Here is a 55,940-nt window from a genome sequence, read left to right as displayed (position 1 = left end):
TTTCCCGCGGGTGGGTGCGCTGGCCGGTGCTGCGCGCCGCAAGCGCGGCGACCGGGCCGGCGCTGGTCGGTGCCTGGCGGCCTTGCATCGTGGTGCCTGCCGATTTCGAGGTCCGCTACACGGACGGCGAGCAGGCGCTGATCCTCGCCCATGAAGTCATGCACGCGCGGCGCCGGGACGGCTGGTGGAGCCTGTTGGCGCAGCTGTTCGCCTCGCTGCTGTGGTTCCACCCGTTGGCGTGGTGGGCGCTCGCGGCACTGCGCCACGACCAGGAGCTGGCCTGCGACGCGGCGGTGCTGCGTGAGCACAGCGGCTGCCGCCGCAGCTACGCCCAGGCCATGTTGAAAACCCCGATCGCCGGGCAGCTGCTGCCGGTCGGTTGCAGTTGGTCGTCCCGCCATCCACTCACGGAGCGTATCGCCATGCTGAAGTTGCCCTCGCACAGTTCCGCCGGCCGCCGTCTCGGTGGCCTCGCCAGCCTGGCCGTCGCCGGTGCCCTTGCCGGCACGGTCTACGCGGCCAGCGCACCCATGGCGTCACAGACGCAACAGCCAAGTGCCGCTGCCGGGCAGTACCAGCTCGATATCAAGCTCGCCTTGACCGGTGACGACGCCCAGGCGAGTCACGCACGACGGCTCAAGGTCGCGCTGTGCATGGCGCCGGGCGAGGCAGCCTCGCTCGCGACCCATGGGATCGCGCTGGAGGCCACCACGCGTCCGGTGACTGGCCAGCGCGTGAGCATCGACCTGGCGGTGCGCCAGAAGGCGGGCGTCGCACCGGTGCATGACCGCTTGGTAGGAGCACTCAGGCAGCCGTTGCATGCGTCGGGCAAGGTGCCTGGGGGGAGCGAGCAATACACCTTGGAAATCACTCCGCAGTTTGGCTGTCCGGCAGGTGCCGCGGCTGCAGCGAAAGGCGCGGAGGCGCCGATCACCATGAAGGTCCGGGGCACCGCCGCACGCGACGTGGTCGGCTGGATAGCGACGACCGCGGGTTTCGTCCTGGTCAATCCTGAGGCGGTCGACCAGCGCCAAGTGACGCTCGACTTCCAGCAGGTGCCGGCGGCGTCGGCCATGCAGATGGTGGCCGATGCGGATGGCGTGCGCGCGATCTTCGACGGCCAGCACGTGCGGTTCGAACCAAAGTCGTAAGCGTTCCTTCGGCAGCGGTCGCGCCTGCTGGAACGCAGGCGTGGCTGGCTATACTCCGGAGCGGTTGCCGGAGAGCCAAAGTGAAGCCGCTACGCGCGTTCGCCGCCCTGACCGTCCTGGGCGTCCTGGAGATGGGGACCGCCACCATGAGCCATGCCGCCACCACGCCCGTACTGGCCATCCACGGCGGTTCGGGTGTCATCCGGCGGGACATGGACCCGGCGAAGGAAAAGCAGGTCCGCGCCGCGCTGGCCCGCGCGCTGCAGGCGGGCTACGCCGAGCTCAAGGCCGGCAAGCCGGCGCTCGATGGCGTCTGCGCGGCGCTGACCGTGCTGGAGGACGCCCCCAACTTCAACGCCGGCAAGGGCGCCGTGTTCACCCATGACGGACGCAACGAGCTGGACGCGGCGATCATGGACGGAAACACCCTGCGCGCCGGTGCGGTGGCTGGCGTGCACCGGGTGAAGAACCCGATTCTGCTGGCGCGCGCGGTACTGGAAAAATCGCAGCACGTGATGCTCGTCGGCGAGGGCGCGGAGGCGTTCGCCCGCGAGGCAGGCGTCGCGTTGGTCGACCCTTCGTACTTTCGCACCGAACAGCGCTGGCAGCAGCTGCAGAAGGCCTTGAAGGAAGACCGCGAGGGCAAGCCGCACTCGGATGTCGAAACGGCCAAGCATTTCGGTACCGTCGGCGCGGTGGCGCTGGACGCACAGGGCCACCTGGCCGCCGGCACTTCCACCGGCGGCATGACCGACAAGCGCTGGGGCAGGGTGGGCGACTCGCCGATCATCGGCGCGGGCACCTATGCCAATGCCGATTGCGCCGTGTCCGGCACCGGCTGGGGCGAGTTCTACATCCGCGCGGTGGCGGCGCACGCGATTTGCATGCGCGTGTCGCTGATGCACGTGCCGCTGGAGCGTGCCGCGGCCGAGGTGATCAACCAGGAGATTCCCTCAATGGGCGGCAACGGCGGCGCCATCGCGCTGGACGCCAAGGGCAACATCGCGATGCCGTTCAATACCGACGGCATGTATCGCGGCTGGATCGGCGGCGACGGCGTACCGCACGTGGCGATCTACGACGAGCCTGACGCGGCTACCGAAGCGGACGAAGCCACCTCCTCGCCTTGAGCGGACGAGCGGAAGCGGCTCGATGCGCTCCCCGGAGGGGCAGGCGATGGCGGCTCCATCGCGAAATCCTGCGCGGGCTGTCCAGTCCCGGTAGCCCAGGCGTTCGCCATGCAACCCCGGGCGCACATGCAGGCACCACCGGACAAACACGAGCGCTCTCACCCGAGCGCTTTGACCCGTCCTCCGCGGCTCCCCGAGTGGCTACAATGGCCATGAGCATGGCCGGCGACCCCAGCGGCCGCATATGCCGGTAGGACCATCCAACCGCCCTGGAGCCCCGATGTCCATTTCGTTGATCGCCGCACTGGATGAAAACTTCGCCATCGGCCGCAAGGGGCAACTGCCCTGGCACCTGCCCGACGACCTGCGCTGGTTCAAGCAGCTGACGCTCGGCAAGTACGTGCTGATGGGCTACAACACCGCGGTGGCGATCGGGCGGGCGTTGCCGGACCGGCACAACCTGGTGCTCTCGCGGCGCCACGAGGCGCCTTTCCCCGGGCAGGTGGCCGTGCGTTCGCTGGAGGAAGCGCAGGCGCGCGCGGGCGGCACCGGCCTGATGGTGATCGGCGGCGGCCAGGTATATGCCGCGGCGTTGCCGTTCGCCCGCCGCATGTACCTGACCTGGGTCAGCGCCGCCGTCGAGGGTGCCGACACCTTCTTCCCGGGCATCCACCTGCGCGACTGGACCGAAGTTGCGCGCACCCACCACAAGGCCGATGCCGAGCACGCATACAGCTTCGACATGGTCGAGTACGTCCGCGAAGCCTGATCCCTTGGCAGGCGCCCTGCACGTGGTGGCCGGCGTGCTGCTCGATCCGGCCGGCCGCGTGCTGCTCGCGCAGCGGCCGCCCGGCAAGCACCTGGCCGGCATGTGGGAGTTTCCCGGCGGCAAGCTGGATCCTGGCGAGACTCCCGTCGCCGGGCTGGTCCGCGAACTGCACGAAGAGCTGGACATAAGGGTCGAAGCGGCCCGCGCCACGCCCCTGGTCGAAGTGCCCTGGAACTACGGCGAGCGCGCCCTGCTGCTGGATGCATGGCGTGTCGGCCGCTGGCAGGGAACGCCCCGATCCATGGAAGGGCAGGCGTTGCAGTGGTTGCGGCCACGGGAGGTGGCCGAAGGGCTGCTGGCGCCGGCGGATCGGGAAATCCTGCGCGCCCTTCTCACGGCCTTGGCCGAACCGGCGGCGTAGCGGCGCAGGCTGCAATTACCGGCCCACAGCCGATGGCAGCGTGCGGGCGACGCTGAGGTCTACCGTTCCGACGCCAGCGCCAGATAGCGCCGGTGCAGCGCCTGCACGTGCGCGTCCAGCGCGGCTTCGCTGCTGCTGTTGTCGATCACGTCGTCGGCCAGCGCCAGCCGCTCGGCGCGACTGGCCTGCTGCGCCAGCATGCGCTCGGCCAGCGTGCGGTCGATGCCGTCGCGGGCGATCAGGCGCTCCATCTGCACGGCCTCGGGCACGTCGACGAGCAGGATGCGATCCAGCCAGCGGTAGTGGGCGATGTTCTCGACCAGCAGGGGAATGGCCAGCAGGCAGTAGGGCGCCGTCTCGGCCAGCGCGTGCTGATGAAGCCACTCGCGCACGCGCGGATGGATGATTGCCTCCAGTCGGCGCTTGGCCAGCGCATCGGCGAACACGCGCTGGCGCATGGCCGCGCGGTCCAGCCGGCCGCGCGCATCGAGCACGTCCGGTCCGAACGTGCTGACGATCGCTGCCAGGCCCTCGCTGCCCGGTTCCACCACCACCCGCGCCGCAACGTCCGCGTCGTGCACCGGCGCGCCGAGCGCCTGGAAGCGGCTGGCGACGGCCGTCTTGCCGGCGGCGATGCCGCCGGTCAGGCCGATCACGTAAGCCTGGCGCATGTTCATCGCAACCCCGTCAGCTGCAGGTAGCCCTGCAGCAGCGGCTCACCGGCGATGAACCAGATCCAGCCGGCCATGGCGATGAACGGGCCGAAGGGCATCGGCACCTCGCGGCCGTGCCGGCTCAGCGCGATCAGCAGTCCGCCGATGATCGCCCCGACCAGCGACGACAGCAGCACCACCGGCAGCAGCGCGCCCGGTCCCATCCACGCGCCCAGTGCGGCGAGCAGCTTGAAGTCGCCGTAGCCCATGCCTTCCTTGCCGGTGAGCAGCTTGAACAGCCAGTACACGCTCCACAGGCTGAGGTAACCCAGCGCGGCGCCAAGGATCGCCGGCCCCGGCAGCACGAACATCGGCAGCAGCGACAACAGCAGGCCCAGCCAAAGCAAGGGGAAGGTGAGCTGATCGGGCAGCAGCTGGGTGCGGAAATCGATGCCGGCGAGCGCGACCAGCATCCAGGTGAACACCAGTCCCGCCAATGCCTCCCAGCCGGGCCCGAACTTCCACACCACCGCCACGCTCAGCATTCCGGAGAGCAGCTCGACCAGCGGGTACTGGATCGAGATCGGCGCGCGGCAATAGCGGCAGCGTCCGCGCAGCAGCAGCCAGCCGAACAGCGGGATGTTGTCCGCCGCCGACAGCGGGTGCTTGCAGTGCGGACAATGCGAGGATTCGCGCACGATGCCCGGCGGCAGCGGTTCATCCGCGGCTTCCAGCGCCAGTTCCTGCTGCGCCTCGCGCCGCCACTGCGCTTCCAGCCGCGCGGGCAGGCGCAGGATCACCACGTTGAGGAAGCTTCCCACCAGCAGGCCGAGCACGCCGGCGCAGACAAGCCAGAGCCAAAGCGGAAGGTCGAGCATGCGGTCCCCTGTTCCAATGCGTGAAACGTTTACGCGCAGCGAACACCTGGCCGCGCGGCGAAAGCAAATGCCGCCGCGCGCCGGAGGAGCGCCTGTGGGCGCGACCGCCATCTTCCGGCGGATTGCGTGACGCCCAAGGGCGCTCCTGCAAGGCGTGGCTCAATAAAAAAGGCCCCCCTCCCGGGCGGGAGAGGGGCCTGGATGCTCTCAGGTTACACCGTGCCGGCCAGCTTGAAGATCGGCAGGTACAGCGAGACCACCATGCCGCCCACCAGCACGCCGAGGATCACCATGATCAGTGGCTCCAGCAGGGTCGAAAGGGTGTCGACCGCGTTGTTGACCTCTTCCTCGTAGAACTCGGCGACCTTGAACAGCATGTTGTCCAGCGCGCCCGATTCCTCGCCGATGGCGGTCATCTGCACCACCATGTTCGGGAACAGGCCGGTCTGGCGCATCGCCAACTGCAACTGGTGGCCGACCGCGATGTCGTCGCGCATGTGCTTGACCGCTTCGCTGTAGACCACGCTGCCGGTGGCGCCGGCCACCGCGTCCAGCGCCTCCACCAGCGGCACGCCGGCGCGGAAGGTCACGCCCAGCGTACGCGCGAAGCGGGCGATCGCCGACTGGCGCAGGATGTTGCCGATGACCGGCAGCTTCAGCATCAGGCGGTCCAGGAAATGGGCGAACTTCACCGAGCGGCGCTTGGCCATGACCAGCGCGACGACGCCGCCGATGATGCCGCCGATCACCACCCACCAGTAGGCTTTCATGAACTCGGAGGCGCCGATGACGATCTGGGTCGGCGCAGGCAGTTCGGCGCCCGCATCCTTGAAGGTCTGCGCGAACACCGGCACCACGAACAGCAGCATGATCATGCTGACCAGCAGCGCCACCGCCAGCACCATCACCGGATAGAACAGGGCCTTCTTGATCTTGCTCTTGATGCCCTCCATCCGCTCCTTGTAGGTGGCCACGGTGTCCAGCACCGTGTCCAGCACGCCCGCCGATTCGCCGGCGCGCACCAGGTTGCGGTAGAGCTCGTCGAACTGCACCGGGTACTTGCCCAGCGCCTCGTGCAGCGAGGCGCCGCCCTCGATGCCCTGCTTGACGTCCGTGATCATGTTCTTGAAGCGGACGTTCTTCTGGCCGTCGGCGATGATCTCGAAGGACTGCACCATCGGCACGCCCGAGGCCATCATGGTGGCGATCTGGCGGCTGAAGATGGCGACGTCGCGCGGCTTGACGGTGCTGCCGGTGGCGCCGAACAGCGGCTTGGACTTCTCGCGCACCGTCTGCGGGTTCATCCCCTGGCGGCGCAGCTCGGCCTTGACCAGCGAGGCGTTCTTCGCCGGCATTTCGCCCTTCATGCGCTTGCCGCGCTTGTCCAGCGCGACCCAGTCGTACATGGTCATCCTGTTGACCTCGGCGCGCTGGGCGCCCAGGTCACGCGCGTTCTTGGCGATTGCGTTAGCCGTAGCCATGCCCGATTCCCCCGGTGGTTCGATCCGCGACCGCCGCTCGCGCGGCCGGTCGTCGGTGCAGCTTATGCCAGATATGGCGGGTTATTTCGTGGTGCTCCGCGCAACTTGGTGCTTTGCCCGCGGTCGCGGCGGAACCGCCGCCATTTCAGTCCTTGGTGACGCGATCGATCTCGGCCAGGCTGGTGACTCCCGCCTTGACCTTCAGCAGCGCCGAGGCGCGCAGGTCGTTGACGCCGATCTTGCGCGCGACCTCCCCGATCTGCAGCGCGTTGCCCCCCTGCAGCACGATCTGCTGGATTTCCTCGGTCATCGGCATGACCTGGTAGATGCCTACGCGGCCCTTGTAGCCCTCGTTGCAATGCTCGCAGCCGACCGCCTCGTAAAGGGTCAGCCCGGCATCGATGTCTTCCTGGCTGAAGCCGGCGGCGAGCAGCACGTGCGGCGGCAGGGTCTGCGGCTTCTTGCAGTCGTGCAGGCGGCGGGCCAGGCGCTGGGCGATCACCAGGGTCACCGACGAGGTGATGGAGTAGGGCGGAATGCCCATGTTCATCAGGCGCGCGATGGTTTGCGGCGCGTCGTTGGTATGCAGGGTGGAGAGCACCATGTGACCGGTCTGCGCGGCCTTGATGCCGATCTCGGCCGTCTCCAGGTCGCGGATCTCGCCGACCATGATCACGTCCGGGTCCTGGCGCAGGAACGAGCGCAGGGCGGCGGCAAAGGTCATGCCGCGCTTGACGTTCTGCTGGACCTGGTTGATACCCTCGACGCGGATTTCGACCGGGTCTTCCACGGTCGAGATGTTGCGCTCGGGGGTGTTGAGGATATTGAGCGCGGTGTACAGCGACACGGTCTTGCCCGAGCCGGTCGGGCCGGTCACCAGCACCATGCCGTAGGGCTTGTGGATGGCGTCCAGATAGAGCTTCTTCTGGTCCTCCTCGTAGCCCAGCTTGTCGATGCCCAGCTTGGCCGAGGAACTGTCCAGGATACGCAGCACGATCTTCTCGCCGAACAGCGTGGGCAGCGTGCTCACGCGGAAGTCCATCGAGCGGCTCTTGGAGAGGTTCAGCTTGATGCGGCCGTCCTGCGGTACGCGGCGCTCGGCGATGTCCAGGCCGGCCATCACCTTCAGGCGCGAGGAGATGCGGCTGGCCATCTTCATCGGCGGATTGGCCACCGGGCGCAGCATGCCGTCCATGCGCAGGCGCACGCGGAAGTTGGTCTCGAAGGGTTCGAAATGGATGTCCGAGGCGCCACGGCGGATCGCGTCGACCAGGATCTTGTTGACGAACTTGACCACCGGCGCGTCGTCGCCGCCGGTGGCATCGATGCCGGTGCTGTCGGCAGTCTCCTCGTCGGCGGCTTCCAGCGAGAGGTCATCGAACTCGTCGCCGCCCATGTCGGGCATCCGCGCGTTCGCGGTGGCCAATGCGTTGTCTATCGCGCGCGCAAGCTGGCCGCGCTCGACCAGGATCGGCTCCACCATGCAGTTGGAGTGGAACTTGATCTCGTCCAGCGCGTGCGACTGCATCGGGTCGGCGATGCCCACGAACAGGCGCTTGCCGCGCTTGAACAGCGGCAGCGCCTGGTGCTTGGTCATCAGCGCTTCGCTGATCAGGTTCACCGGCATCGACGCGGGCGCCAGGACGCTGACGTCCATCATCGGCATGCCGAATTCGGCCGAGGCGATCTGGGTGAGCTTGGGGCTCTCCACTAGGCTGTGGTCGAGCAGCCAGGCGGCCAGCGAGACTTTCTGTGCGGTTGAATCGGCGACCGCCTTGCGGACGTCGGCCTCTGGCAGCACGCCCTCGGACACCAGGCGACGCGCCATGCCGGTGAGACCCGCCAGGGACGGTTGCAATTGGGATGACATGATAGATACCGGCCTTAAGCCCCCTTATTGACAGGGAATTTACCCCAGAAAGGCGGCGCGGTCATCTGCCGGGCGCGGTGTCAGCCGCGTCGACCCGGAAGTCGCGAAAACCGTCACGGAAGTGCCGCCCCGCCCCTCGTGCACCGGCGGTGGGAGGTATCCCGCGCCAGCTCCCAGCATCCCTGTCTTTCCAAGTGGGAGCGTCGGCGGATCGGTTCTTCGCGAGCCCAGTCAGGCCTGTCCACACGCGGTCCCGCCATTGAAAGTGATGGGGTGCGGCCTCCGGCTTCACCGCCGCCCTCGCCGGAACGGCCCCGCGTTATGATCGCCCGATATCCCGGGGGAACCTCCTTGACACGCCTGAGCATCATCCTGCCCGCGAAAAACGAAGCGGCGGCGCTGGCCGACCTGCTGCCCGCACTTCGCGCCGCCCAGCCGGACGCCGAGATCATCGTGGTCGACGACGGCTCGACCGACGACACCCGCGCGATCTGCGCGGCCAACGCGGTCGACTGCCTGTCCTCACCCTATTCGATGGGCAACGGCGCGGCGATCAAGCGCGGCGCGCGTGCGGCGAGGGGCGAATGGCTGGTGTTCATGGATGGCGATGGCCAGCACGCCCCTGCCGACGTCGATCGCCTGCTTGCCCGGCTGCAGGAGGGTTACGACATGGCCATCGGCGCGCGCGACTGGGGCAGCCAGGCGGGTGTCGGCCGCGGCCTGGCCAACACCCTGTACAACTGGCTCGCCACGCGCATGACCGGTCACCCGGTGCTCGACCTCACCTCCGGATTCCGCGCCGTGCGCGCCGAAAAGTTCCGCGAGTTCCTGTACCTGCTGCCGAACGGATTCTCCTACCCCACCACCAGCACCATGGCGTTCTTCCGCAGCGCCTATCCGGTGGCTTACGTGCCGATCAAGGCGGGCCAGCGCGTGGGCAAGAGCCATATCCGCCCGCTGCGGGACGGCCTTCGTTTCCTGCTGATCATCTTCAAGATCGCCACGCTGTATTCCCCGCTGAAACTGTTTGCACCGGCCAGTGTGGTGTTCTTTTTGCTGGGGTGCCTCAACTATCTCTGGACCTTTCTTCATTCGGGCCGCCTGACCAACGGCAGCACGATGCTGTGGAGCGCCGCCGTGGTCGTATTCCTGATTGGCCTGGTTTCCGAGCAGATTACGGCGCTTACCTATCGCAAGGCAGACTGACGCATGCGGCTCCATCGCGTGCTGGCCGAACGGAGAGAGCCGTGGTCGCTGACGCCGTAGGGGCACCGCCTTCGCCGCCGGATCGCCCGTGCCTGTTGGTACTGGCATCGACTTATCCGCGCTGGGCGAACGACCCAGAGCCCGGCTTCGTACACCAGTTGTGTCGGCGGCTGGCGCAGCGCTTCACGGTGGTTGCGGTCGTTCCCGATGCGCCGGGCGCGGATTCCAGCGGATTGTTTGAAGGCGTGCAAGTGATCCGCTACCGCTATGCCCCGCGGCGGCTGCAGACGCTGGTGAACAACGGTGGCATCACCGCGAACCTGAAGTTGCACCGCTGGAAATGGCTGCTGTTGCCAGGCTTCGTGCTGGGGCAATGGATCGCTGCCAGGCGAATAGTCCGGCACCAGCGCGTAGACGTGATACACGCCCACTGGCTGGTTCCCCAGGGGCTGGTGGCGCGATGGCTGCACCGACCTTACTTGGTCACTTCGCACGGTGGCGACCTGTTCGGCCTGCGCGGTGCACTGCTGGCGGCTTTGAAGCGGTATGTCGCCCGTTACGCGGCCGCCATGACTGTGGTCAGTCACGCGATGCAGGACGAAGCAAGGCGCCTGCGCATTCAGGCGCCGGCCCTGTCGGTGGTGCCGATGGGCGTAGACCTGAAGGGGCACTTCACACCGGCAACGCTTCCGCGTTCGACCGATGAGTTGCTGTTCGTGGGACGGCTGGTGGCCAAGAAGGGCCTGCGCTTCCTGCTGCAGGCGATGCCCCTGATCGTCGCCCAACGGCCATCAGTGCGATTGACGATCGTCGGCTTCGGTCCCGAGGAACCGGCGCTGCGCCGACAGGCAGATGCGTTGGGACTCGCCCGCGAAGTCCGGTTCGAAGGGGCCGTCCCGCAGGATCGCCTGCCTGGGCTGTACCGTCGCGCGGCTCTCTTCGTCGCGCCGTTCGTCAGCGACAGTTCGGGCGACCAGGAAGGCCTTCCGGTGGCGCTCATGGAAGCTATCGGTTGCGGTTGCCCGGTGGTCGTGGGCAAGGTCCAGGGCCTGGTCGATTTGCTAGGCGAAGGGGCCGACGCGATATGCGTCGATCCCACGGACGCTTCGGCACTGGCCAACGCGGTGCTGGACAGCCTGGCAGATCCCGGCCAGGCCCAAATCCGGGTGGCGGCGATACGCACCAACGCGGTGGAGTGGGTGGACTGGGAGACCGTGGCCAAGCGTTATGGCGATCTGCTGATGCGCTGCTTGACCGCGCCAACGGAGGACAAGTGATGTCGCGCATTCTGGTTTGCGGCGGTGCCGGCTACATCGGCTCGCACATGGTTCAGCTGTTGCTGAAGCGGGGCTTCGAAGTCACTGTTTTCGACAATCTCTCGACCGGCCATCGTGTCGCCGTAGGTGAGGCAGAACTGGTGACGGGCGACATCCGTGATCGTTCCGCGCTCGCTTCCCTTTTCGCAACGCGACCGTTCGATGCAGTCATGCACTTCTGTGCCTCCTCGATAGTCGCCGACTCGGTCAAAGATCCATACGTCTACTACGACAACAATGTGGTCGGCACCCTGAGCCTGCTGGACGTTGTGCGGCAGGCCGATATCGGGCGCTTCGTCTTTTCGTCGAGCGCGGCGGTCTATGGCATGCCCGAACGGGAACTGATCGACGAAGACCATCCCACGCGTCCGATCAACCCCTACGGAGCCACCAAGCTGATGGTGGAGCGGATACTCAAGGACGCGGCGGACGCCTATGGCTTGCGTTCGGTCGCCTTGCGCTACTTCAACGCAGCCGGTGCCGATCCCGGCGGAGCCTTGGGCGAAGTGCATCGACCAGAAACCCATCTGATCCCCAATATCCTGCGCAGCGCGTTGGATGGGAGCGCCGAATTGCAGGTGTTCGGGACCGACTACGACACCGTCGATGGAAGCTGCGTGCGCGACTACATCCACGTCTGCGACCTCGCCCTGGCGCACCTGAAGGCGATGGAGTACCTCGACAGCCATGCCGGTGCGCATCGCTTCAATCTGGGCAGCGGCAACGGCTACAGCGTGTTGCAGGTGATCGAGGCGGCGCGGCAGGTGACCGGGTGCCCGCTCCCGGCACGAGTGTTGCCGCGAAGGCCGGGTGATCCACCCGTGCTGGTCGCCAGCAGCCAGCGGGCGCAGGCGGAGCTGGGTTGGCAGCCACGCCATTCCGATCTAGACGAGATCATCGGAAGTGCGTGGCGCTGGCATTGCCGTCCCCGCTTTTGACCCGCGTCCCAGATCCTTGCGCAGGTCATCGTCAACGCACAGAATTTCCGGGCCTCGCGACCCAACGGATCTGTTCGCGAATCTTATGGATTTCCGCTTTTCGTGGGCGTGACGAGCAAAGCGGCGACTATCGTGGTTTCCTTCGCGGCATGCGGGTTTACAAGGCCCACCAGTGGCCATTCACGGAAAGGGGATCCCGCGATGGGACGCAAGCAGCCCAAACTCGTACTGCGTGAAAGCTGCGTAGATGACGTCAGCCGGCACTGGCCGCCGGGCACGTTCCTGGAAATGGGGGCGGGCACGGGACACATGACGCGGATCTTTCTCGAGCGGAGCTTCACCGGTGCCGCCTACGACTTGGGCGAGGACAGCCGGCAATACATGCGCGCCAACCTGGCCCCGTACGGCGACCGCATCCGGGTGGTCGAGGACACCGGGGAACTTGGTACCGAATCGTTCGATTACCTGTTCGCGTTCGAGGTGCTGGAACACATCGAGCAGGATGCCGTGGCGCTGGCCGAGTGGGCCCGTTTCCTTCGCGCCGGTGGCCGGGTATTGATTTCCGTTCCGGCCCATACCCGCAAATACGGCCGGTCCGACGAACTGGTCGGTCACGTGCGCCGCTACGAAAAGGAAGCACTGCGGCGGTTGCTGGAGCAGGCTGGTTTCGAGCAGATCCGCATCGTCAACTACGGGTTTCCGGTTACCGAATTGACGCGTTTGGTTTCGAACTGGCTGGTGCGGGGCGATCGCAGCTACGACGACATGTCCCCGACTGAGCGCAGCATCCGCAGCGCGCAGGCCAAGCCGCGCGTGATCAACCGACTGTTGTCCGTTTTCAGCGGATCACTGGTGCGACCGTTCTGCACCATGCAGCGATGGTTCTACCGGTTGGACTGGGGCGACGGCTACGTGGCAACTGCGGTCAAGCGCGCCGCCTGAGGCGCGGCAGCCATTAGAGCGTTAGGCTGCCGCACCGGCGCCGACCAGGGCCTTCAGTTCCGGCTCGAGCCTGGCGATCAGCGTTTGCCAGTCGTCGATGGGAACGGCCGGCAAGGTCGGCGATTCCAGTTGCGCGCGCAGTCTGCGGGCCAGGTCCGCGGCATCGCCGACCCGGTACAGGCACGCAGGCGTGGCTGCCAGCAATGCGCCCATCGCGCCCACGTCTGCGGCGACCACCGGAAGTCGGCACGCAAGCATTTCGTAGGCCTTCTGCGGGAAACAGTACCTACCGAAGGGCGTATCCAGGATGCACATGACGCCAACGTCCAGCGCACAGAACAGGTCGGCTACGCGATCGTGCGCGATTGCGCCGAGATAGTGCACGCGATCTCCCTGTGGCGGCGGCAGTGAGGCCTCGTGGGGGCCGGCGAGCACCAGGTGCGCATGCGGGCAATCCCGTTGCAGGTGCTTCCATGCGTCGTAAAGGGCGGCAATGCCCTTGTCGCGGTAAAGCCCACCCGCGGTGCCGATCAACGGCGCGTCCAGCGGCAGGCCCAGTGCCTTGCGGCTGTCGATCCGATCGCTCGGCCGGAATACCTGCTTGTCCACCGAACTCGGCATCGCCACGACCATACCCTGGAGCCCGTAGGTCTCCTGGACGTAGCGGCGCAATGGCTCGCTGGTCGTGGTCACCAGCGACGCCTGGCGGACTGCACGGCGGAGCAGAGGCACCATGCCCGGAATCCGCGCCTGACCGAAGCCCTCGAAGTTGTCGTACAGATCGGCAACGAACGGCACGCGCAGACGCCTGGCCAACCACGCGCCCAGCGCCACTTGCGGAATGTCCGATGCACCGACGACCAGGTCCGGTGCAAAGTCGCGCAGTCGCGCGAGCATCCGCCACGGATAGCTGACCATGCCAAACCCGAAGCGACCGGGCGCATGGGCTTCCCAATGCAACGTTCCCGGGGCGGCCTGGTGTTCCCAGCGTCCCGGCTCGGTACCGGTGCGGTAGTCCAGGCAGATGCTTTCCACCGTGTGGCCCAGCCGGGCCAGCTGGCGAGGTATCTCGTACAGGCGCGCATAGCGGTCAAGGATGACGTCCTTGCCCATGTAGCGTCGCTTGCACACGAAAGCGATGCGCATGGTCAGTCCAGCAGGCGCTTGGCTGCGGCGAGCGCCGCGCCGACCACCTGGTCCATGTTGTAGTAGCGGTATTGCGCGAGTCGGCCGACGAACGTGACGTCGCGCTCGGCCTTGGCCAGTCCCTCGTAGCGCTTGAACAGCGCTTCGTTCTCCTCGCGCGGCACCGGGTAATACGGCTCGCCCTCGGCCTGCGGATACTCGCGCACGATCGACGTGCCCGAGTGCACCTGCCCGGTCAAGTGCTTGAACTCGGTGATGCGCGTGTAGGCGTGGTCGTTGGGATAGTTCACCGTACCCGTTTCCTGGAAGCGCTCGACGCCGGGCAGGTGTTCGTGTTCGAAGCTAAGCGAGCGATAGGGCAGGCGGCCGAAGCAGTAGCCAAAATAGGCATCGATCGGCCCGGTATAGACGGTGTGGTCGCGCTCAATGCGGTCACGCACGTCATTGAAGTCCACTCCAAGCTCCACCGTGATCCGTGGGTGGTCAAGGATGGCCTCGAACATGCGTGTGTAGCCATGTAGAGGCATGGCCTGGAACGTATCGGTGAAGTAACGGTCGTCGGTGTTGGTGCGCACGGGAATGCGCGCGGCAACGCCCGCCTTGAGCTGCGATGGCTCGAGGCCCCATTGTTTGCGCGTGTAGTTCAGAAAAAACTTTTCGTACAGATCGCGGCCCACGCTGTTCAGCACCACATCCTCGCTGCTATGCACTGGATCGCGTGGTTCGCGCGCTCGTTCGAAGAATGCCGCAGCGGCGGGTTCGTCGAGATTCAGGCCATAGAGCTGGTTCAATGTGTCGCGATTGATCGGAAAAGGAAGGGCTCGGCCACCGACGATGCTTCTCACGCGATGTTCATAGGGGCGCCATTCGGTGAAACGCGACAAGTACGCGAAAATCCGAACTCCGTTCGTGTGAAAAATGTGCGGACCATAACTGTGCACCAATACACCGTGCGCATCGTGCTTGTCGTAGGCGTTACCGGCGATGTGCGGGCGCTTGTCGATGACTAGCACGCTATGGCCAGCATCCGCCAGTTCGCGTGCTATCACGCTGCCTGCAAAGCCAGCGCCGACTATCAGAAATTCACGGAACATATTCTTCTGGCTTCTCCGGACGGAAGTTTCGATGGGGAGTGCCGGTTACGCGCTGAGCCCCCATCGTCTAAGGAACGCGAAAGGCGAGGAGCGATAATCCAGCCGGCTCAAGGCGAGGATGGCGAGATCCAGCCGGGCTGGACCGCGAATGCATGTGGCAAATGGTGATGAGTTGAAGGCTCGCCACATGGCGCCTCCCAAGGGAGCTGCACGGATGCAGGCGCGCAACCACTGCGACCCAATGACGGCGCGTGCGTCGGGATGTGCGTAATGCGTCGTGAGCTTCTGCAGCCACGCGTCAATCCCGCGAAGATCGTCCAGACTCTGGATCGAGTTCGGAGACCTGATGAGGTTGTGCAGGCGCGCTTCTTCGTTGCTTGCGATGATGCCTTCGGAAGCGAGCACCTCGATCCGTACGCGTCTTGTGACGGCCTCCATCCGGTCGAGCTTCACCTGTGTGCTTTGCATCCGATGCCTTCGGTAGCGGAGCAATGACACCGGCACGTTGGCGATGCGATATTCCCGCATGGCACGGCCGAAGAGGTCATAGTCTTCGACCAGTTGGTATTCCTGCCGATAACGATAACGATCGAAAACCTCCCGCTTCGCTAGAACCGAGGGATGCAGCAGACTGTTCTGGAACAACATCGCTGCCCGCAGTGCCGGTTCCGTGTGAGGCCAGCGAACTGAGCGGGAAATTCCCTGGCCGAATTCGACAAACCAACTGCCGCAGATGTCGCAACCGGCGCTTTCCAGAAACGCGATCTGGGTCCGAAAACGGTTCGCTAAGCAGATATCGTCAGCGTCCATTCGCGCGATAAATCTCCCGCTCGCGGCATCCAGCCCACGGTTGAGCGCGTTCACGATGCCAAGGTTCGATGGGTTGCGGAGAATGCGTACCACAATGCCGTTCGTGCGGGAGGCTACTGATTCCGCTACGTCGATAGAGCCGTCGGTGGAACCGTCATCAACCACTATCAGTTCTGCGGCGAAGCCGGAGGCGGCGGCGATCGTGCTCCGTAGCGCAGCGTCGAGCCACCGCTCGCCGTTGTGAACCGGAATAACGATACTGAGAAGCGCAGCCATGTCGCTTACCTATGCGTCCAGCCGCCATCTCGGGTGGCGCTTCCCCTTCATGCCACGCAGGCCGTCGATCACGCCGGCGAGGTAGGCCTTGGTCTGCTGCAACCGCTGCGGCTCGTGGAGCAGTGTGGCCAGGAGGCGCAACATGGTAGCGGGGAGCGTTTTCAGAACCATCGGACCAAGACCTTCTCCGGCCGACGTCAACAACCGGTTCCTCACGTCGTAATAGCGCTTCCACGGCGGCATACGAAAGCACACGGGGGCGAATCGGCCGACACCGAAGCGGTAGTAGTGGGAGGTTGGATGGCGCAGGACGCTACCCCCGACGGCCATTACGGGGATGCCGCAGCCGCGTGCCCTGAAGCAGTACTCGGTATCGTCACCAGCGAGGAAGTAGTCCGCATTGGGGTAGCCGATTGTTTCGATCACCCGCCGAGATACAAGAATTCCCAGGAACGGGAGCGCGACGACGCTCGTGACACGAGATGTATCCCTGACGCCTGCTACCTCTTCGCCATCTGTGCCGAACAAGGGCCAGCACAGCTCGATTCCATTGTGGGTGGCAATGGAACCATAGATGGCTTCGTCAGTGACGACTGCATCCAGCAGTATGGATAGTGCTTTGGTCTCGGGTTCCGCGTCGTCGTCCATCATCCAGATCCAATCAGCACCTCCCGCCACGGCTGCTTTCATGCCTGCTGCAAATCCTCCGGCGCCACCCGAATTAACTTCGAGCGCGAGGACTTCCCCTTCGGGCAAATGGTGGGGCAGCCACGATTGGAGCCAGTCGCGCGTTTCGTCGGTGGATGCGTTGTCGACGATCAGGACCCTATCGGGCTTGCGCGTCTGATTGGCAAGCGCCAAAAGGCAGAGCTCGAGGAGGGGCCTCCGGTTGAAGGTGACCACGACAGCGGTCAGATTGCATTGCACGTTCATGCGGGGTCCGAACCAAGTGGGCATATGCCGAGGTGCTTGAAGAACGCTCGCCATTCGGTCGTCGCGGAATCTGTCCTGTCCGGCTCGTAATAGAAGCACTCCACGCCCTGGTGCAGTGCCTTCGTGACATGCAGTGCCGACGTCCGCACCCCGGTGATGAGCTGCGCCTGGGGTTCGGCGTACAGGACCAGCTCGACCGGGTATTCCTGCGATATGAAACGGGAGCCTGGGTAGGCATTGATGAGGAGCTCCCGTGTTATGACGTCCCTTGGGTGAACTTTGAAAACCGGTTCAACACCCCGGCTCACGCAGCGAGAGCTGCTCAGCTCCACGAACCTATGCAGGTCAAGCCGGCTGATACCAGTTTCGGGATGTGGGAGCACGATGATGCCAAACGGTTCGTCATACCGTGGGTTGCCGTAGAGCGCACGAAAGCGCTCCTGGAAGCGGTCGCCAAGCACATGCGGCAACTGCTGATACGGTTTTGAGCGAAGGTCGCTCCGGAGCATGTCCGGATAAAGGCAACAAAACTCATCGATGGCGGGATGTCGACCGATGAACCTGGATTCCTTCCATTTCATACCGAACCGAACTTTATTCCTCCATCTTCGCGTAAGGCTCCTGGAAAAAGGTCTTGCCACCTTGTAGAGCAGCAGGCCGTCTTCGACACACGATACAAAGGTACTTGGCTTGAGTGCATAGTTGAGCAACGCCTGCGCCTCCGCCCTCAGGTCATAGAAGACAGCCGCGGCGGTCAAAGGAAGCCCCGATATGGAACGTCGCACGGTCGAGGCATTGGCTTTCTGCAACTTCAGTGCTTCCCGGGGCGACCTGGTCGAGGCAGTTCCTGGCAGCATCAGGAATTCGCCGCCGACGGGTTGGAGGAACTCGCGGGCGATATGGTGCAAGCCGGGCGTGTCCTCGACGACCGCAAAGAGCGAGTTCTCCCTGTCTTCGCCAGGCTTGCTGAGCGCAGAAAGGAGAACGTGCAGTGGCGTGTGGCAAAGATAGATTTTCAAGGATGGCCCGGATGCCTCGAAACAGGTCCCCGTAAGATTCTTCGGAGAACACCGAATACTTGCCGCCTGAGCGCCCGCACGCGAGAGGTCCTCATCCTGTGAATCCGCAGCCGCTCGCTTTCGCTGACCTGCACGAGTCTTTCATCAAGCGAAAGGGCGCCTGCCGCCGTTGCAGTCTGTTTAGTGATGAACCAGGACGGGAACATGGAATATTTGTCGCCCCCCGCAATTTCAGTAACCGTTAGGGCAGCGCCGAGTTGTGACACGAAGTGGTTGACGGCCCACATCACCAGCGGCCAGTTCTCGTGATAGTCGTCGCCGGCCATTATTCCTCCGACCTTGAGCTTCGGATACCAGTCGACGAGGGTCCGTCCGCCTTCCTCGCCCGTGTGGGCGAATCCATCGATATAGATGAAGTCGAAATAGTCGTCGGGAAAGAGCTCGAGTGCGTCCTCGAACGTCAGACGAAGCAATTTGTATGGTCGTCCAATTCCGATATTCAGGATTGCGTTCTTGTATTCCGCTGTATCGTGGATATCCCCATACACATCCGCGCCAAAAAGCTGGCCGAACTTGCCTGAGCGAACCAAGCTGGATGAGAAAGAACCCTCTGCTACACCCAACTCGATGCCAACATTGTTGTTGCCCGGCAGGAGCTTGACGATATCGTGCCGGGTAAGGCCTTCGGCGAACTCGACAGCTACCTTGGGCAGCCGTTCCAGAGCTTCCTTTTTGACTGACGCCTTGTTCATCGAGAGTCCCTAAAGCCGCGAATCGCCATTGACGAGGACCGGAACCCCCGAGGCTACATCGGCCCGCAAGCCAAGGTATCGTCTAACGAGCGTCCAGCGTAAAGCACCGCAGAATACGGTACTCAAGGCCGTGGCGACGGCTGCACCGGCCATACCAAAAGCTGGAATCAGCGCAAGGTTGAGCAATATGTTCAGCGCCGCGCTAAGGCCGAAGGCCATGGCGGACTGCTTGGCATGGGCTGTCATGTTCAGCAGGATTCCCACTGGCCCGAACAGCACGGTGACGAGATGGGCGACGATCAGGATCCGCAGGGGCAAGACGCTTTCCGCGTACGCCACGCCATATAGAGCGGACACCAGCACGCCCGCCAATAAAAACAGCGTGGCACCGCCGGCAGTGGTTACGATGAAAATGCGCCTGGCGGCCGAGCTAGTGATCTGTTGCAACAGACGCGAGTTGCGCGAGCCGTAGAGTTCCGAAATTTTCGGTCCCAGGGATGTGTTTGCGACGGTCAGAAAAAAAGGAATAAGTTCCGCCGCCCGGGCTGAGATCGCATAAACGCCGGCTTCATGCGCGCCGCGGAGTACTCCGATAGCGATCAGATCCACCCTGCTGTTTACGAGACTCAGGGCCCCCAACCACATGAAGGGAAGTGCAGCTCGAACGCTTGGGGGCTGACCGGGCTCTTGCCCAGTGGCAAAATCCACAGCTGACAATTGAATCCGGTTGACGAGAAAAGGAATCGGAGCGACTGCCAGGGTGATCCCCATCAGGATGATGGGTGTCAGGGGGCCGATACACGCCAAGTACAGACACACCGACGCAAGCAAAATGGCTGGGGAGAGGGCAAGCTGGGGCCACTGGCTCTCCGCGATTTTCCCTCGCGCCTGCAGTAGGGATTGACGCACTGATGCTGCGTTTGCAAGCAAGGGAAGTGGGATGGCCAATGCGAAGAGCTGGCCCAACGTATGGCCTGAAGCCAACGAGGCGATCCCTAGCAATGCTGCAGCTACGAATCCCGACAGGACAACGGTTCGATTGGACCATTTGAACAGCGTCCAAGCGTTTCGCGGTCTGCGGGCCGCTTCCCGGATGAGATAGCTGGGGATGCCAAGACCACAAGGGAGGGCGATGATGGCCACCCAAGCCATGACGAAAGCGTACTCGCCGTACGACTGCGGCCCCAGCGATCGCGCGCATGCAATGCTGATGAGCAGCGCGAACAGTATGGATGCGAGCTTGAACAGTGCCGTACCTGCGGCTGCACGCCCGATGCGCCCACGCTCTGTACTTTTGTCGAAGTCGTCGCGGATTAGCTTGTAAAGCGTTGTGAGGCTCATCACGCTAGCACGCGGCCCTATGACTCGTCGGGAGGCGGAATCACGCCCGGAAGGATGGCGAGGCTGACTCTGGGGGGAGGGCTCATTTTGGTCGAACGTGGAGGCTGCGCAGGGATTCGAGATCTCGGTCCAGGCGGCCGCCGATGTTCAGGCGCTGGAGCAGTTGATAGGAACTCTGTGCGGCCTGGATCCGCCCCATCGCGACAAGCATACGCGTTTCGCTAATCAGATAGGCGGGCTCGTCGGGAGCCGCACGGGCGGCTGCCTGTATCATGCCGAGCCCTAGTTCATGGTCGCCCAGCACGTTCCAGGCATAGTCGCCATACGCTGCGAGCAGTCTCGCGCTTGGCGGTGTGTGGGACAGGGCCGCTTCAAAGGCGTCGATCATTCGGTTCGCTGGGAGCTGGCACAAGTTTTCGCGGGAGCATTGGGTAAGAGCCCCAAGTGAACTTTCGTCCTGGACGCCTGGTTTGTGGGCCTTCAGTTTTGAAACCATGCTGTCCCACCAGGCATCCTTGATTGGCAAACTCATGCGCGCATTCATGAAGATCAGAGCCTGCTCCGGGAGGATCGAGGAGTCGGGAAGCTTCATCGCTCGTTCCAGCGGCGCATATGCCATTTGCGTGAATGGTGAGCTGGGATCGTAGTGCGAGTAGATGATGTACGTGCGACCGAGCTCGTATTGGGCACGCGGTGATGCAGGCGCGCGATCGGCCAGTTCGGCGGACAGGCGCAATGGGTCGCCCCATGCATAGGCGGTAAGAGTAGTTTGCGTAATCCAGAGCAACATGAGCCCTGCAAGAGCTACATAGCGGGACAAGGCCATCGGCAATGCCTTCGAAACCTCGGGCATCGGGGTGACAGACAGTGGATCACCAGCTGGTCGTTGCGGCGCTGTGAGCAGCGGAACGATGGTCAGCATCAGGCCGAAACTGGCGAAGTAGTTGCGGTGCTCGTAGATCAACTCAAGCGGGAGGATCGTGCCGGTCAGAAGGTGGCAGCCCATGAACAGCAGGATGCCGAGTGCAGCAAGCGGTCGCCTGCGCCGCAGCCACAGCGCTCCCACGAGCAGCAGTGCCAGTGCCATGGCACCGGCCAGCGTTGTCCATGGGTGCAGCCATCCAGACGAGGGCACGAAGTCGTCGTGATAAAACGACAGCGCCGTCGGCGTAGGCAGGACGGTCCAGCCGAGGTAGTCGGTGACGATCCGTGCCTCGCTCAGGAGGCGCGTGGTCAGCCTGAAGTCGCGTGTCGCCCAGTAGGACGGGTTGAGCACGTCCGGAAGTAGCCACGCAAGACCAACGATAAGCGGCACGACGAGCACGGCAAGAAACAGGGCGGCTATGCGCCAGTCAAATCGGCTTCTCCTGTCGCGAAAGCGAAAAACGATCCATTCCGTCGAAACCGCATAAAGCGGCAACATGATGGCGGTTTCCTTCGCCAGCAGTCCGAGCCCGGTGGCGAGGACCAGACTTGCGGCGCAGAGGATGTAATGCCGCCATCCTCGGCCATCGTCCGGTTCTGCCTCCTGCAGGCTGCTGCGTGCATGGACGTAACCGAGCAGGCCGACGAGCACAAACAGATTGGCCATGCTTTCCATGCGCTGCACGACATAGAGCACGCCGGTGAGATTGATCGGCAGCAGCAGCCACGCGCCAGCGGTCAGTGCGGCGAGCCATCCCGCCGCGGACTCCTTTCGGAACCGCCGTAACAGCAAGCGTGCTAGGAAAAACGATGCCGTGCCGTTGAGAAGATGAATCACCAGATTGGTGAACTTCATCCAGTACGGATCGAGTCCTGCGGCGAGGTAGTTGGCTGCGAAACTGAGCGACGCCAACGGTCGCTTGAATTCGCTCGAGGGCGAAGAAAGTGCGGCGCGTACCAGCGAACCCAGGCTGGCATCGTGCGGTTGGACGCCGGGGTTGTCCACGATGTTCGGGTAGTCGTCGAACAGCCATCCGCCCGTGAGTCCCGGCGCGTACGCGGCGACCGTCAGCGCCATAGCGATCAGCAGCAACCACCACGGGCGATCGGCCAGGCGCGCCAGCGCCGGCTTGGGAGAGGTGACGGGCGTCATCTATGGGTGTTCCTGGCAAATGCTGCGAACGGTTCCCAGTCTAGTGCGCGACCGCTTGCTCCTGTGGTTTCCCGGTCTTTCGCCCGTTCAGCGCGGAAGCCTGCTTCTCCCGGATCGTCGTGGCCATCTCGCGGTTGATGGCGCGATCGTCCACCAGTAGTCGCCGTAGCAGCGGCAGGCGTCGGTAATCGGTTTGTTCGAGCTTGTCGATCGCCTGGTCGTACAGACCGGCGCTGGCCAGGTACTTGGCTTGGAGCCTTGGGATGTTCGCGTCCGGGTCCTTGGCGTATGCAAGGTCGAGTTGCCGCACGGCAAGGTCAAGGTTGCCCTCGTGCACGGCGAGCTGGCTGATCTGGTAATGGATGAACCCCGCCGCTATTCCCCATTGGTAGGCCCGGTTGGCGAGGAGGGCATCGGCGAGGCTGCTCCACTGTTCGGTAGTCAGCGGAGGACAACGATGCATCTGAGCCTGTAATCGTATGGTTTCCAGGTTCTGGAAGCCGTTGCGGTTCCAGCGTGCAGTACGGAGCGTTTCACGAAGTTGGTCGAGATCTGCGGCGGTGAGTGAACCTTCCACGCAGCGCAGCAGCACCTTGTTTTCGGCAAGGCCTGCGTCACCGGGATGCTTCTCCATGACCCGATCAATGATGCGCGCCGCCGCCGCAAGCCGTCCGTGCTTGTATAGCTGGCCGGCAAGCATGGTCTGCGACCGCACCGAGTCAGGATGGGTGTTGCCCCAGTTGAAGGCGAGTCCTTGTTCGCTCGACCAGACGCGTGCGCTCAGCGAGGTAGCGATCACGCTTGCGCCAAACCATACGGTCACAATCGCGTACACCAACCTCCGCGTGTTGCTGGGACTAAGGGTTGCTATCCAGATGGCAAGCGCGATGAAGGGGCCAATGATCGGAAGGTAATTGCGATGCTCGAAGTAGAGCTCGAGCATGACCACACTGCTTTCAAGGATCTGGCCACCGAAATACCAGAATACGGCAAATGCCAGTAGCGGGCGACGTTGGCGCCAACGGAACGCGAGGCCGAGGACGAGCAGCAGGGCCGCAAGGAAGAATGGCGTGGCAAGGGGGTGGAATATCCCGGACGAAAGTGGGAAATCGTCGTTGTAAAGTCCGTAGACCCCGAAGCGGGGCAGAAAGATCTTGGCAAGATAGTCGGCGAGGATGCGTGGTTCGGTCAGCAGGCGTTGGTAAAGTGTGAAGTCCCGAAACGATTCCGCCCGCGCAAAGTCGGGGATCTCGATCAGCAGATATCCGAACACGAACAGCACCATCGGATACACCAGCAAGCGCCGCAGCCACGCGAGCACGGGAGGTAGCTGCTGCACTCGCGTGCGAAGCAGGGTGGTGTCGAGTGCGAGTGCGTAGAGCGGCAACAGAATGCCATTTTCCTTGGTGAGGAAAGCCAGCGTCGTGCCGACCCCCAGACCGGTCACCATGAGCGCCCCACGGCGTCGGATGCTGGCGCGTTCATTCTTCAGCGCGCTGGTGTAAGCGATCAGGCCGAGCAGCACGAACAGCGCCATGAGCAGGGTCATGCGTTGCACGACCAGCAAGATCGCCGACAGGTTGATTGGACAGACGAGCCATGCGGCGGTGACCAGCAGCGGCGGCCAGGGAGAGAGGCGCTTCAGCGGCGCGGTACCGTCGGCGAGGACAATGGCCGACAGTTGCTTGGTAAGGACATACACCAGTACGCCATTGGCCAGGTGCAGACCAAGGTTCACCAGCTTGAAAGCGAAAGGGTCATCCGGCCAACTCGACTTCTGCAGAAGAAAGCTGAGCATGGCGAGTGGACGTCCCGGGAACGTGCGGGCCTCGGACAGGAACAGTCCCAAATCCCGCCAGTTGGCGACCCGGTCAATGCTGTCCAGTGCTGCAAGGTTGGGGAAATCGTCGAAGAGAAAAGGGCCGTGCAGGCCGGCCCAGTAGACCGCAGTACATCCTGCAAGGATGACTATCAGCAGAAGCGCTGCTCTTGTCGATGGCTGCATGGTGTCCCGAGTATTGGGGTGGCGATCCAGGCGAAGAGCGTATCCCAGCGTCGCTGGCAAAAAAAAAGCCCCTCTTTGCGAGGGGCTTTCGTTGTTCCCGGGATAAAGCTTACGGGGTCTGGCAGGCCTGCGGGAGGTACTTCTGGTCCGCATCGCTGGTGCAAGCCCAGGCGAAGTTGCCGCCATTCTCGGAACCCTTGAACAGGGCCTTCTTACCCTGGAGACCCTTCGAAACGGAAGTGGTCTTGAACGTCACTTCGATATCGCAGGTCGGATCCTTGGCAGCCGTACCGGTCGCAATGTCAGCCGAGGCGACATACTTGCCAGCGTAGCTTGCAGCGGCCGACGGGAAGCTCTTGTCGGTGCCGAGTTCGGGGCACTTCCCATTCTGGGTCCAGAACTCCGCCACGGCCGTCTTGATGCCGTCAGCCACGGTCTGCGACTCCGAGAACTGCGACTTGGCGACGTAGTTCTGGTAGGCCGGGATGGCGATGGCAGCCAGGATCGCGATGATCGCGACCACGATCATCAGTTCGATCAGGGTGAAGCCCTTCTGCAGATTCTTCTTCATGGTGGTTCCTCTCTAGTGCTGGTTAGCTAACCGTTTGATGCCCCCTGAGCCCCGGTCCCGGATCCCCCTAGGCGGAATCGGACCCCACATGCTGCGGTCAGGAACGACCAGGAAGCTCGCGGTGAACGAAGCAGTTTGCGTGCCACGCACACTGCCCCTGTATTGCCGCATAGCTGTAGGCCAGTCGATTGTGCACGTGGTCACGAATGTCTACAACCTGTGAGGTGGCTGTCGCGCCCGCTTGCAGAAGCGTGACGCGTGCAACACCGCAAGGCGGTGTCTAAAAAGGGCAGGTACTGCCCAAGTTTGTCAGTGGCGCCCCTTGAAGCGTCCGTCCGGGGCACGGCGGTCACAGGCATGCGTCGCCTGGCGGGCAAGCGAAATCTCCGATTGGACGGCCAAATGCCGCTGCACCGCACGCGGCCGTATGGTGCCCTTGGCCGTGAAAGTGCGCTTTCCTTGCTTCCCTGCACGCCTGCCCGTACCGTGATTCGCTGACCACCAAAGGGGACCGCATCATGAAGCCGCTGTTCGCCGCGCTTGCACTCGGCCTGCTGGCCACACCGGCGCTGGCCGTCGACCTGGAAACCCACGTCCCGCACCCATTCAACGTGCGCGACCTGGTGATGATGGACCGCGTCAGCGATCCGCAGCTCTCGCCCGACGGCCGCTACGCCGCGTTCGGCGTGCGCAGCACGGACTACGCCGCGAACAAGGGCGTCAACGCGATCTACGTGCTTGATCTCAAGAAAGGCGGCGAGCCGGTCAAGGTCGCGGACAAGGGCAGCTCGGCGCGCTGGGCATCCGATGGGCACGGTCTTTACTACGTGGCCGCGGCCGATGGCGTCGCGCAACTGTGGCGGCTGGATCTGGGCGCGGGCGGCAGCCTGGACCTGGCCGGGCACAAGGCCGCGGTGCAGGTGAGCCACGGTTCGCTCGACCTGGGTGGCTACAAGCTCTCCCCTGACGGCAAGAGCGTGCTGCTCTCCTATGAGGTCTACACCGACTGCGCGGACCTGGCCTGCACCAAGGAGCGCATCGACGGCCGCGAGAAGAACAAAGCCACTGGCACCGTCTACAACAAGCTGTTCGTGCGCCACTGGGACACCTGGTCCGAGGGCAGGCGCAACCAGCTTTTCATCGCCCATTTCGATGGCACCGGCATGCTTCCAGCCGAGCCGACGCTGCTCAGCCGCGGCATCGACGGCGACATCCCCAGCAAGCCCTTTGGCGACGAGAGCGAGTTCGCCTTTTCGCCGGACGGCCGCACGGTGTACTTCGACGTGCGCATCGCCGGCACCAGCGAACCGTGGTCGACCAATTTCGATCTCTACCGTGTGCCGGCCGACGGTTCGACTGCACCGCAGAACCTCACCGCGGCGAACAAGGCCTGGGACGCCTATCCAGTGCCTTCGCCCGATGGCCGCACGCTGTACTACCTGGCGATGAAGGAGCCCGGCTTCGAAGCCGACCGCTTCGCCATCATGGCGATGGACCTGCAAAGCGGCGCCATCCGCGAAGTGGATCCGCAGTGGGACCGCTCGGCCGGTGCGCTGACGATCGCACCCGACGGCAAGACGCTGTACGCCACGGCCGACGACGAGGGCCAGCATCCGCTGTTCGCCATTGACGCAGCCAGCGGCAAGGTCAGCAAGCTGGTGGGCGACGGTTCGGTGGGCGGCTATTCGCTCCAGAACGGCAAGCTGCTGCTGGCGCGTGACGACCTCAAGCGTCCGGTCGACCTGTACCTGACCGACGCCCGCGGCCGAGGCCTCAAGCAGGTCACGCACTTCAACGCCGAGCGGCTGAAGAACGCGAAGGTGGGCGACTTCGAGTTCTTCACCTTCAAGGGCTGGAACAACGAACCGGTGCAGGGCTACGTGGTCAAGCCGGTGGGCTACAAGCGCGGGCAGAAATATCCGGTCGCCTTCATCATCCACGGCGGCCCGCAGGGTGCGATGACCAACGACTGGAGCTACCGCTGGAACCCGCAGACGTATGCCGGGCAGGGCTTCGCGGTGGTCACCATCAACTTCCACGGTTCCACCGGCTACGGCCAGGCGTTCACCGATTCGATTTCCGGTGACTGGGGCGGCAAGCCGCTGGAAGACCTCAAGGCCGGCTGGGCGGCTGCGCTGGACAAGTACAGCTTCCTCGACGCGGACAACGCCTGCGCGCTGGGCGCCAGCTACGGTGGCTACATGGTCTACTGGATCGCCGGCGTGTGGAACCAGCCGTGGAAGTGCCTGATCGACCATGACGGCGTGTTCGATGCGCGCATGATGTATTACGCGACCGAAGAGCTGTGGTTCGAGGAGAAGGAGAACGGCGGCACGCAGTTCGAGCATCCGGAGAACTACGAGCGCTTCAACCCGATCAACCACGTCAAGGACTGGCGCGTGCCGATGCTGGTGGTGCACAGCGGCCACGACTTCCGCATCCCGATCACCCAGGGCCTGGGCGCGTTCACTGCGCTGCAGCGCCGCGGCATCCCCAGCGAGTTCCTCACCTTCCCGGATGAGAACCACTGGGTGCTCAAGCCGCAGAACAGCGTGATGTGGCACGAGACGGTGAATGCGTGGCTGAAGCGGTGGACCTCGGGGCCGGGCGCGGCTGACGCCGCCCACTGAGCGCGAGATTCCATCCGCGGAGCGGCGGCCCTTCGGCCGCCGCTTTTCTTTTGAGGCGTATCGGATGGTCAGGCGGCGACCCGGCGAGTCCTACAACCACTTCACCCGCTTGAGCCAGGTGTAGATGCCGCCGACGACGCCGACCACCACCACGATCATCACCGGATACGCCCAAGGCTTGTCCAGTTCGGGCATGTGCGTGAAGTTCATGCCGTACCAGCTGGTGATGAGCGTGGGCGCGGCGAGCAGCGCGGCGTAGCCGGCCAGGCGCTTCATCACCTCGTTCTGCCCGAAGGTGACCAGAGACAGGTTCACGTTGATCGCCGCGCCGAGCATCTCGCGCATGGCGTTGATCGATTCGTTGACGCGGAACACGTGGTCATAGACGTCGCGAAAATACAGCCGCAGTTCCTCGGGGATCAGCTGCGGGTGCAGCCGCACCAACTGGCTGGTGATGTCCTGCAGCGGCGCCACCGCCAGGCGCAGGGTCATCAGGTCGCGCTGCATGTCATAGAGCCGGCGCACCGTGCTGCGCTTGAAGGTCTCGGCGAAGATGTCCGCCTCGAGCTGGTGCAGCTCTTCGCGGAAGTCGCGCACGATCGGCAGCAGGTTGTCGACGATGAAGTCGAGCACGCCGTAGAGACCGTAGCTCGGCCCGTTGCGCATCAGCTCGTGCGCCTGCTCGCAGCTGCGCCGCGCCGGCGCGTAGGACAGCGAGGCGCCATGGCGCACGGTCACCAGGTAGCGCGCGCCGAAGAAGATCTGCGTCTCGCCGAAGGCGAGGTTGCCGTCGAGCAGCTGCGCCGTCTGCACCACCAGGAACAGCGAATCGCCGTAGGCCTCCAGCTTGGTGCGCTGGTGCGCCTTGTGCGCATCCTCGATGGCGAGGTCGTGCAGGTCGAATTCTTCCTGCAGCTTGAGCAGCAGCGCCGCATCCGGCTCGTGCAGGCCCACCCACACGAAGGTGCCCGGCTCCTGCAGGACGTCGCTGATCGCATCCAGCGTGATGTCGCCGATACGGGTGCCGTCGCCGCGGTAGGCGACACAGTTGACGACCATGCTGTTGGTGGAGGTGGACATGCGCCGATGGTACGGGCACCCGGGTATCGTTGCCATCGACATGGATCGGGAGGCAAACGTCTATGCAAAGATGTCGCCTCCTGAAGGGGGGAGTCATGAAAGGAAACGAATATCGCCTTGGATACCGGGCCGATCTGGAGGGCTTGCGGGCGGTCGCGATCCTGTTGGTGGTGGCGGCGCATGCGGGAGTGCCCTGGCTGGCGGGCGGTTTCGTGGGCGTCGACGTATTTTTCGTCCTTTCGGGATTTCTGATAACCGGCCTGCTGCTGCGCGAACTGGCCAGCAACGGCAAGATCCGTTTTGGCGAGTTCTACGTGCGCCGGCTGCGGCGGTTGCTCCCCGGTCTACTGACCATGCTGGTCGTGGTAGGCGCTGCGGCAATGATGCTGCTGGCGCCGGGCGATCAGCAAAAACAGGCCAGCGCCGCGGCCAGCGCCGTGTTCTGGCTGAGCAATTTCCACTTTACGTTTAGGCTGCTCGATTATTTTTCGAGCGGTGCCGAAAGCAACCTGTTCCTGCATACGTGGTCACTGGGCGTGGAGGAACAGTTCTACCTGCTATGGCCGGCCCTGCTTTTATGGCTGTGGGGGCGCCGAGCGAGTGCGCAGCCGGGAGGCCTGCGTCGGCTCAGGAACGGCATGGCCGTCATCGTTGTGGCAAGCCTCGCGGCGTGTATAGCGCTGACATTTACAGCGCCGCAACTCGCCTTCTACATGATGCCCCTACGTGCCTGGCAGTTCGCTTCAGGCGCGCTGGTATGGCTCCTCCTGGAGGTGCCGGGCCGGTCTCCGGCGGGCCAGCGCGCCCGGTGGGAGGCGATGGGTTGGCTTGGGTTGGCTGCCATCCTGGCGGCAGCGGCAATGCTGACGCCGAACAAGTCCTATCCGGGAGGATGGTCCGTGCTGCCGACCGCAGGCGCGGTGGCCATCATCGCGGCAGGGGTTCGCGGCGCGGGTGCATCGCGCGTGCTTGCCTGGCGCCCGCTCCAAGCACTCGGGCGGGTTTCCTACGCGTGGTATCTGTGGCATTGGCCGGTACTTTTGCTTGCGCGCGCGCTCTATTCATCGAACAGCCCGACCATCAGGGCTTGGGCCGTCTTCGCTTCGCTGGTGCTTGCAGTGCTTTCATACCTGCTGGTGGAGTCGCCTACGCGTCACCGGAGAATATGGCTGGCACGGCCCCGCATGACCGTCGCAGCGGCCTTGACGGTGATGGGGTTCGCGGGCGTGATGTGCCTGCATTGGTACAACCAGGCCACGGATCTGGAACGTAGCCCGCAGTATCAGCGCTTCGCCAGCGCCCACGCGGACGCGCCGGTGATTTACCGCATGGGTTGTGACGACTGGTATTTCAGCGACGAGCTGCGCATTTGCGGGTTTGGCGCGAAGGATGCGTCTCACACGGCGGTACTTCTGGGTGACAGCATCGCCGGCCAGTGGTTTCCAGCTATCGCGCGGGTGTATGACAGGCCGGACTGGCGCTTGATGGTGATCACCAAATCGTCCTGTCCTATGGTCGACGAACCGATCTTCTATCAACGCATCGGCCGCATGTACGTGGAGTGCGCGACATGGCGGCAGCGGGCAGTGAAGTATCTGGCAGCGATAAAGCCCGAAGCGGTGATCATGGGCTCGGTCTCCACCTATGCGTATACCGCACAGCAATGGGTCGAGGGTACCAACCGGGTCCTGGCTCCCCTCGCCACCGCCTCGGGCCACGTGTACGTACTTCGCAGCACTCCGCACTTGCCGTTCAGTGGGCCGGATTGCCTGGCCTCTCATCAGGGAAGGCCTCGCTGGTTGGCCTTGCTGGGTGCCTGTTCCGCACCCGCCGGTCACAACAACGAAGCCGTCTATGGCTGGTTGCAACAAGCCAGCCGGCCCTATCCGAACGTGTCGGTCATCGACCTCAACGACAGCATCTGTCCAGGCGGCATATGCGAGGCCCGGCGTAACGGGGTGATCGTTTTTCGCGATGCACAGCACATGACGGCGAATTTCGCTGGCTCGCTGAGCCAGGTGCTTGCCTCCAAGCTCGAATAAAAGGCGCTCGCTAGGAATTAGCCCTTCGTCGTATCGGCGCGGTTACTACGAAGGGCCATGGCCATCGCCAGCCACACCGGCATGGCGAACAGCAGCCAGGGCTGGTTCTGCTGCACGGTGTCCGGGAGCAGGTGCAACAGCACGGCGGCGAGCAGGGCGACCAACTGGATCAACAGCACGATGTCGGCCAGGCGCGAGGCGGGCAGGCCGCGACGGGCGCGCCATGTCGATGGCAGCAAGGCGAGGGCGAGCGGGTTGAACGGCAGCAGGTTGGCGTTGGCCCAGGCTGCGTGATGGGTGGTCAGTGACCACAGCACCAGCAGGCCGGTACCTGCCACCGCCGCCAGCACCAGATAGAGCGTGCCGAGCAGGGTGAAGCCGGTAGGCCAGAAGCGCCGTGCCAGCACCAGCAGGACGGCCAGGCCGAGTCCTGCCAGGGCGAGCGGCAGGCGCAGGTCGGGCGGTGTCGTGGGCGGCGTCTCGAGGCGATTGGGCGAGACGAGGTCGGCATCGGCCACCAGCGGATGCATGCCCTGCGGGCCATCCACCTGCGCGGTCGCCAGTTCGCGCGACAGCACGGCGGGCAGGAAGCTCTCCTGCCAGGCGTTGAGCGGCTGGTCGGCGTAAGGGCCCAGACCCAGGTCGAGCAATAGCATCAGCCAGGGCTGCGCGCTCATCAGGCGGTTGGTCTGCTGGCGGTAGGTCATGCCGCCCGGCCGCGCGGTGAGCTGGGCCTTCAGCACGCCGCCGAGTGCGCGGTCCAGCGCGTCGCGTACGCGGGTGGTGCAGTTGTCGACGTAGTAGTCATAGTCGTAGCGCGCGTTTTCCGGGCGCAGGTTCCACAGCAGGAAATCACGCAACGCGGCCGCCTGCTCCGGCGCGAGATCCAGACGCTGGCGGGTGACGGAGCGGCCAGCCTGGATGTACCAGTTCTCGTCGAGCGTGGTGGGGCCGGCGTCCATCAGGTAATGCATGCGGCCGCGCGCGAAGTTGAGCAGGAAGCCGCGCTCGTCGAAGTCGAATACGCCGTAGTTGAAGTTGAAGGCTTCGCCGCTGACGGTGTCGCGCACCTCGATGGCGTCGTGGCCGAAGCGCTCCCAATAGGTTTCGCCCGGACCGTAGGTGACCAGCGAGACCTCGAGGTTGGCGCCGGGGGCGTTGGCCACGCCCGCGTGGGCAGGACGCAGGGCGAAGGCCAGCAGCAGGGCCAGGCAGATCAGCCAAAGCCTTCCCGGCAAGCCGGCACGGGTGGCTGTGTGGGCGAGCCCATCCCTGCGTGCAAGGGGCAGTCGGGAGGGGGCGGCCATGGCGGAGATGAAGGCGACTGCCTCAGGCATCGGCCGTCTGCCGGTTCACGCGGAACTGCTGCACGCGCCGGTCGTCGGCCTCGGTGACGATGAAGAGATAGCCGCCAAACACGACTTCCTCGCCGACCTCCGGCAGGTGGCCGAACTCCGCGGTGGCCATGCCGCCGACGGTGTCGAACTCCTCGTCGGAGAAGCTGGCGCCGGTCTGCTCGTTGAAGTCGGCGATCGGGGTGAGCGCGCTGACCGACCAGCCGCCGCCGGGCAGCTCGTGCATCAGGCTGGGCTCGTCCTCGTCGTCGTGCTCGTCGTCGATCTCGCCGACGATCTGCTCGAGCACGTCCTCGATGGTGATCAGGCCGGCGACGCCGCCGTATTCATCCACCACCAGCGCCATGTGGTTGCGCGAGCGGCGGAATTCCGCCAGCAGCACGTTCAGGCGCATCGATTCGGGAATCAGCACCGCCGGACGCAGCAGCATCGCGAGGTCGAAACCCTCGCCGTCGCCGAAGTACTTGAGCAGGTCCTTGGCCAGCAGGATGCCGATGATCTCGTCCTTGTCCTCGCCGTGCACGGGGAAGCGCGAGTGGCCGGACTCGACCACCTTGGCCAGGATATCGTGCAGCGAGGCGTCGGCCGCGATCATCACGATCTGCGCGCGCGGGACCATGACGTCGTCCACGCTGAGCTCGGTGACCTTGAGCGCTCCCTCGACCATGGCGAGGGTGTCGTTGGACAGCAGGCCGTTGGCCTGGGCGGCGCGCAGCTCCTCGATCAGTTCGTCGCGGTTGCGCGGTTCGCCGGAGAACAGGTGGCCCAGGCGGTCCCACCAGGAACGGTGGGGGGCCGGGCCGTTGGTACTGCCAGGGTCGTCGTTCATCAACTCAGGGAAGGGCGGCCCATGAAGGGACGGAAAGCCGGAGTCTAGCGGAAAAAACGTGCGGATTCAGGGCACAAGCGGGAGGGTGCGCCGGACTCCGCAGTGGGGCTCAGTCCACCGCCAGGCTTGGAAAAGGGCGGTGGGCTGAAGCCCGCCCCGCATGCGGCCTGGTCAGGCGTAGGGGTCGGCAATGCCCAGGCTGGCGAGGATGCGCGTTTCGAGCGTTTCCATGGCCTCGGCCTCGGCATCCTCGATATGGTCGTAGCCGAGCAGGTGCAGGGTACCGTGGACCGTCAGGTGGGCCCAGTGGTCGCGCGGCTTCTTGCCTTGCTCGGCCGCCTCGCGGGCCACCACCGGCGCGCAGATGGCCAGGTCACCGATCAACGGAAGGTCCACGCCGGGCGGCAACTCGGCCGGGAAGGAGAGCACGTTGGTGGCGTAGTCCTTGCCGCGGTAGTCGCGGTTGAGGTTGCGGCCCTCGTCGGCGTCGACGATGCGGATGGCCATCTCGGTGGATTTGCGCCGGCGCGCGCCGTGGAGCGCGGCCGCGACCCACCGGGCGAAGCTGGCGGACGCCGGCACGCCGGCACGAGGCACGGCATAGCCGACGTGCACGACAGGCGCAGGCGCGACGCGGCTGGTCAAGGCGGTCTCTCCGGGCAGGTCAGGCGATGGGCGGTTTGGCGGCGCCGGACGGCTGGCTTTCCGGCGTCTGCTCGAATGCTTCGTATGCGCGCACGATCTTGGCCACCAGCGGGTGGCGCACGACGTCGCGCGAGGTGAAGAAGGTGAAGCTGATGCCGTCGACGCCGCGCAGCACTTCCACCGCGTGGCGCAGGCCCGAACGCACGTGGCGGGGCAGGTCGACCTGGCTGACGTCGCCGGTGATCACCGCCACCGAGCCGAAGCCGATGCGGGTGAGGAACATCTTCATCTGCTCGACGGTGGTGTTCTGCGCCTCGTCGAGGATGACGTAGGAATCGTTGAGTGTGCGTCCGCGCATATAGGCCAGCGGAGCGATCTCGATGACGTTGCGCTCGATCAGCTTGGCGACCTTCTCGAAGCCGAGCATTTCATACAGCGCGTCGTACAGCGGGCGCAGGTACGGATCGACCTTCTGCGAAAGGTCGCCGGGCAGGAAGCCGAGCTTTTCGCCCGCCTCCACCGCCGGGCGCACCAGCAGCAGGCGCTGCACGCGGTTGGCCTCCAGCGCCTCGACCGCGCTGGCCACCGCCAGGTAGGTCTTGCCGGTGCCGGCCGGACCGACGCCGAAGTTGATGTCGTGCGTGGCGATGGCGTGCAGGTAGCGCGCCTGGCTCGGGCCGCGTCCCTTGATCACGCCGCGCTTGACCTTGATCACCACGTCCTGCGCGCCCTCGGCCGCCTCCTCGACCATCGCGTCGATGCCCGATTCGGCCAGGTGCAGGTTGATCTGCGCGCCGGTGAGCGTTTCGTTTGCGGTGCCGGCGTAGAGCGAGCGCAGCACCTTCTCGGCGGCGCGCGCCTGCGCTTCCTCGCCGATCACCTTGAACAGGGCGCCGCGATGGTCGATCTCCACGCCCAGGCGCAGCTCGATCTGGCGCAGGTGTTCGTCGAAGGGGCCGCACAGGTTGGCCAGCCGGGCGTTGTCTTCCGGGTCGAGGGCGAAGTCGCGTTCGTTGAGTTCACTCATAGGCGCGCGAGGGTAGCGCGGAGCGGGTGCAAGAGCCATGTCCGGCGGCACTTGAATGAAATTAATTTGAGAATTAATTTCTAGCGATGGCAGCGACGCGAACCCGATCCGGCAAGCGCACCCGCAGGGCCGGACGCCCCAGCGGCGACGACGGCGACCTGCGCGCGCGGCTGCTGGACGTGGCTACCGCGCTGTACGCGCGCGCCGGCATCGACGCCACCTCGCTGCGTGCGATCGCCGCCGAAGCGGGCGTCACGCCAGCGATGCTGCATTACTACTTCGGCGACAAGGCGCGCCTCACGCAAGCCCTGATCGACGAGCGCCTGCTGCCCGCGCTCGCACCCATGCGGGCCGGGCTGGCGCAGGCCGGCGACGAACCTGCCGCGCTGGCCGAAGCGTTCGCCCGCGGCATCGGCGAACTGGTGGCGCGCCATCCGTGGCTTCCGCCGCTGTGGGTGCGCGAAGTGCTGTGCGAAGGCGGCGCGCTGCGCGAGGTGCTGTTCCACCAGGCCTTGCCCAACCTGCCGCGACTGCTCGCCGGGCGCTTTGCCGCCGCGCAGGCGCAGGGCCGGCTCGACCCCGAGCTGGATCCGCGGCTGCTGGTGGTCTCGCTGGTCGGGCTGACCATGTTTCCCGCCGCCGGCGCGCCGATCTGGCGGGCGGTTTTCGAGGCCGGCGACATCGATGCCGGTGTCCTGCTCAGGCACACGCTCGCGCTGCTTCGATGCGGCCTGGGCACACGACCGGAAGGGAAAACGCCATGAATGCCGCACGCCGGTTCGGATGTCCCGCGATCCTGCTCGCCGCCCTCGCGTTAGGGGCCTGCTCGCGCGAACCGCCGCAGGCGCTGGGTACGCTGGAATACGACCGCATCACGCTGCCGGCGCCGGCCGCCGAACGGATCGTCGCGATGGACGTGCGCGAAGGCCAGGCGGTACAGGCCGGTCAGCCGCTGCTGCGGCTGGATCCCGCGCACACGCAAGCCGAACTCGCCGCTGCCAGGTCGCAGGCGCAGCAGCAGCGCGAATTATTGGCCGAACTGCAGGCCGGCCCGCGCGCCGAGGACATCGCCCAGGCCCGCGCGAACGTGGCCGCGGCGCAGGCCCAGGCGCGCGAGGCGCAGGCTTATTACCGGCGCCTGCTTCCGCTGCAGGGCAAGAGCTACGTCGCGGCGGCGGACCTGGATCGCGCCCGCGCCGCCTCCGGCAACGCGCAGGGCCAGTTGCGCGCTGCCCAGGCGGCGCTCGACGAATTGCTGCACGGCACCCGGCCGGAGCAGATCGCGCAGGCGCGCGCGGGCGTCGCCGCGGCCGATGCGCAGGTGGCGGCGCAGCAGGTGTTGCTGGGCAAGCTGGACATCGTGGCGCCGCGCGCGGGCCGGGTCGACAGCCTGCCCTACAAGCTCGGCGACCAGGCACCGGTCGGCGCTCCGGTGGCGATCCTGCTGGCCGGTGACGCGCCTTATGCGCGCATCTACGTGCCTGAGCAGCAGCGCGCGTTGGTCCGCGTCGGTGACGCGATCGAGGTGTACGTGGCCGGGCGCGACAAACCGTACGCGGGACACGTGCGCATGATCCGCAGCGAGCCCAGTTTCACGCCGTATTACGCCCTGATCGGCGAGGACGCCGCGCGGCTGAGCTACCTGGCCGAGATCGCGCTGGGTGATGGCGCCGCAGGCCTGCCCGCGGGCCTGCCGGTGCGCGTTGAATTCCAGCAGGCGACCCGGTGAACGCACGGCCGACCGACAGCGGTACGGCGATTCGCGCGCGCGGCCTGACCAAGCGCTTCGGCAAGCTGCTCGCCGTCGACCACGTCGACCTGGGCGTGCCCGCGAAGCGCGTCTACGGCTTCCTCGGGCCGAACGGCTCGGGCAAGTCGACCACCATCCGCATGCTGTGCGGCCTGCTGACGCCGAGCGAGGGCGAGATCGAGGTGCTGGGGCTGCGCATCCCGGCGCAGGCGGACGAGCTGCGCGCGCGCATCGGCTACATGACGCAGCGCTTCTCGCTGTTCGAGGACCTCACCGTGCGCGAGAACCTGGAGTTCCTCGCCGCGATCCAGGGCGTGCCGCGCAACAAGGCGAAGGCGCGCGTCGACGAACTGATCGAGCAATACCATTTCGCCGACCGCCAGCGGCAGCTCGCCGGCACCATGAGCGGCGGCCAGAAGCAGCGCCTGGCGCTGGCCTGCGCGGTGATCCACGAGCCGGAACTGCTGTTCCTGGACGAGCCGACCAGCGCGGTCGATCCGGAGTCGCGCCGCGATTTCTGGGAGAAGTTGTTCGAGCTGGCCGACGCCGGCACCACACTGCTGGTGTCGACCCACCTGATGGACGAAGCCGAGCGCTGCCACCGCCTGGCCATCCTCGACCGGGGCGCGCTGGTGGCCGACGGCACACCGCGCGAACTGACCTCGGGCCTGGAAGGGCGCACCTTCGTGGTGGAAACCGAAGACCCGCGCCAGGCGCACCGGGTGCTGGTGGACGTGCCTGGCGTACTCGGCGTAGCCCAGGTCGGCACCACGCTGCGCGTGCTGACCACGCGGGACGAAGTCGACGACGGGGCGCAGGCCGCGCGGCGCATGGACCAGGCATTGGGCAAGGCGGGACAGCAGGGTGAGGTCGTCGCCGCGACACCGAATCTGGAGGACGTCTTCGTCGCCGCCACGCGCGACGGCGACCGGCGCGGGGCGCGCGCGGCATGAGCTGGCGGCGGCTGTGGGCGATCGTGCTCAAGGAGCTGCGCCAGTTGCGCCGCGACCGCATCACGCTGGCGATGGTGGTCGGCATCCCGGTGATCCAACTGGTGCTGTTCGGCTATGCGATCAACACCAACCTGCGCGGGCTCGATGCCGGCATCGTCGACCAGGCCAATACCGCCGGCTCGCGCGCGCTGGTGATGGACATGCTGGCTACCGGCGTGGTCGCGCCGGTGGCCGAGGCCGACACGCCCGACCGGCTGATGGCGCTGATCCGGCGCGGGCGCATCAGCATCGGCATCGTGATCCCGCCCGATTTCGAACGCCGCCGCATCGATGGCCGCCAGGTCGCGCAGATCCTGGTCGACGGCAGCGACACCGCCGTGCAGAGCGCGGCGGTGCAACTAATGCAGACGCCGATCGACAGCGCCGTGCCCGACACGCGCGCGCCGCTGGCGAGCACGCCGCCGGAAGGCCGGATCGGCGTGGTGAGCTTCTACAACCCGCAGCGGCGCTCGGCGCTCAACATCGTGCCCGGGCTGATCGGTGTGATCCTGACCATGACGATGGTGCTGTTCACCGCGATCGCCATCGTGCGCGAGCGCGAGCGCGGCAACATGGAGCTGCTGATCGCCACGCCGCTGACCCGCTCCGAGCTGATGGTCGGCAAGGTGCTGCCCTACGTGGCGATCGGCCTGGTGCAGACCAGCGTGATCCTGGCGCTGGGGGTGTGGCTGTTCCGCGTGCCGGTGCAGGGTAGCCTGCTCGACGTGTACCTGGCCTCGGGCCTGCTCATCCTGGCCAACCTGGCGCTGGGCCTGCTGATCTCCACCCGCGCGCAGTCGCAGTTCCAGGCGATGCAGATGACCTTCTTCGTGTTCCTGCCCTCGATCCTGCTGTCGGGCTTCATGTTCCCGTTCGCGGGCATGCCGAAGGTGGCGCAGTGGCTGGCCGAGGTGCTGCCGCTGACGCACTTCCTGCGCCTGATCCGCGGCGTGATGCTGCGCGGCGCCGGGCTCTGGGAAATGTGGATCGACGTGGTGGCGCTGGCGGCGTTCGTGCTGCTGGCGATGGCCGTGGCCATCGCGCGCTTCCGCAAGCGGCTGGACTGAAGAAGCCTCAGGCCAGCGCTTCCTCCGCCAGGTGCACGCGACCGCGCAGCGAGTTGCTCATCGCCTCGGTGATCTCCACGTCGACGAAGTGGCCGATCAGGCGCGCATTGCCGGGGAAGTTCACGAAGCGCATGTTCTCGGTGCGGCCGGTGAGTTCGTTCGGGTTCTTGCGGCTGGGCTTTTCGACCAGCACGCGCTGCACGGTGCCGACCATCGCCTCATTGATGGCGCGCGCGTGGTCGTTGATCGTCGCCTGCAGCCGCGACAGCCGCGCGTGCTTGACCTCGGAGGGCGTGTCGTCGGCCAGGTTCGCGGCGGGCGTGCCGGGACGGGCGGAGAAGATGAAGGAGAAGCTCTGGTCGAAGCCGACGTCCTCGATCAGCTTCATGGTCTTCTCGAAGTCCTCGTCGGTTTCGCCGGGGAAGCCGACGATGAAGTCCGAGCTGATGCAGATGTCCGGTCGCACCGCGCGCAGCTTGCGGATCTTCTGCTTGAACTCGAGCGTGGTGTAGCCGCGCTTCATCGCCGCCAGGATGCGGTCGGAGCCGGCCTGCACCGGCAGGTGCAGGAAGTTGGCGAGCTTCGGGCAGTTGGCGTACGCCTCGATCAGCGAGTCGGAGAACTCCAGCGGATGCGAGGTGGTGAAGCGGATGCGGCCGATCGATTCGATTTGCGCGATGGCGTGGATCAGCACGGCCAGGTCCGCGATGCCGCCGTCGTGCATCGGCCCCTGGTAGGCGTTGACGTTCTGGCCCAGCAGGGTGACCTCGCGCACGCCCTGTTCGGCCAGTTGCGCCACCTCCACCAGCACGTCGTCGAACGGACGGCTGATCTCGGTGCCGCGGGTGTAGGGCACCACGCAGTAGCTGCAGTACTTGGAGCAGCCTTCCATGATCGAGACGAAAGCCGTCGGGCCTTCGGCGCGCGGCTCGGGCAGGCGGTCGAACTTCTCGATCTCGGGGAAGGAGATGTCCACCTGAGCCTTGCCGGTCTCGCGCTTGGCCTCGATCAGCTCGGGCAGGCGATGCAGCGTCTGCGGGCCGAACACCAGGTCGACGAACGGCGCGCGCTTGATGATCGCCTCGCCTTCCTGCGAGGCCACGCAGCCGCCGACGCCGATCAGCACCGGCTTGCCGCCCTGCTTGAATTCCTTCCAGCGGCCGAGCTGGCTGAACACCTTCTCCTGCGCCTTCTCGCGGATCGAGCAGGTGTTGATCAGGATCACGTCCGCCTCGGACTCGTCCTGGGTCAGCTCCAGGCCGTGCGAGGCCTTGAGCACGTCGGCCATCTTGGCCGAGTCGTACTCGTTCATCTGGCAGCCGTGGGTCTTGATGAAAAGCTTGCCGCTCATGGGCCGGTGTACCGTGTGTCTTGGGCGCCAGCAGGGATGGGCGCCGAACCGCGCAGTTTACGCGGGTGCTTGGCGGGGTGCCAGTTTTTGCTTTGGATCAAGCACTTGCGGGTGGCGTTTGCGTTGTGTCGTCCACTGGGTGAAGTCGTAGCGTTCCCTGGCCGGACTCTCTCTCCCTTCCATTGAGGGAAGGCGAGGGTGGCAAAGCTTGCCAGCCCGCACGAAACCGCATGGCGGCGCTGGCTTCCGCCCCGCCGTGGGGGCACACTCCGCGCATGTTTGCCGCCGTACGCCAAGGGGAGAGCGCCGGCGCGGCTTCCGCTGCTTTCCCGGGTCGATCGATCCTTTCCAGGGTCGCACTGGCCTGTGCGCTGGTGGCCGGCTTGCTGTGGCTGCCGGCGGCGCGTGCCGGGGCGCTCTACCAGTGCACCGGGAGCGGCGGGGAAACCGTCTTCAGCAGCACCACGGCCGGCTACAGCGGTTGCCGCAAGGTCGCCTCCTTTGCCGACAGCCGCCGGCACACGGCGCCGGCTCGTGCCAGGAAGCCGGTCGTCTCGCTGGCGGGCGTGCACGGCTGGGTGCAGACCACGGCGAAGCCGGTCTCCTTGGCGGGCGTCGAGGGCTCGGTAGATACCACCGCGCGGACGGTCAGCGCCGGCCAGTGGAACTACCGCGAGGGTGCGCCGGAAACGGCGACCGTGGCAGCCAACCGCGTGCTGCGCGGCGCGGTGTACCGCGTGGAACGGGCGGACGGTTCGGTCGAATACACCAATCTGCCGCCTGCCGGCGGCAAGGGGAGGGCGGTCACCACGCTGTTCACCTACATCGCCACCTGCGTGGCCTGCAACCTGCATTCGACCATCGACTGGGGCAGGGTGCGGCTGAACCTCACCGCCTACGCGGACGCGATCCGGGTGGCCAGCGCGGAGTCGGGCGTGGACGAGGCGTTCCTGCGCGCGGTGATCCATGCCGAGAGTGCGTTCAATCCCAACGCGCTCTCGCTCAAGGGCGCGCAGGGTCTGATGCAGTTGATGCCGGGGACGGCCAGCGACATGGGCGTGCTGGATGCGTTCGATGCGACGCAGAACATCCGCGGCGGCGCGCGCTACCTGGCGCAACTGCTGAAGACCTTCGGTGGCGACGAGCAACTGGCCGCGGCCGCCTACAACGCAGGGCCGGGCGCGGTGCTGCGCTACAACGGCGTGCCGCCGTTTGCCGAGACGCAGGTGTACGTCAAGCGCGTGGGCGAGCTGCGCCGACGCTATGGCACGGCGGTGCATGGCCCGATGACGGCGATGCGGAGCAGCGGCGCGCCCTGAAGGTGGTATGCCCGGCATCCGGGCTGAGGCAAGGCTTCCCCCACCGCCCTTCGGGCACCTTCCCCGTGAAGAGGGAAAGGATCGCCTGCCGTGAATGATTCCGGCTACGAACGCTGGGAGTGTGCCGACAGGCGGGTGGGGCGTTCGGGCGAAGGCCTTACCCGTCCAGCGTGGCACGTGCCTGCAGCGGCGGACGGCGCGCCAGGGTGACTTCGGTGTGGAATGGCACGCCGTTGCGCAGGCCTGATACCTCCACCTTGCTGCCGGGCTTGAGCGCCGCTTCATGGCGGCGCAGGTCGGCGGGATCGAGGATGTCGTCGGCGCCGATGCGCAGCAGGATGTCGTGCGGCTGGATGCCGGCCAGCGCGGCCGGGCCGCCCGGATAGACGTCGGTCACCTGCGCGCCGCGCGCCGCCGCGGGCAGGCCGCTGTCGGCGGCCACCGGCACGAACGCATAGTCGGCGCCCAGCCAGCCGCGCACCACATGGCCGGTTTCGACGATCTGGTCGAGCACGTTCTTGGCGTTGCCGATGGGAATGGCGAAGCCGATGCCCTCGGCGTTGGCCTGTCGCCCGATCAGCAAGGTATTGATGCCGACCAGTTCGCCCCTGGCGTTGACCAGCGCACCGCCGGAGTTTCCCAAGTTGATCGCCGCGTCCGTCTGGATGAAGTCCTCGGCGCTGGAGCTGGACAGTTGCCGCCCAACCGCGCTGACGATGCCCATGGTCACCGTCTGGTTGAGTCCCAACGGGTTGCCGATGGCCAGCACCACGTCGCCCGCGCGCAATGCGTGGCTGTCGGCGATCTTCGCTACCGGCAGGTTGCCGGCGTCGATCTTGAGCACCGCCAGGTCAGTCTCCTCGTCGGCGCCGACCAGCGTGGCCTTGGCGATACGCCCGTCGTAGAGCAGGACCTGGATGTCGTCGGCATTGGCGATGACGTGGTTGTTGGTCAGCACGTAGCCCTTGTCGCTGACGATCACGCCCGAGCCGAGCACCTGCTGCGGGCGCTTGTACGCTGGACCGGTGGGCAGGCCGCCGAACAGCCGCTGCAGCACCGGATCGTCGTACATCTGCACGGCGCGCGCGGTGACCATCCTGTTGGCGTAGATGTTGACCACCGACGGCGCCGCCCTGGCCACGGCATCGGCATAGGACACCGGACCGCTGCCCAGCGCGGGCGCCGCGGTCTGCGTGCCGGCGGCCGGTTGCGCCGGATGGGCGAGGCCGAAGCGCTCGCGCAGGCGGTCGCCGCTGCCGGGCCAGAACAGCCCGACCACGAAGGCGAGCGCCAGTCCCAGGATGACGAAGCGGACGATAAAGGCGAGCGCGCCGGCGGCGTTCTTCATGGGTTCAATGGTTTGCGTGGGCCGGACTTCGGGAGGCGCGCGGGGCGGCGTTCTCCCCTTGTGCGATTGATTGTACGGGCCAAGCCCTGACGCTACACTAACGCGATTTTTGCAGGCTCCCAAACGGGGCTCGCATCTCAATGGCATTGCATGTACCGGAGAGCCTGATGGCGAACGAAGTCGTCGATCATGGCCGCCGCCGCTTCCTGACAGCGACCACTTCCGTGGTCGGTGCCGTGGGAGTCGTCGCGGCAGCCGTGCCCTTCATCAAGTCCTGGGAGCCCAGCGCCCGCGCCAAGGCCGCCGGTGCGCCGGTCACGGCCGATATCGGCAAGATCGAAATGGGTCAGAAGGTCGACTACGCGTGGCGCGGTCTGCCCGTGTTCGTGGTCCGCCGCACCAAGGATCAGCTGGCGGTGTTGCCGAGCCTGGCGCCGCGCCTGGTGGATCCCAACTCCGAGGTCGGCCAGCAGCCGGACTACATCAAGGGCCCGGACCGCGCGATCAAGCCCGAGTGGCTGGTTGTGATCGGCATATGCACCCACCTGGGCTGCGTGCCGGAGTTCTTCCCCCAGATCAAGCCCGAACCGTTCGATCCGAACTGGAAGGGCGGCTTCTTCTGTCCGTGCCACAAGTCGCGCTACGACCTCTCCGGTCGCGTCTTCTCCGGCGTTCCCGCGCCGAAGAACCTGCAGGTGCCGCCGTACCACTTCGTGGATGACACGCACATCCAGATCGGCGTCGATCCCAAGGAGGCCGGCTGATGGCTAACGTATTCACCCGCATGGGCGACTGGGTCAACGAGCGCGCCCCCGGCATGATGCCTGCGTACCGCAAGCACATGACCGAGTACTACGCCCCGAAGAACTTCAACCTCTGGTACTACTTCGGTTCGCTGGCGCTGCTGGTGCTGGTCAACCAGATCGTCACCGGCATCTTCCTCACCATGAACTACAAGACCAGCGCGGCGGAAGCCTTCGCCTCGGTCGAGTACATCATGCGCGACGTGGAGTGGGGCTGGCTGATCCGCTACATGCACTCCACCGGCGCCTCGCTGTTCTTCGTGGTGGTGTTCCTGCACATGTTCCGCGGCCTGATGTACGGCTCGTACAAGAAGCCGCGCGAGCTGGTGTGGCTGCTGGGCATGCTGATCTTCCTGGTGCTGATGGCCGAGGCCTTCATGGGCTACGTGCTGCCGTGGGGTAACATGTCGTTCTGGGGCGCCAAGGTGATCATCTCCTTGTTCGGTACGATCCCGGTGATCGGCGGCACGCTGGTCGAGTGGATCATGGGCGACTACCTGCCCGCCGACGCCACGCTCAACCGCTTCTTCGCGCTGCACGTGATCGCGCTGCCGATCGTGCTGCTGCTGCTGGTGGTGCTGCACATCGCCGCGCTGCACGAGGTGGGTTCGAACAACCCCGACGGCGTGGAGATCAAGAAGGGCCCGAAGGGCAACCGCTGGGATGCGCTCAAGCCGGCCGACGGCATTCCGTTCCACCCGTACTACACGGTGAAGGACCTGGTCGGCGTGGGCTTCTTCCTGATCATCGCCGCGTTCATCATCTTCTTCGCGCCGACGATGGGTGGCTGGTTCCTCGAGCACGACAACTTCATCCCGGCCAACAACCTGGCCACGCCCGCGCACATCAAGCCGGTGTGGTACTTCACCCCGTTCTACGCGATCCTGCGCATGATCCCGTCCTTCTTCGGCACTGCCGTGTGGGGCGTGCTAGCGATGTTCGGTGCGATCGCGCTGCTGTTCGCGCTGCCGTGGATCGATGCGGGCAAGGTCAAGTCGGTGCGCTACCGCGGTACCGGCTTCAAGGTCGCCCTGGGCCTGTTCGCGCTGTCGTTCATCCTGCTTGGTGCGGTCGGCGCCGGCGTCACCGCCGAGGTGATCCCGGAGTGGTTCGGCGACGTGGACGTTACGCTGTGGGAAAACCTGTTCGGCCGCCTGTGGACGCTGGTCTACTTCGGCTACTTCGTGTTCCTGTGGTTTTACACGCGACTTGGCTGGGAAAAGACCAAGCCGGTTCCGGAACGGGTGACCATGCATGACTAAGCGGCAGCTCCTGATGAAGCACATTCTTCTTTCGATGACGCTCGCCCTGGGCCTGCTCGTGGGCAGCACCCAGGCCATCGCCTCGGAGGGCGGCGCGGAGCTGCCTTCGGCCGGCGTGAACCTGCGCGACCAGGCGTCGCTGCAGCGTGGTGCGCGTCTGTTCTTCAACTATTGCGTGGGTTGCCACTCGCTCCAGTACCAGCGTTACTCGCGCATCGCCGAGGACCTGGGCCTGACCGAGAAAGAGGTGATGGACAACCTCAACTTCACCGGCGCCAAGTTCGGCGATCCGGTGGTCTCGCACATGCCCGAGGACATGGCCAAGCAGTGGTTCGGCAAGGCACCGCCGGACCTGTCGCTGGAAGTGCGCGCCAAGACGGCCGACTGGGTATACGGCTACCTCAACAGCTTCTACCTCGACCCGAGCCGCCCGGTGGGCTGGAACAACACCGTGTTCCCGAACGCCTCCATGCCGTTCCCGATGTGGGAACTGCAGGGCGTGCAGACCGCAGTGAAGAAGCCCGGCAGCGAGGACGTGGAGAAGCTGGAGCTGTCGCAGCCCGGCCGCATGACGCCCGCGCAGTACCAGCAGGCGGCCCGCGACCTGACGAACTTCCTGGCCTACGTCTCCGAGCCGGCCGCGCTGCAGCGCCACGCCTACGGCATCTGGGTGATCCTGTTCCTGGCCCTGTTCACCCTGCTGGCCTACGCACTGAAGAAGGAATACTGGAAGGACGTCCACTAAACCGGATCGTCCGCCAGCCTCGGATGCGGCGACGTGCGCGTCGCCGCATCGCTTATTGAAGGGGAGAAAGCGCATGGTGCAAAGCGCTCGTTCGCGTACCGTACTGACCCTGTACACCACCGCCGACGACATCCAGTGCCATCGCGCGCGGCTGGTGCTCGCGGCCAAGGGCGTCAGCTACGAGCGTGTGCTGGTCGACCCGGCCAAGCCGCCGGAAGACCTGATCGACCTCAATCCCTACGGCACCACGCCGACCCTGGTCGACCGCGACCTGACCCTTTACGACACCGCGGTCGTCTGCGAATACCTGGACGAGCGCTATCCGCATCCGCCGCTGATGCCGATCGATCCGCTGTCGCGTGCGCGCCTGCGCCTGGCGACGGTGCGCATCGAGCGCGACTGGCTGCCGGAGGTGGATACGATCCGCACCGGTGGCCGTCCCGCCGATGCCGCGCGCAAGCGCCTGCGCGAGCACCTGCTCGCCTCGCTGCCGCTGTTCAAGGCGGCCAAGTTCTTCCTCAATCCCGAGATGAGCCTGGTCGACTGCCTGGTCGCGCCGGTGGTCTGGCGCCTGCCATGGCTGGGCGTGGACCTGGGGCGCGAAGGCAAGCCCATCGTCGACTACGGCGAGCGGCTGTTCCACAGCCAGGGCTATGCGCGCAGCCTGACCAACGAAGAACGGGCGATGCGCCCGTGACCGGCATGGGCCCATGACCGAGCACGTGCCTCCGATGAGTTCCAATCGTCCGTACCTGCTGCGGGCGATCTACGACTGGATCACCGACAACCAGTTGACCCCCTACGTGCTGGTGGACGCCACCGCCGAGGGCGTACGCGTGCCGCCGCAGGTGATCAAGAACGGCCAGGTGGTGCTCAACCTGGCCATGCGTGCGGTGGCCAACCTGGAACTGGGCAACGACTACATCAACTTCCAGGCGCGCTTTTCGGGCGTCAGCCAGGCGATCCACATCCCGGTGCAGGCCGTACTGGCCCTGTACGCGCAGGAGAACGGGCAGGGCATGATGTTCCCGGCCGAGGAAGGTGACCCGCCGCCGCCTTCATCCGGACCGGAAGGCCCCGGTCCTTCCGACGGCCCTGACAAGCCCAAGCGCTCGCCCCACCTGAGGGTGGTGAAGTAAGCGCAGCGCCTCTTACCGACGAACCCGACCGGAAGCTCTCAGGCGAGCCGCTTCACTGCCCGGCGCGCGGTCGCCGCGGCCGGAGGGGAATTACGTTGTCCGGCAACGCCGCCGGTTCCTGCTCGACCGCTGCCGGCGATGCCGCCTGGCGCGGTCCGACTGCCGCTGGCAATGCCGCCTGGCGTGGCTCGGCTGCCGCCAGCGCAGGTTCGCCGACGCTGGGCAGGCTCAGCCCGGCGAGCCGCTCGCCATGCATCCACAAGCGGCCGTCCAGCCGGTCATCGCCGTGGGCGCTGATCTCGAAAGCATAGCCCAGCTCGAATCGGCGCCTGCCGCCGACGCGTCGCCAGCGGAAGCTGCGCAACCCCACGGTCTCATCGAGCAACTGCAGGCCATGCTGCGCGCACTGCCGGCGAGCCTCGTCCACTGCACGCTCGCGCACATGGGTGAACTTGAGCCACGCACCGACCGCTCCGGCGAGCGCCAGCAAGGCGATGAGGTCGGAAACCTGGTTCATGGGTGGAGTGTGTGGGTGGTACGAGGCACGCGCAAGGTCGAGACGGCGGCACCCGCCGTGGCGCGCCGGGCCACGTGCGTACCCTGGCGCCATGGCTGGACTGTCCCCGGCTGATCAGTCCGTAAGCTGCAGCCGTAACGAAAGGTCGACCGCCCGCACGTGCTTGGTCAGTGCACCCACCGAAATGAAATCGACACCGGTGCGCGCGTAGCTTCCGATGGTCTGCAGGTCGACGTTGCCGGAAATCTCCAGCGCCACGCGGCCGGCGGCGATCGCCACGGCCTCGGCCATCATCGCCGGGGTGAAGTTGTCGAGCATGATGCGGTCGACGCCGGCATCGATCGCACGGCGCAGCTCGTCCAGCGTCTCCGCCTCGATTTCCAGCAGCAACGTGGGATGCAGGCGGCGCGCCTCGGCCACGGCCGGTTCGATGCCGCCCGCCGCGGCGATATGGTTTTCCTTGACCAGGATCGCGTCGAACAGGCCGATGCGGTGATTGTGGCCACCGCCACAGCGCACGGCGTATTTCTGCGCCTGCCGCAGGCCGGGCACGGTCTTGCGCGTATCCAGCACCCGCACGCCAGTGCCAGCCACGGCGGCTACGTATTCCGCGGTGATCGTCGCGGTGCCCGAGAGCAGCTGCAGGAAGTTCAGCGCCGAGCGTTCCGCGCTGACCAGCGCCCGCGCGCGGCCGCGCAGGCGGCAGATCACGCTGCCGGCGGTCACCCGTTCGCCATCGCGAACCTGCCATTCGATGGACACCTGCGGGTCGAGCTTGCGGAAGCAGGCATCGAACCACGGGATGCCGGCGATCACCGCATCCTCGCGGCAGGTCAACGCGGCCTCGGCGCGCGCATCGGGCGGCAGCAGATCGGCGGTGGCGTCGCCCTTGCCGAGATCCTCGGCAAAGGCGCGTTCGATGTCGGCGTCGATCAGCCGGGTGTCGGGCAGATCGAGGGGAAGCGCGTCAGGCATGCAACACCCGTTCGAAGGGAGAGGGCGGCGGGCCAAGGAATGCCCGGAATCACCGGCAAGGTTCCCGCCAGCCCGCAAGCATAACCGAGCCGGGCGAACGAGGCGCCGGCGACGTGTGGAACCTCAGGGCAGGTCGCCGGTACCGGTCGCCGCCGCCTGGCTCAGGCGATCGACGATGGCGCCCATCGCGCGATCGAACAGGGGCTCCGACGGCAGGATGCGCGCACTGCCCGCCGCGAGTGCCGCAGCCAGTTCGTGCGGGGCGTAGTCGCCGACCTTCAGGCCGCGCCGGTTGACGAACAGGTAGCGTCCGCTCATCGGGCTGATCCACGACAGCTTGGCGCGGGTCACCGCATCGCCGGTGGGGCAGAACTCCAGCCAGGTGCCGGCCTTGAGCTGCTCGACCTGGGTGAGTTCGCTGCCGTCCGTACCGGCCGGCGCCGGCGGCAGCGATTCGGTTTCGGCCTCGCCGGACTCGGTGTCGAGCAACGGCTGGATGCTGTCCGGGATCGGCAGCGCCACGTCCTCGGTGCTGGCGTCGGGCGCTGTTTCGCCGAGTTGCTGCCGGTAGTACGCGTGCAGCTGGCCGAGCAGGCGCTCGATGTCGCTCTCCTGGAACGCCACGTTGGCCAGGCCGCGGCGCAACGCGCGCTCGATGCCCGGCAACATGCGCAGCAGGGTGCGGCGGTCCTCGGTGGTATTCACGGGACGGGCGCTGGCGATGAACTCGTTCACGAAGCGCAACGCCTCGGCGAACGCCGGCGACTCCTCGCCCTGGCGCAGGATGGTCAGCACCAGGTGGTTGGCCCAGGCGCGCGCCAGCACGCCGTGGATCAAGGGCGGCAGCGTCTGGTTGCCGATGCGGTCGAGGATCTCGCGGGCGGCGCGACGGCGCGCCAGCTCGAGCTTCTCGCGGCCGCGCGCCGATTCGGCGACGCGCTGCTCGGCCAGTTCGGCGCGCTTGCGGCTCTGTTCCTGGAAGGCCTGCAGCTCGGCGCCCAGACGCTCGAACAGGCTCATGTCGTCGTCGAAGTCGTGCAGCAGGCGCTCGACGATCGACTTGATCTTGTCGTGAACGCGGTGGTCGCGGTCGGATTCTTCCGACCAACCCTTGGCCAATTCGGCCAGGCCGTCGAGCAGGCGTCGCGCCGGGTGCTGGCGGTGGGCGAACAGTTTGCGGTCGAGGATCGCCGCCTTCAGGTAGGGAATCTGCAAGCGCGCCAGCAGCACCTGCATTTCCGCCGGAAGCGTGCTGTCCTCGAGGATGAACTCGAACAGCATGCCGACCAGGTCGATGGTGTCCTCGTCGATCGCCGACACCTGGCTGGGCCGCTCGCCCCGCAGGGCACCGAGCTGGCCGAGCAGATGTTCCTTAAGCTGCGCCACGTCGCGGCTGAGCAACGCCGGGTCGGCGGATTGCGCGCTCGGTACCGGGCCCGCCGCAAGCTGGCTCTGCAGCACGCTGAGTGCGCCGAGCAGTTCGTTGGCGGTCGGCACTGCGATGGTCGCGCCATGGCCGCCAGCGCCTGCCATGCCGACGCCGCCGACGACCGCGCCGGCCGCCTGCGCGCGCCGTGCGCTGAACAGGGCGCGCACGGTATGCAGCAGTTCGCTGGCCAGTTCGGCTTCGTGGTCCATGTCGCCCGCGGCATCGGCGGGCGCCTTGTTGCCCGCGGTCGCGGTCGCACCGGCGGCGGCTGCCGGGGTTTCGCCGCGCGCCACCTCGGGTCGCAACTGCGGGAGGACGCCGGCGCGCACCAGTTCGGCGTTGATCTCCTGGTAGAGCTCTTCCAGCGTGGCAAGCACGTAGCGATCGAACAGCTTGTAGATGATCAGCTTGACGCGCATCTCCGCGCTCAGCTCACGCATGGCCTGGCGGAACGCCTGGGCCAGCGCCGCCGGCGCCACCGGATTGGTGCTCTCGTCGATCTTGATGCCGCCACAGATCACCGAGAGCCGCTGGTTCACCGCGAACAGGTCGCGCGCCAGGCGCGACTCGTTCTTGCTGATCATGCTGGTGATGGCGAGCGATTCCTCCAGCTCGTTTTCCGCCACCAGCGACAGTTCGACCGGTCCGGCGGGCGACGCTGCGGCGGGAAGCGGCGCGGCGCGCGTGGAGAGAGCGGTCAGTTCGCGGCTGACCTGGGCCAGGTAGCTGCGCTCGACTATGGGCCGGCGCTTGCGCACTTCGCGCATGCCGTCGAAATAATGCATCTGGGCGGCGTTGTTCTCGGCCTTCTCGGCCAGGTCGAACAGCGCATCGTCGACGTGCTCGAACATGTTGCCCAGCAACAGCTGCAGGCGGCGGCCGGCGATCGCGCGCACGGCGCCCAGCAGATCGCCGATGCGCTCGGTCGATTCCTGGCGCGAGCTCAGACTGACGACCTTGCCAGGCTCATTGGCTTCTTTCATCGCCACACCCCTGAAGCATCCCTTGCCGACGACCACTGCTGCCTCGGCCACGAGGAAACCGACCTTAAGCTAGAAAACGTGAACGGGTCATGCATTGGCGTACACATTAGTGGACGCCGTGTGTAAAAGTCGGGCGCCGTTCACTTTTTCAAGAGGCCGCTTCAGGCAGTCGCGGGGAAGTCCTTGAGCTGCACCGTGCCGATGCCTTCCTCGGGAAGCATGACGGGAATGCCGTCGTCGACACGGTAGATGACCTTGTGGTCGGCGGTGATCAGGCCTTCGTCCAGGCGTTCGCGCACCCGGGCGCCCGCAACCGTGTCGACCTCACCGCGCTCGATGGCGCTATTGAGCGCCTCCAGTTCGCCGCGGGCGAGCGGGCGAACGGGCGTCTTGCTGACCGGGCAGCACAGGATGTCGAGCAGGCGCTTGTCCATGGTGGGGTGTCTTGCGGAAAGCCCGTACAATAGCCCTTTTGGGATGGCAGAACCATGACATCGACCGCCAAGCCGGCCCGCGTGGGCGTGGTGATGGGTTCCCGTTCGGACTGGGAAACCATGGAGCACGCCGCCGCCGTGCTGGACGAGCTGGGCGTGCCGCACGAGGTGCGCGTGGTCTCCGCCCACCGCACGCCGGACCTGTTGTTCCGCTATGCGGAAGAGGCGGTCGGGCGCGGCATCGAGGTGATTATCGCAGGGGCCGGCGGCGCCGCCCATCTGCCGGGCATGCTGGCGGCCAAGACGCGGCTGCCGGTGCTCGGCGTGCCGGTGCAGTCCAAGGCGCTCAACGGCATGGATTCGCTGCTTTCCATCGCGCAGATGCCCGCCGGCATCCCGGTCGGCACGCTGGCGATCGGCCGTGCCGGCGCGGTGAACGCCGGCCTGCTCGCCGCCTCGATGCTGGCGCTGCACGATCCGGCCATCGCGCAGGCGCTCGATGGATTCCGCTCCAGGCAGACCCAGACCGTGCTCGACCAGCCGGACCCGCGCGCATGAGCGAGCGCCGCCAACCCGTGCTGGGCATCCTCGGCGGCGGCCAGCTGGCGCGCATGCTGGCGCTGGCCGCGGCGCCGCTCGGCGTCAAGACGCTGGTGGTCGACAGCGCCGGCGATGCCTGCGCCGGGCAGGTTGCGCCGCTGGTGGTAGCCGACTGGAACGACTATGAAGCGCTGGCGCGCTTCGCCTCGATGGTCGACGTCGTCACTTTCGATTTCGAGAACGTGCCCGCCGAAACCGCGCGCTGGCTGGCCGAACGCGTGGCCGTGTCGCCGGTGCCGGGCGCGCTGGCGGTGGCGCAGGACCGGCTCGCCGAGAAGACCCTGTTCCGCGAATGCGGACTGGATACGCCCGCATTTGTGGCAGTGGACACCCGCGAGGACCTGGACCGTGCGATCGCCGAGGTCGGCGCGCCGGCGATCCTCAAGACCCGTCGCCTGGGCTATGACGGCAAGGGCCAGTTCCGCCTCAAGACCGCCGCCGACGCCGACGCCGCCTGGGCCGCGCTGGGCGCGCAGGGGGCTGCGCACGGGCTGATCCTGGAAGCCTTCGTGCCGTTCGAGCGCGAGTTGTCGGTGATCGCGGTGCGCAGCCGCGAGGGCGACTTCCGCACCTGGCCGCTGACCCGCAACTGGCACACCGACGGCGTGCTGAGCCTGAGCCTGGCGCCGGCACCGGACATCGATGAATTGCAGCGCCGCGCCACCGAACTGGCCCGCACGCTGGCCGAACGACTGGGTTACGTGGGCGTGTTCGCGCTGGAGCTGTTCGTCAAGGACGGCCAACTGCTGGGCAACGAGATGGCGCCGCGCGTGCACAACTCCGGCCACTGGACCATCGAGGGCGCCTACACCAGCCAGTTCGAGAATCACGTGCGTGCCGTGCTCGGCCTGCCGTTGGGCGACACCGGCGCGCGCGGGTTGTCGTGCATGTTCAACTGGATCGGCGACCTGCCCGATCCGGCGCCGGTGATGACCACGACCGACGCGCACTGGCACGACTACGGCAAGCAGGCCCGACCGGGACGCAAGGTGGGGCATGCCACGGTATGCGCGCCGGATGCGCGGGTGCTGGCAGAGCGGATCGGGGGCATCGCTCATGCGCTGGGGCGCGAAGAGCAGGCGAAGCCTGCCATGCAGGTGCTGGGCTAGTCCTGCGCAGGTGGGTTTCAGCCCGCTTCCCGCCAGATGGGCTGAAGCCCATGCTGCGAAAGCAAAAAAACGGAGCCGGTGGCTCCGTTTTTTTCCGGGTCGCTGGCGCGGACTCAGGCCAGGTTGCTGGCCGCGAATTCCCAGTTCACCACGTTCCAGAAATTCTCCAGGTACTTCGGCCGCGCGTTGCGGTAATCGATGTAGTAGGCGTGCTCCCACACGTCACAGGTGAACAGCGGCTTGTCGCTGCCGGTGATCGGCGTGCCGGCGTTGGAGGTGTTGACGATGCCGAGCGAGCCGTCCGGGCGCTGCACCAGCCAGGTCCAGCCCGAACCGAAGTTGCCCGCGCCCATCTTGGCGAACTCTTCCTTGAACTTGTCGACGGAGCCGAACGCCTTGTTGATCGCGTCGGCCAGCTTGCCGGTCGGCTCGCCGCCGCCGTTGGGTGCCATCGAATGCCAGTAAAAGGTGTGGTTCCAGGTCTGCGCGGCGTTGTTGAAGATGCCGCCGGAGGACTTGCGGACGATCTCCTCCAGCGCCATTCCCTCGAACTCGGTGCCCGCGATCAGCTTGTTGAGGTTGGTCACGTAAGCCTGGTGGTGCTTGTCGTGATGGAACTCCAGCGTCTCGGCGGAGATGTTCGGCTCCAGCGCGTTCTTTTCGTAAGGCAGGGGAGGAAGTTCGATCGCCATGGGGGACTCCTTGGGCTTGCGGCTGAAAGGAAGCCGGGCCGGCCTGCCGGGCGGCGGGCCGTGCGCGACTGATACACTTGTGGTCCTGTACGCATTGTAGAACCCCCGAGCTATGGACGTTAACGAACGAATCAAGGCGGTGCTCGCCGAGCACCCGATGGTTCTTTTCATGAAGGGTACGCCGCAGTTCCCGACGTGCGGCTTTTCCAGCCGTGCCGCGCAGGCGCTCGAGGAAGCCGGCGCCACCTTCGAAGTCGTCAACGTGCTGGCCGATCCGGAGGTGCGTGCCGCGCTGCCGCACTTCGCCAACTGGCCGACCTTCCCGCAGTTGTTCATCCAGGGCGAACTGATCGGCGGCTGCGACATCGTCGAGGACCTGAAGTCCTCCGGCGAACTGGCGCGCATGGCCGCCGACGTCAGTGGCGCGGTGGGCGCATGACGCTGCCGACCGCACGCCTGCCGCAGGCCGCCGCGCCTGCGGCCGACAGCCTGGCCGGCCGCGTGGTGCTGGTCACCGGCGCCTACGGCGGCCTGGGCCGCGCGGTCTCGCTCGCCGCCGCCCGCGCCGGCGCGACCGTGGTGATCATCGGCAAGCGCAAGCGCCAGCTGGAACAGCTCTACGACCTGATCGTCGGCGAGCAACTGCCCGAACCGGTGATCCATCCGCTGGACATGGAGTCGGCCACGCCGCGCGACTACGAGGCGCTCGCCGAGGGGCTGGAGCGCGATCTCGGCCGGCTGGACGGCATCGTGCATTGCGCCGCCAGTTTCGGCGGGCTCACGCCGGTCACCATGCACAAACCGGACGAATGGCTGCGCACGCTGCACGTCAACGTGTCGGCACCGTTCGCCCTGACCCAGGCCTGCCTGCCGCTGCTGGCCAAGGCGCCCGACGCATCGGTCGTGTTCGTGCTGGACAACCCGGACCTGGTCAACCGCGCGCACTGGGGCGCCTACGGCGTGTCCAAGGCGGCGCTGGAGCGGTTCGTCGAGATCCTGCACCAGGAGACCGACACCACCACGATCCGCACCCACGCGCTCTTGCCCGCGCCGATGCGCACGGCGCTGCGCCATCTGGCGTATTTCGGCGAGGATCCGAACACCCAGCCGCTGCCCGACGCGGCCGCCGCGGCGGCGGTGTGGTTGCTCAGCCCGCAGGGTGCGTCCGCGCGCGGGGCCATGCTGGACCTGCGTCCCGCCTGACCGGCGTTCCGCGACCCGGTCCCCGGATTCCCTTCAGATGGGCGTCATTCCCTCACCTTCGCGGGAATGACTACATGGAGCGGACGCCGGGTCGGGATACATGCACCGGCGCCGATCCTCCGTACGAGCGCACCCGTGCGCGACCGCCATGCTCCCATTCGCCCCGCATGGCATCCTGTCCCCGATCACCACCCGAAGGAGCTCTTCCATGGAAACGCAGATGACCACCCTTTCGGCGGGCATCCTGCTGTTCCTGATCATGGATCCGCTCGGCAACGTGCCGTTCTTCCTGAGCCTGCTCAAGCATGTGCCGCCCAAGCGCCGGCGCTGGGTGATGATCCGCGAGCTGCTGATCGCGCTCGGCGTGCTGCTGGGCTTCCTGGTCGGTGGCCAGCACATCCTCAAGCTGCTGCAGCTCAAGCAGGAGTCGATCAGCATCGCCGGCGGCATCGTGCTGTTCCTGATCGGCATCCGCATGGTGTTCCCGCCGCCGGAGGGCGGCATCTTCGGCAAACCGGGCGAGAGCGAGCCCTTCATCGTGCCGATGGCGATCCCCGGCGTGGCCGGCCCCTCGGCGATGGCCGCGCTGCTGCTGCTCACCAATACCTCGCCCGGACGCACCGCCGACTGGGCCACCGCACTGCTGCTGGCATGGCTGGCGACCTCGGCGATCCTGCTCTCGTCCACCTACCTGTTCCGCTGGCTGGGCGAGAGCGTGCTGACTGCCCTTGAGCGAGTGATGGGCATGCTGCTGATCGCGCTGTCGGTGCAGATGTTCATGGGCGGCGTGGCGGCATTCCTGCACATGCAGGTGTGAGGCATTCGTAGGGCGAACTTTGGCCCACCGCATCCTTGCCGCAAGTTCGTAGATGGTGGGCTGAAGCCCCACCCTACGGATGCGTGACCTGGCGGGTTATCGTCGCCGCCGTCCTGTCATACTCTTGCGCCAGCATGGGCGGCGAACACCAGGAGGCGGTCATGCTCAGCGTCGAACGGACCCTTGTCGAGCGCCTGCCGTGGCTGGCGCAGCATCCGCGGATCCGCCGCCCGGTGGCTGGCCTGCTCGGCCGGCTGGCGGACGAGGCCGGCTTCAACCGCGTGCTCGACGCGGTGGGCAAGGTCGAGGGCTTCGACTTCGTCGAGCGTGCACTGGACGTGCTCGGCGCGAGCTACCACGTGAGCCCGCGCGAGCGCGAGCACATCCCCGTCGACGGCCCCCTGCTGGTGGTCGCCAACCATCCGCTGGGCATGGTCGACGCGCTGGCGTTGCTGCACATGGTCGGCTCGGTGCGGCATGACGTGCGCATCCTCGGCAACGACTGGCTGGCTTCCATCGAACCGCTGCGGCGCCTGCTGCTGCCGGTGGACGTGTTCGGCAAGGGCGCGGCCTCGAAGATGCGCGACATCTACCGCGCGCTGGAGCAGGGCGAGGCGCTGATCGTGTTTCCCGCCGGCGAAGTCTCGCGCATGGGCCCCGGCGGCGTGCGCGACGGCCGTTGGTCGGACGGTTTCGCGCGCCTGGCCAAACGGAGCGGCGCGCCGGTGCTGCCGGTGCACGTGGCGGCGCGCAACTCGGCGATGTTCTACGGCCTCTCGATGCTGGCCAAGCCGCTCAGCACGGCGATGCTGCCGCGCGAGGCGGTTGCGCCCATCCACCGCAGGATCGGCTTCGGCATCGGTGCGCTGGTCAGCGCCGAAGAACTCATGCAGCGCAGCGGTGATTCGCCCGAACAGGCGGCGAAGCTGATGCGTCGCCATGTCTACCGTGTCGGCCGCCGGCGCGGGCTGGTCTTCGGCGGGCAGGCGCCGCTGGCCCATCCCGAGCCGGCCGAGCG

52 protein-coding genes (2 of these 52 only partly in view) are annotated in these 55,940 nt (G+C 66.1%); 26 read left to right on the top strand and 26 right to left on the bottom strand.

Annotated elements, in window-relative coordinates; translation table 11 throughout:
- From AAIL17_RS03980 to AAIL17_RS03965, 4 genes are all read left to right on the top strand, one after another.
- A protein-coding gene (locus AAIL17_RS03980) for a M56 family metallopeptidase (RefSeq protein WP_424681521.1) crosses the window boundary here: on the top strand, positions 1–1,151 show its 3' portion. 385 nt of this gene lie to the left of the window's left edge; only the last 1,151 of its 1,536 coding nucleotides appear in the window; its start codon lies beyond the left edge, outside the window; the stop codon is at positions 1,149–1,151.
- Between the two features lie 146 nt (positions 1,152–1,297).
- Positions 1,298–2,281 (top strand): isoaspartyl peptidase/L-asparaginase family protein, encoded by a 984-nt coding sequence (locus tag AAIL17_RS03975; RefSeq protein ID WP_424681556.1) that lies wholly within the window; start codon positions 1,298–1,300, stop codon positions 2,279–2,281.
- 280 nt (positions 2,282–2,561) lie between these two features.
- A complete protein-coding gene (locus AAIL17_RS03970; RefSeq protein ID WP_424681520.1) occupies positions 2,562–3,050 on the top strand; it encodes a dihydrofolate reductase in 489 nt (162 codons plus the stop codon).
- Positions 3,051–3,054: 4 nt separating this feature from the next.
- The gene (locus AAIL17_RS03965; RefSeq protein WP_424681519.1) at positions 3,055–3,471 is read left to right on the top strand and encodes an NUDIX domain-containing protein; all 417 of its coding nucleotides are present in this window, start codon (positions 3,055–3,057) and stop codon (positions 3,469–3,471) included.
- Between the two features lie 59 nt (positions 3,472–3,530).
- On the opposite strand, the gene coaE is transcribed toward AAIL17_RS03965, so the two are convergent.
- From coaE to pilB, 4 genes are all read right to left on the bottom strand, one after another.
- On the bottom strand, positions 3,531–4,148 hold the full coding sequence (coaE, locus tag AAIL17_RS03960) for a dephospho-CoA kinase (RefSeq protein WP_424681518.1): 618 nt from the start codon (positions 4,146–4,148) through the stop codon (positions 3,531–3,533).
- Positions 4,145–5,002, bottom strand: coding sequence for a prepilin peptidase (locus AAIL17_RS03955; protein WP_424681517.1), 858 nt, complete (start codon positions 5,000–5,002; stop codon positions 4,145–4,147). The genes coaE and AAIL17_RS03955 overlap by 4 nt, the downstream gene beginning before the upstream one ends.
- A gap of 212 nt (positions 5,003–5,214) precedes the next feature.
- Positions 5,215–6,483, bottom strand: coding sequence for a type II secretion system F family protein (locus AAIL17_RS03950; protein ID WP_424681516.1), 1,269 nt, complete (start codon positions 6,481–6,483; stop codon positions 5,215–5,217).
- A 145-nt stretch (positions 6,484–6,628) separates the two neighbouring features.
- A complete protein-coding gene (gene pilB, locus AAIL17_RS03945) occupies positions 6,629–8,353 on the bottom strand; it encodes a type IV-A pilus assembly ATPase PilB (protein ID WP_424681515.1) in 1,725 nt (574 codons plus the stop codon).
- Positions 8,354–8,704: 351 nt separating this feature from the next.
- Between pilB and AAIL17_RS03940 the strand changes: the two genes are divergently transcribed.
- From AAIL17_RS03940 to AAIL17_RS03925, 4 genes are all read left to right on the top strand, one after another.
- Positions 8,705–9,559, top strand: a complete 855-nt coding sequence (locus AAIL17_RS03940; protein ID WP_424681514.1) for a glycosyltransferase family 2 protein — start codon at positions 8,705–8,707, stop codon at positions 9,557–9,559.
- 41 nt (positions 9,560–9,600) lie between these two features.
- The gene (locus AAIL17_RS03935; protein WP_424681513.1) at positions 9,601–10,836 is read left to right on the top strand and encodes a glycosyltransferase; all 1,236 of its coding nucleotides are present in this window, start codon (positions 9,601–9,603) and stop codon (positions 10,834–10,836) included.
- Positions 10,836–11,813 carry a UDP-glucose 4-epimerase GalE gene (gene galE / locus AAIL17_RS03930; protein WP_424681512.1) on the top strand — a complete coding sequence of 326 codons (978 nt, stop codon included), beginning with the start codon at positions 10,836–10,838 and terminating at the stop codon, positions 11,811–11,813. Before AAIL17_RS03935 ends, galE begins: the two co-directional genes overlap by 1 nt.
- Before the next feature lie 201 nt (positions 11,814–12,014).
- Positions 12,015–12,755 (top strand): class I SAM-dependent methyltransferase, encoded by a 741-nt coding sequence (locus AAIL17_RS03925; protein ID WP_424681511.1) that lies wholly within the window; start codon positions 12,015–12,017, stop codon positions 12,753–12,755.
- A 21-nt stretch (positions 12,756–12,776) separates the two neighbouring features.
- Here AAIL17_RS03925 and AAIL17_RS03920 read toward each other — a convergent pair whose 3' ends face one another.
- From AAIL17_RS03920 to AAIL17_RS03875, 10 genes are all read right to left on the bottom strand, one after another.
- The gene (locus tag AAIL17_RS03920; protein WP_424681510.1) at positions 12,777–13,901 is read right to left on the bottom strand and encodes a glycosyltransferase family 4 protein; all 1,125 of its coding nucleotides are present in this window, start codon (positions 13,899–13,901) and stop codon (positions 12,777–12,779) included.
- Between the two features lie 2 nt (positions 13,902–13,903).
- Positions 13,904–14,995 carry a UDP-galactopyranose mutase gene (glf, locus tag AAIL17_RS03915; RefSeq protein WP_424681509.1) on the bottom strand — a complete coding sequence of 364 codons (1,092 nt, stop codon included), beginning with the start codon at positions 14,993–14,995 and terminating at the stop codon, positions 13,904–13,906.
- 45 nt (positions 14,996–15,040) lie between these two features.
- Positions 15,041–16,081: a glycosyltransferase family 2 protein gene (locus tag AAIL17_RS03910; RefSeq protein WP_424681508.1), complete on the bottom strand. Its 1,041-nt coding sequence runs from the start codon at positions 16,079–16,081 to the stop codon at positions 15,041–15,043.
- Positions 16,082–16,090: 9 nt separating this feature from the next.
- Positions 16,091–17,014, bottom strand: coding sequence for a glycosyltransferase (locus AAIL17_RS03905; RefSeq protein WP_424681507.1), 924 nt, complete (start codon positions 17,012–17,014; stop codon positions 16,091–16,093).
- Positions 17,011–18,033, bottom strand: a complete 1,023-nt coding sequence (locus AAIL17_RS03900; RefSeq protein WP_424681506.1) for a hypothetical protein — start codon at positions 18,031–18,033, stop codon at positions 17,011–17,013. Before AAIL17_RS03900 ends, AAIL17_RS03905 begins: the two co-directional genes overlap by 4 nt.
- A complete protein-coding gene (locus AAIL17_RS03895; RefSeq protein ID WP_424681505.1) occupies positions 18,030–18,785 on the bottom strand; it encodes a class I SAM-dependent methyltransferase in 756 nt (251 codons plus the stop codon). The genes AAIL17_RS03900 and AAIL17_RS03895 overlap by 4 nt, the downstream gene beginning before the upstream one ends.
- 9 nt (positions 18,786–18,794) lie before the next feature.
- Positions 18,795–20,126: a polysaccharide biosynthesis C-terminal domain-containing protein gene (locus AAIL17_RS03890; RefSeq protein ID WP_424681504.1), complete on the bottom strand. Its 1,332-nt coding sequence runs from the start codon at positions 20,124–20,126 to the stop codon at positions 18,795–18,797.
- An 82-nt stretch (positions 20,127–20,208) separates the two neighbouring features.
- Entirely contained in the window at positions 20,209–22,203 is a 1,995-nt protein-coding gene (locus AAIL17_RS03885) for a hypothetical protein (protein ID WP_424681503.1), read from the bottom strand.
- A 40-nt stretch (positions 22,204–22,243) separates the two neighbouring features.
- A complete protein-coding gene (locus AAIL17_RS03880) occupies positions 22,244–24,208 on the bottom strand; it encodes a tetratricopeptide repeat protein (protein WP_424681502.1) in 1,965 nt (654 codons plus the stop codon).
- A 109-nt stretch (positions 24,209–24,317) separates the two neighbouring features.
- Positions 24,318–24,779 carry a pilin gene (locus AAIL17_RS03875; RefSeq protein WP_424681501.1) on the bottom strand — a complete coding sequence of 154 codons (462 nt, stop codon included), beginning with the start codon at positions 24,777–24,779 and terminating at the stop codon, positions 24,318–24,320.
- A 518-nt stretch (positions 24,780–25,297) separates the two neighbouring features.
- Here AAIL17_RS03875 and AAIL17_RS03870 point away from each other — a divergent pair.
- Entirely contained in the window at positions 25,298–27,409 is a 2,112-nt protein-coding gene (locus tag AAIL17_RS03870; RefSeq protein ID WP_424681500.1) for a prolyl oligopeptidase family serine peptidase, read from the top strand.
- Positions 27,410–27,499: 90 nt separating this feature from the next.
- Here the strand turns inward: AAIL17_RS03870 and AAIL17_RS03865 are convergent, their stop codons facing one another.
- Positions 27,500–28,489, bottom strand: coding sequence for a magnesium and cobalt transport protein CorA (locus tag AAIL17_RS03865; RefSeq protein WP_424681499.1), 990 nt, complete (start codon positions 28,487–28,489; stop codon positions 27,500–27,502).
- Positions 28,490–28,584: 95 nt separating this feature from the next.
- Between AAIL17_RS03865 and AAIL17_RS03860 the strand changes: the two genes are divergently transcribed.
- Positions 28,585–30,531, top strand: coding sequence for an acyltransferase family protein (locus AAIL17_RS03860; protein WP_424681498.1), 1,947 nt, complete (start codon positions 28,585–28,587; stop codon positions 30,529–30,531).
- Positions 30,532–30,548: 17 nt separating this feature from the next.
- Here AAIL17_RS03860 and AAIL17_RS03855 read toward each other — a convergent pair whose 3' ends face one another.
- From AAIL17_RS03855 to AAIL17_RS03840, 4 genes are all read right to left on the bottom strand, one after another.
- Positions 30,549–31,769: a DUF4105 domain-containing protein gene (locus AAIL17_RS03855; protein ID WP_424681497.1), complete on the bottom strand. Its 1,221-nt coding sequence runs from the start codon at positions 31,767–31,769 to the stop codon at positions 30,549–30,551.
- Between the two features lie 91 nt (positions 31,770–31,860).
- The gene (locus tag AAIL17_RS03850; protein ID WP_424681496.1) at positions 31,861–32,715 is read right to left on the bottom strand and encodes an HlyC/CorC family transporter; all 855 of its coding nucleotides are present in this window, start codon (positions 32,713–32,715) and stop codon (positions 31,861–31,863) included.
- A gap of 171 nt (positions 32,716–32,886) precedes the next feature.
- Entirely contained in the window at positions 32,887–33,360 is a 474-nt protein-coding gene (gene ybeY / locus AAIL17_RS03845) for an rRNA maturation RNase YbeY (protein ID WP_424681495.1), read from the bottom strand.
- A 19-nt stretch (positions 33,361–33,379) separates the two neighbouring features.
- Positions 33,380–34,387 (bottom strand): PhoH family protein, encoded by a 1,008-nt coding sequence (locus AAIL17_RS03840; RefSeq protein WP_424681494.1) that lies wholly within the window; start codon positions 34,385–34,387, stop codon positions 33,380–33,382.
- Positions 34,388–34,473: 86 nt separating this feature from the next.
- On the opposite strand from AAIL17_RS03840, the gene AAIL17_RS03835 reads away from it, so the two are divergent.
- The 4 genes from AAIL17_RS03835 to AAIL17_RS03820 are packed head-to-tail and all read left to right on the top strand — an operon-like array spanning position 34,474 to position 38,196.
- Positions 34,474–35,151 carry a TetR/AcrR family transcriptional regulator gene (locus tag AAIL17_RS03835; protein ID WP_424681493.1) on the top strand — a complete coding sequence of 226 codons (678 nt, stop codon included), beginning with the start codon at positions 34,474–34,476 and terminating at the stop codon, positions 35,149–35,151.
- Positions 35,148–36,116: an HlyD family secretion protein gene (locus tag AAIL17_RS03830; RefSeq protein WP_424681492.1), complete on the top strand. Its 969-nt coding sequence runs from the start codon at positions 35,148–35,150 to the stop codon at positions 36,114–36,116. The genes AAIL17_RS03835 and AAIL17_RS03830 overlap by 4 nt, the downstream gene beginning before the upstream one ends.
- A gap of 29 nt (positions 36,117–36,145) precedes the next feature.
- Positions 36,146–37,090, top strand: a complete 945-nt coding sequence (locus AAIL17_RS03825) for an ATP-binding cassette domain-containing protein (RefSeq protein WP_424681555.1) — start codon at positions 36,146–36,148, stop codon at positions 37,088–37,090.
- Positions 37,087–38,196 (top strand): ABC transporter permease, encoded by a 1,110-nt coding sequence (locus AAIL17_RS03820; protein WP_424681491.1) that lies wholly within the window; start codon positions 37,087–37,089, stop codon positions 38,194–38,196. Before AAIL17_RS03825 ends, AAIL17_RS03820 begins: the two co-directional genes overlap by 4 nt.
- Positions 38,197–38,203: 7 nt before the next feature.
- Here the strand turns inward: AAIL17_RS03820 and miaB are convergent, their stop codons facing one another.
- Positions 38,204–39,547 (bottom strand): tRNA (N6-isopentenyl adenosine(37)-C2)-methylthiotransferase MiaB, encoded by a 1,344-nt coding sequence (miaB, locus tag AAIL17_RS03815; RefSeq protein ID WP_424681490.1) that lies wholly within the window; start codon positions 39,545–39,547, stop codon positions 38,204–38,206.
- A gap of 275 nt (positions 39,548–39,822) precedes the next feature.
- On the opposite strand from miaB, the gene AAIL17_RS03810 reads away from it, so the two are divergent.
- The gene (locus AAIL17_RS03810; RefSeq protein WP_424681489.1) at positions 39,823–40,866 is read left to right on the top strand and encodes a lytic transglycosylase domain-containing protein; all 1,044 of its coding nucleotides are present in this window, start codon (positions 39,823–39,825) and stop codon (positions 40,864–40,866) included.
- A gap of 157 nt (positions 40,867–41,023) precedes the next feature.
- On the opposite strand, the gene AAIL17_RS03805 is transcribed toward AAIL17_RS03810, so the two are convergent.
- Positions 41,024–42,214 carry a S1C family serine protease gene (locus AAIL17_RS03805; RefSeq protein WP_424681488.1) on the bottom strand — a complete coding sequence of 397 codons (1,191 nt, stop codon included), beginning with the start codon at positions 42,212–42,214 and terminating at the stop codon, positions 41,024–41,026.
- A gap of 167 nt (positions 42,215–42,381) precedes the next feature.
- Between AAIL17_RS03805 and petA the strand changes: the two genes are divergently transcribed.
- The 5 genes from petA to AAIL17_RS03780 all read left to right on the top strand — a co-directional run bounded on the left by petA (position 42,382) and on the right by AAIL17_RS03780 (position 46,163).
- The gene (petA, locus tag AAIL17_RS03800) at positions 42,382–42,978 is read left to right on the top strand and encodes a ubiquinol-cytochrome c reductase iron-sulfur subunit (RefSeq protein ID WP_424681487.1); all 597 of its coding nucleotides are present in this window, start codon (positions 42,382–42,384) and stop codon (positions 42,976–42,978) included.
- Positions 42,978–44,279, top strand: coding sequence for a cytochrome b (locus AAIL17_RS03795; RefSeq protein WP_424681486.1), 1,302 nt, complete (start codon positions 42,978–42,980; stop codon positions 44,277–44,279). Before petA ends, AAIL17_RS03795 begins: the two co-directional genes overlap by 1 nt.
- Positions 44,280–44,292: 13 nt before the next feature.
- Complete coding sequence (locus AAIL17_RS03790; RefSeq protein ID WP_424681485.1) at positions 44,293–45,024, top strand: cytochrome c1; 732 nt, start codon at positions 44,293–44,295, stop codon at positions 45,022–45,024.
- 73 nt (positions 45,025–45,097) lie between these two features.
- On the top strand, positions 45,098–45,721 hold the full coding sequence (locus AAIL17_RS03785; RefSeq protein ID WP_424681484.1) for a glutathione S-transferase N-terminal domain-containing protein: 624 nt from the start codon (positions 45,098–45,100) through the stop codon (positions 45,719–45,721).
- A gap of 34 nt (positions 45,722–45,755) precedes the next feature.
- On the top strand, positions 45,756–46,163 hold the full coding sequence (locus tag AAIL17_RS03780; protein WP_424681483.1) for a ClpXP protease specificity-enhancing factor: 408 nt from the start codon (positions 45,756–45,758) through the stop codon (positions 46,161–46,163).
- A 52-nt stretch (positions 46,164–46,215) separates the two neighbouring features.
- Here the strand turns inward: AAIL17_RS03780 and AAIL17_RS03775 are convergent, their stop codons facing one another.
- The 4 genes from AAIL17_RS03775 to AAIL17_RS03760 all read right to left on the bottom strand — a co-directional run bounded on the left by AAIL17_RS03775 (position 46,216) and on the right by AAIL17_RS03760 (position 50,501).
- Positions 46,216–46,680, bottom strand: a complete 465-nt coding sequence (locus AAIL17_RS03775; RefSeq protein ID WP_424681482.1) for a DUF3301 domain-containing protein — start codon at positions 46,678–46,680, stop codon at positions 46,216–46,218.
- Between the two features lie 114 nt (positions 46,681–46,794).
- Complete coding sequence (nadC, locus tag AAIL17_RS03770) at positions 46,795–47,655, bottom strand: carboxylating nicotinate-nucleotide diphosphorylase (protein WP_424681481.1); 861 nt, start codon at positions 47,653–47,655, stop codon at positions 46,795–46,797.
- A 123-nt stretch (positions 47,656–47,778) separates the two neighbouring features.
- Entirely contained in the window at positions 47,779–50,067 is a 2,289-nt protein-coding gene (locus AAIL17_RS03765) for a DUF1631 domain-containing protein (RefSeq protein ID WP_424681480.1), read from the bottom strand.
- Between the two features lie 161 nt (positions 50,068–50,228).
- Entirely contained in the window at positions 50,229–50,501 is a 273-nt protein-coding gene (locus AAIL17_RS03760; protein WP_424681479.1) for a Trm112 family protein, read from the bottom strand.
- 54 nt (positions 50,502–50,555) lie between these two features.
- Here AAIL17_RS03760 and purE point away from each other — a divergent pair, with 54 nt between their 5' ends.
- Positions 50,556–51,059 carry a 5-(carboxyamino)imidazole ribonucleotide mutase gene (gene purE, locus AAIL17_RS03755; protein WP_424681478.1) on the top strand — a complete coding sequence of 168 codons (504 nt, stop codon included), beginning with the start codon at positions 50,556–50,558 and terminating at the stop codon, positions 51,057–51,059.
- Positions 51,056–52,210, top strand: a complete 1,155-nt coding sequence (locus AAIL17_RS03750) for a 5-(carboxyamino)imidazole ribonucleotide synthase (protein ID WP_424681477.1) — start codon at positions 51,056–51,058, stop codon at positions 52,208–52,210. The genes purE and AAIL17_RS03750 overlap by 4 nt, the downstream gene beginning before the upstream one ends.
- Positions 52,211–52,323: 113 nt before the next feature.
- Here the strand turns inward: AAIL17_RS03750 and AAIL17_RS03745 are convergent, their stop codons facing one another.
- Positions 52,324–52,902 (bottom strand): superoxide dismutase, encoded by a 579-nt coding sequence (locus AAIL17_RS03745; protein ID WP_424681476.1) that lies wholly within the window; start codon positions 52,900–52,902, stop codon positions 52,324–52,326.
- A 112-nt stretch (positions 52,903–53,014) separates the two neighbouring features.
- Between AAIL17_RS03745 and grxD the strand changes: the two genes are divergently transcribed.
- From grxD to AAIL17_RS03725, 4 genes are all read left to right on the top strand, one after another.
- Positions 53,015–53,341 carry a Grx4 family monothiol glutaredoxin gene (grxD, locus tag AAIL17_RS03740; protein WP_424681475.1) on the top strand — a complete coding sequence of 109 codons (327 nt, stop codon included), beginning with the start codon at positions 53,015–53,017 and terminating at the stop codon, positions 53,339–53,341.
- Positions 53,338–54,105 (top strand): SDR family NAD(P)-dependent oxidoreductase, encoded by a 768-nt coding sequence (locus AAIL17_RS03735; RefSeq protein ID WP_424681474.1) that lies wholly within the window; start codon positions 53,338–53,340, stop codon positions 54,103–54,105. The genes grxD and AAIL17_RS03735 overlap by 4 nt, the downstream gene beginning before the upstream one ends.
- 220 nt (positions 54,106–54,325) lie before the next feature.
- The gene (locus tag AAIL17_RS03730) at positions 54,326–54,922 is read left to right on the top strand and encodes a YhgN family NAAT transporter (RefSeq protein WP_424681554.1); all 597 of its coding nucleotides are present in this window, start codon (positions 54,326–54,328) and stop codon (positions 54,920–54,922) included.
- A 161-nt stretch (positions 54,923–55,083) separates the two neighbouring features.
- Positions 55,084–55,940 carry the 5' portion of a GNAT family N-acyltransferase gene (locus tag AAIL17_RS03725; RefSeq protein ID WP_424681473.1) on the top strand. It continues 862 nt past the right edge of the window, so the window shows 857 of its 1,719 coding nt (coding positions 1–857); it begins with the start codon at positions 55,084–55,086; the stop codon falls past the right edge of the window.

The sequence above is a fragment of the Frateuria sp. YIM B11624 genome (assembly GCF_049727805.1).
Taxonomy (GTDB): domain Bacteria; phylum Pseudomonadota; class Gammaproteobacteria; order Xanthomonadales; family Rhodanobacteraceae; genus Frateuria_A.
The sequence above is the reverse complement of the archived record's forward strand: the minus strand, read 5'-3'. Positions and strand labels throughout refer to the sequence as shown.

Excerpts from the sequence above, each read along its gene's own strand:
- AAIL17_RS03785 (WP_424681484.1), top strand. The coding sequence starts at position 45,098 with ATGGTGCAAAGCGCTCGTTCGCGTACCGTACTGACCCTGTACACCACC.
- AAIL17_RS03790 (WP_424681485.1), top strand. The coding sequence starts at position 44,293 with ATGAAGCACATTCTTCTTTCGATGACGCTCGCCCTGGGCCTGCTCGTG.
- AAIL17_RS03780 (WP_424681483.1), top strand. The coding sequence starts at position 45,756 with ATGAGTTCCAATCGTCCGTACCTGCTGCGGGCGATCTACGACTGGATC.
- AAIL17_RS03760 (WP_424681479.1), bottom strand. The coding sequence starts at position 50,501 with ATGGACAAGCGCCTGCTCGACATCCTGTGCTGCCCGGTCAGCAAGACG.
- AAIL17_RS03910 (WP_424681508.1), bottom strand. The coding sequence starts at position 16,081 with ATGGCTGCGCTTCTCAGTATCGTTATTCCGGTTCACAACGGCGAGCGG.
- AAIL17_RS03950 (WP_424681516.1), bottom strand. The coding sequence starts at position 6,483 with ATGGCTACGGCTAACGCAATCGCCAAGAACGCGCGTGACCTGGGCGCC.
- AAIL17_RS03805 (WP_424681488.1), bottom strand. The coding sequence starts at position 42,214 with ATGAAGAACGCCGCCGGCGCGCTCGCCTTTATCGTCCGCTTCGTCATC.
- AAIL17_RS03875 (WP_424681501.1), bottom strand. The coding sequence starts at position 24,779 with ATGAAGAAGAATCTGCAGAAGGGCTTCACCCTGATCGAACTGATGATC.
- AAIL17_RS03750 (WP_424681477.1), top strand. The coding sequence starts at position 51,056 with ATGAGCGAGCGCCGCCAACCCGTGCTGGGCATCCTCGGCGGCGGCCAG.
- AAIL17_RS03795 (WP_424681486.1), top strand. The coding sequence starts at position 42,978 with ATGGCTAACGTATTCACCCGCATGGGCGACTGGGTCAACGAGCGCGCC.
- AAIL17_RS03865 (WP_424681499.1), bottom strand. The coding sequence starts at position 28,489 with ATGTCCACCTCCACCAACAGCATGGTCGTCAACTGTGTCGCCTACCGC.
- AAIL17_RS03835 (WP_424681493.1), top strand. The coding sequence starts at position 34,474 with ATGGCAGCGACGCGAACCCGATCCGGCAAGCGCACCCGCAGGGCCGGA.
- AAIL17_RS03885 (WP_424681503.1), bottom strand. The coding sequence starts at position 22,203 with ATGACGCCCGTCACCTCTCCCAAGCCGGCGCTGGCGCGCCTGGCCGAT.
- AAIL17_RS03895 (WP_424681505.1), bottom strand. The coding sequence starts at position 18,785 with ATGAACAAGGCGTCAGTCAAAAAGGAAGCTCTGGAACGGCTGCCCAAG.
- AAIL17_RS03925 (WP_424681511.1), top strand. The coding sequence starts at position 12,015 with ATGGGACGCAAGCAGCCCAAACTCGTACTGCGTGAAAGCTGCGTAGAT.
- AAIL17_RS03830 (WP_424681492.1), top strand. The coding sequence starts at position 35,148 with ATGAATGCCGCACGCCGGTTCGGATGTCCCGCGATCCTGCTCGCCGCC.
- AAIL17_RS03820 (WP_424681491.1), top strand. The coding sequence starts at position 37,087 with ATGAGCTGGCGGCGGCTGTGGGCGATCGTGCTCAAGGAGCTGCGCCAG.
- AAIL17_RS03775 (WP_424681482.1), bottom strand. The coding sequence starts at position 46,680 with ATGAACCAGGTTTCCGACCTCATCGCCTTGCTGGCGCTCGCCGGAGCG.
- AAIL17_RS03970 (WP_424681520.1), top strand. The coding sequence starts at position 2,562 with ATGTCCATTTCGTTGATCGCCGCACTGGATGAAAACTTCGCCATCGGC.
- AAIL17_RS03810 (WP_424681489.1), top strand. The coding sequence starts at position 39,823 with ATGTTTGCCGCCGTACGCCAAGGGGAGAGCGCCGGCGCGGCTTCCGCT.
- miaB (WP_424681490.1), bottom strand. The coding sequence starts at position 39,547 with ATGAGCGGCAAGCTTTTCATCAAGACCCACGGCTGCCAGATGAACGAG.
- petA (WP_424681487.1), top strand. The coding sequence starts at position 42,382 with ATGGCGAACGAAGTCGTCGATCATGGCCGCCGCCGCTTCCTGACAGCG.
- pilB (WP_424681515.1), bottom strand. The coding sequence starts at position 8,353 with ATGTCATCCCAATTGCAACCGTCCCTGGCGGGTCTCACCGGCATGGCG.
- AAIL17_RS03735 (WP_424681474.1), top strand. The coding sequence starts at position 53,338 with ATGACGCTGCCGACCGCACGCCTGCCGCAGGCCGCCGCGCCTGCGGCC.
- grxD (WP_424681475.1), top strand. The coding sequence starts at position 53,015 with ATGGACGTTAACGAACGAATCAAGGCGGTGCTCGCCGAGCACCCGATG.
- AAIL17_RS03890 (WP_424681504.1), bottom strand. The coding sequence starts at position 20,126 with ATGAGCCTCACAACGCTTTACAAGCTAATCCGCGACGACTTCGACAAA.
- AAIL17_RS03860 (WP_424681498.1), top strand. The coding sequence starts at position 28,585 with ATGAAAGGAAACGAATATCGCCTTGGATACCGGGCCGATCTGGAGGGC.
- AAIL17_RS03730 (WP_424681554.1), top strand. The coding sequence starts at position 54,326 with ATGACCACCCTTTCGGCGGGCATCCTGCTGTTCCTGATCATGGATCCG.
- AAIL17_RS03880 (WP_424681502.1), bottom strand. The coding sequence starts at position 24,208 with ATGCAGCCATCGACAAGAGCAGCGCTTCTGCTGATAGTCATCCTTGCA.
- AAIL17_RS03920 (WP_424681510.1), bottom strand. The coding sequence starts at position 13,901 with ATGCGCATCGCTTTCGTGTGCAAGCGACGCTACATGGGCAAGGACGTC.
- AAIL17_RS03905 (WP_424681507.1), bottom strand. The coding sequence starts at position 17,014 with ATGAACGTGCAATGCAATCTGACCGCTGTCGTGGTCACCTTCAACCGG.
- coaE (WP_424681518.1), bottom strand. The coding sequence starts at position 4,148 with ATGAACATGCGCCAGGCTTACGTGATCGGCCTGACCGGCGGCATCGCC.
- AAIL17_RS03850 (WP_424681496.1), bottom strand. The coding sequence starts at position 32,715 with ATGAACGACGACCCTGGCAGTACCAACGGCCCGGCCCCCCACCGTTCC.
- glf (WP_424681509.1), bottom strand. The coding sequence starts at position 14,995 with ATGTTCCGTGAATTTCTGATAGTCGGCGCTGGCTTTGCAGGCAGCGTG.
- AAIL17_RS03840 (WP_424681494.1), bottom strand. The coding sequence starts at position 34,387 with ATGAGTGAACTCAACGAACGCGACTTCGCCCTCGACCCGGAAGACAAC.
- AAIL17_RS03870 (WP_424681500.1), top strand. The coding sequence starts at position 25,298 with ATGAAGCCGCTGTTCGCCGCGCTTGCACTCGGCCTGCTGGCCACACCG.
- AAIL17_RS03745 (WP_424681476.1), bottom strand. The coding sequence starts at position 52,902 with ATGGCGATCGAACTTCCTCCCCTGCCTTACGAAAAGAACGCGCTGGAG.
- purE (WP_424681478.1), top strand. The coding sequence starts at position 50,556 with ATGACATCGACCGCCAAGCCGGCCCGCGTGGGCGTGGTGATGGGTTCC.
- AAIL17_RS03975 (WP_424681556.1), top strand. The coding sequence starts at position 1,298 with ATGAGCCATGCCGCCACCACGCCCGTACTGGCCATCCACGGCGGTTCG.
- nadC (WP_424681481.1), bottom strand. The coding sequence starts at position 47,655 with ATGCCTGACGCGCTTCCCCTCGATCTGCCCGACACCCGGCTGATCGAC.
- AAIL17_RS03955 (WP_424681517.1), bottom strand. The coding sequence starts at position 5,002 with ATGCTCGACCTTCCGCTTTGGCTCTGGCTTGTCTGCGCCGGCGTGCTC.
- AAIL17_RS03765 (WP_424681480.1), bottom strand. The coding sequence starts at position 50,067 with ATGAAAGAAGCCAATGAGCCTGGCAAGGTCGTCAGTCTGAGCTCGCGC.
- galE (WP_424681512.1), top strand. The coding sequence starts at position 10,836 with ATGTCGCGCATTCTGGTTTGCGGCGGTGCCGGCTACATCGGCTCGCAC.